At 61.7% G+C, this 56,862-nt stretch carries 55 protein-coding genes (2 of these 55 cut by a window edge); 45 read left to right on the plus strand and 10 right to left on the minus strand.

The features are described 5' to 3' along the window. The 4 genes from IMW82_RS13625 to mobI all read right to left on the minus strand — a co-directional run. Positions 1-500: the 5' portion of a hypothetical protein gene (locus IMW82_RS13625; RefSeq protein WP_211004895.1), read on the minus strand. 139 nt of this gene lie to the left of the window's left edge; 500 of the gene's 639 nt are visible here — the first part of the coding sequence; its start codon is at positions 498-500; its stop codon lies off the left edge, out of view. Then, positions 484-972, minus strand: coding sequence for a CFI-box-CTERM domain-containing protein (locus IMW82_RS13630; RefSeq protein WP_211004896.1), 489 nt, complete (start codon positions 970-972; stop codon positions 484-486). The genes IMW82_RS13625 and IMW82_RS13630 overlap by 17 nt, the downstream gene beginning before the upstream one ends. Positions 973-977: 5 nt before the next feature. Continuing rightward, the gene (locus IMW82_RS13635) at positions 978-1,964 is read right to left on the minus strand and encodes a S49 family peptidase (protein ID WP_211004897.1); all 987 of its coding nucleotides are present in this window, start codon (positions 1,962-1,964) and stop codon (positions 978-980) included. Positions 1,965-2,303: 339 nt separating this feature from the next. Then, positions 2,304-2,951: a conjugative transfer protein MobI(A/C) gene (gene mobI, locus IMW82_RS13640; RefSeq protein ID WP_211004898.1), complete on the minus strand. Its 648-nt coding sequence runs from the start codon at positions 2,949-2,951 to the stop codon at positions 2,304-2,306. Positions 2,952-3,735: 784 nt separating this feature from the next. On the opposite strand from mobI, the gene IMW82_RS13645 reads away from it, so the two are divergent. The 34 genes from IMW82_RS13645 to IMW82_RS13810 all read left to right on the plus strand — a co-directional run bounded on the left by IMW82_RS13645 (position 3,736) and on the right by IMW82_RS13810 (position 37,920). Next, positions 3,736-4,800, plus strand: a complete 1,065-nt coding sequence (locus IMW82_RS13645; RefSeq protein WP_211004899.1) for a ParM/StbA family protein — start codon at positions 3,736-3,738, stop codon at positions 4,798-4,800. A gap of 418 nt (positions 4,801-5,218) precedes the next feature. Then, positions 5,219-5,797 carry a hypothetical protein gene (locus IMW82_RS13650; RefSeq protein WP_211004900.1) on the plus strand — a complete coding sequence of 193 codons (579 nt, stop codon included), beginning with the start codon at positions 5,219-5,221 and terminating at the stop codon, positions 5,795-5,797. After that, positions 5,794-6,495 (plus strand): FlhC family transcriptional regulator, encoded by a 702-nt coding sequence (locus IMW82_RS13655; protein ID WP_211004901.1) that lies wholly within the window; start codon positions 5,794-5,796, stop codon positions 6,493-6,495. The genes IMW82_RS13650 and IMW82_RS13655 overlap by 4 nt, the downstream gene beginning before the upstream one ends. Before the next feature lie 111 nt (positions 6,496-6,606). Further along, complete coding sequence (traF, locus tag IMW82_RS13660; RefSeq protein ID WP_211004902.1) at positions 6,607-7,662, plus strand: conjugal transfer protein TraF; 1,056 nt, start codon at positions 6,607-6,609, stop codon at positions 7,660-7,662. A gap of 8 nt (positions 7,663-7,670) precedes the next feature. Continuing rightward, positions 7,671-9,176, plus strand: coding sequence for a conjugal transfer protein TraH (locus IMW82_RS13665; protein WP_211004903.1), 1,506 nt, complete (start codon positions 7,671-7,673; stop codon positions 9,174-9,176). A gap of 34 nt (positions 9,177-9,210) precedes the next feature. Next, positions 9,211-12,672: a conjugal transfer protein TraG N-terminal domain-containing protein gene (locus IMW82_RS13670; protein ID WP_211004904.1), complete on the plus strand. Its 3,462-nt coding sequence runs from the start codon at positions 9,211-9,213 to the stop codon at positions 12,670-12,672. Positions 12,673-13,239: 567 nt separating this feature from the next. Next, complete coding sequence (gene traL / locus IMW82_RS13675; protein ID WP_211004905.1) at positions 13,240-13,527, plus strand: type IV conjugative transfer system protein TraL; 288 nt, start codon at positions 13,240-13,242, stop codon at positions 13,525-13,527. Further along, entirely contained in the window at positions 13,524-14,102 is a 579-nt protein-coding gene (locus IMW82_RS13680) for a TraE/TraK family type IV conjugative transfer system protein (RefSeq protein WP_211004906.1), read from the plus strand. The genes traL and IMW82_RS13680 overlap by 4 nt, the downstream gene beginning before the upstream one ends. A 76-nt stretch (positions 14,103-14,178) precedes the next feature. Continuing rightward, positions 14,179-15,234: a type-F conjugative transfer system secretin TraK gene (locus tag IMW82_RS13685; RefSeq protein ID WP_244754359.1), complete on the plus strand. Its 1,056-nt coding sequence runs from the start codon at positions 14,179-14,181 to the stop codon at positions 15,232-15,234. Next, complete coding sequence (locus IMW82_RS13690; RefSeq protein WP_211004908.1) at positions 15,234-16,460, plus strand: TrbI/VirB10 family protein; 1,227 nt, start codon at positions 15,234-15,236, stop codon at positions 16,458-16,460. Before IMW82_RS13685 ends, IMW82_RS13690 begins: the two co-directional genes overlap by 1 nt. 91 nt (positions 16,461-16,551) lie before the next feature. Next, positions 16,552-17,325 carry a TraV family lipoprotein gene (locus IMW82_RS13695; RefSeq protein ID WP_211004909.1) on the plus strand — a complete coding sequence of 258 codons (774 nt, stop codon included), beginning with the start codon at positions 16,552-16,554 and terminating at the stop codon, positions 17,323-17,325. 147 nt (positions 17,326-17,472) lie between these two features. After that, the gene (gene traA, locus IMW82_RS13700; RefSeq protein ID WP_211004910.1) at positions 17,473-17,814 is read left to right on the plus strand and encodes a TraA family conjugative transfer protein; all 342 of its coding nucleotides are present in this window, start codon (positions 17,473-17,475) and stop codon (positions 17,812-17,814) included. Between the two features lie 128 nt (positions 17,815-17,942). Then, entirely contained in the window at positions 17,943-20,366 is a 2,424-nt protein-coding gene (traC, locus tag IMW82_RS13705) for a type IV secretion system protein TraC (protein WP_211004911.1), read from the plus strand. Then, positions 20,363-20,686: a hypothetical protein gene (locus tag IMW82_RS13710; RefSeq protein ID WP_211004912.1), complete on the plus strand. Its 324-nt coding sequence runs from the start codon at positions 20,363-20,365 to the stop codon at positions 20,684-20,686. Before traC ends, IMW82_RS13710 begins: the two co-directional genes overlap by 4 nt. Beyond that, positions 20,683-21,255 carry a S26 family signal peptidase gene (locus tag IMW82_RS17985; protein ID WP_211004913.1) on the plus strand — a complete coding sequence of 191 codons (573 nt, stop codon included), beginning with the start codon at positions 20,683-20,685 and terminating at the stop codon, positions 21,253-21,255. Before IMW82_RS13710 ends, IMW82_RS17985 begins: the two co-directional genes overlap by 4 nt. Further along, complete coding sequence (locus IMW82_RS13720) at positions 21,249-22,748, plus strand: TrbC family F-type conjugative pilus assembly protein (protein ID WP_211004914.1); 1,500 nt, start codon at positions 21,249-21,251, stop codon at positions 22,746-22,748. Before IMW82_RS17985 ends, IMW82_RS13720 begins: the two co-directional genes overlap by 7 nt. Beyond that, entirely contained in the window at positions 22,720-22,926 is a 207-nt protein-coding gene (locus IMW82_RS13725) for a carbon storage regulator (RefSeq protein WP_211004915.1), read from the plus strand. Before IMW82_RS13720 ends, IMW82_RS13725 begins: the two co-directional genes overlap by 29 nt. Then, entirely contained in the window at positions 22,916-24,031 is a 1,116-nt protein-coding gene (locus tag IMW82_RS13730; protein WP_211004916.1) for a TraU family protein, read from the plus strand. The genes IMW82_RS13725 and IMW82_RS13730 overlap by 11 nt, the downstream gene beginning before the upstream one ends. A gap of 56 nt (positions 24,032-24,087) precedes the next feature. Beyond that, positions 24,088-27,537 (plus strand): hypothetical protein, encoded by a 3,450-nt coding sequence (locus IMW82_RS13735; RefSeq protein ID WP_211004917.1) that lies wholly within the window; start codon positions 24,088-24,090, stop codon positions 27,535-27,537. A gap of 18 nt (positions 27,538-27,555) precedes the next feature. Continuing rightward, positions 27,556-29,010 carry a conjugal transfer protein TraN gene (gene traN, locus IMW82_RS13740; RefSeq protein WP_211004918.1) on the plus strand — a complete coding sequence of 485 codons (1,455 nt, stop codon included), beginning with the start codon at positions 27,556-27,558 and terminating at the stop codon, positions 29,008-29,010. Positions 29,011-29,012: 2 nt separating this feature from the next. Beyond that, a complete protein-coding gene (locus IMW82_RS13745) occupies positions 29,013-29,801 on the plus strand; it encodes a hypothetical protein (RefSeq protein ID WP_211004919.1) in 789 nt (262 codons plus the stop codon). Beyond that, positions 29,798-30,361: a hypothetical protein gene (locus tag IMW82_RS13750; RefSeq protein ID WP_211004920.1), complete on the plus strand. Its 564-nt coding sequence runs from the start codon at positions 29,798-29,800 to the stop codon at positions 30,359-30,361. The genes IMW82_RS13745 and IMW82_RS13750 overlap by 4 nt, the downstream gene beginning before the upstream one ends. Before the next feature lie 35 nt (positions 30,362-30,396). Then, positions 30,397-30,651 carry a hypothetical protein gene (locus IMW82_RS13755; protein WP_211004921.1) on the plus strand — a complete coding sequence of 85 codons (255 nt, stop codon included), beginning with the start codon at positions 30,397-30,399 and terminating at the stop codon, positions 30,649-30,651. 170 nt (positions 30,652-30,821) lie between these two features. After that, positions 30,822-31,022: a hypothetical protein gene (locus tag IMW82_RS13760; RefSeq protein ID WP_211004922.1), complete on the plus strand. Its 201-nt coding sequence runs from the start codon at positions 30,822-30,824 to the stop codon at positions 31,020-31,022. Continuing rightward, on the plus strand, positions 31,019-31,378 hold the full coding sequence (locus IMW82_RS13765) for a hypothetical protein (RefSeq protein ID WP_211004923.1): 360 nt from the start codon (positions 31,019-31,021) through the stop codon (positions 31,376-31,378). Before IMW82_RS13760 ends, IMW82_RS13765 begins: the two co-directional genes overlap by 4 nt. Then, positions 31,375-31,821 (plus strand): protein-disulfide reductase DsbD N-terminal domain-containing protein, encoded by a 447-nt coding sequence (locus IMW82_RS13770; protein WP_211004924.1) that lies wholly within the window; start codon positions 31,375-31,377, stop codon positions 31,819-31,821. The genes IMW82_RS13765 and IMW82_RS13770 overlap by 4 nt, the downstream gene beginning before the upstream one ends. A gap of 44 nt (positions 31,822-31,865) precedes the next feature. Then, positions 31,866-32,378 (plus strand): DedA family protein, encoded by a 513-nt coding sequence (locus IMW82_RS13775; protein WP_211004925.1) that lies wholly within the window; start codon positions 31,866-31,868, stop codon positions 32,376-32,378. A gap of 21 nt (positions 32,379-32,399) precedes the next feature. Then, the gene (locus tag IMW82_RS13780) at positions 32,400-32,573 is read left to right on the plus strand and encodes a hypothetical protein (RefSeq protein WP_211004926.1); all 174 of its coding nucleotides are present in this window, start codon (positions 32,400-32,402) and stop codon (positions 32,571-32,573) included. A 22-nt stretch (positions 32,574-32,595) separates the two neighbouring features. Then, entirely contained in the window at positions 32,596-33,090 is a 495-nt protein-coding gene (locus IMW82_RS13785; protein ID WP_211004927.1) for a DUF3617 family protein, read from the plus strand. Between the two features lie 584 nt (positions 33,091-33,674). After that, a complete protein-coding gene (locus tag IMW82_RS13790) occupies positions 33,675-34,667 on the plus strand; it encodes a DUF2807 domain-containing protein (RefSeq protein ID WP_211004928.1) in 993 nt (330 codons plus the stop codon). Between the two features lie 13 nt (positions 34,668-34,680). Continuing rightward, positions 34,681-35,256: a hypothetical protein gene (locus tag IMW82_RS13795; RefSeq protein ID WP_211004929.1), complete on the plus strand. Its 576-nt coding sequence runs from the start codon at positions 34,681-34,683 to the stop codon at positions 35,254-35,256. 46 nt (positions 35,257-35,302) lie between these two features. Continuing rightward, on the plus strand, positions 35,303-35,920 hold the full coding sequence (lexA, locus tag IMW82_RS13800; RefSeq protein ID WP_211004930.1) for a transcriptional repressor LexA: 618 nt from the start codon (positions 35,303-35,305) through the stop codon (positions 35,918-35,920). A gap of 13 nt (positions 35,921-35,933) precedes the next feature. Then, the gene (gene imuA, locus IMW82_RS13805; protein WP_211004931.1) at positions 35,934-36,563 is read left to right on the plus strand and encodes a translesion DNA synthesis-associated protein ImuA; all 630 of its coding nucleotides are present in this window, start codon (positions 35,934-35,936) and stop codon (positions 36,561-36,563) included. Further along, on the plus strand, positions 36,523-37,920 hold the full coding sequence (locus IMW82_RS13810; protein WP_211004932.1) for a DNA polymerase Y family protein: 1,398 nt from the start codon (positions 36,523-36,525) through the stop codon (positions 37,918-37,920). The genes imuA and IMW82_RS13810 overlap by 41 nt, the downstream gene beginning before the upstream one ends. A 20-nt stretch (positions 37,921-37,940) precedes the next feature. On the opposite strand, the gene IMW82_RS13815 is transcribed toward IMW82_RS13810, so the two are convergent. Next, the gene (locus tag IMW82_RS13815; protein ID WP_211004933.1) at positions 37,941-38,681 is read right to left on the minus strand and encodes a hypothetical protein; all 741 of its coding nucleotides are present in this window, start codon (positions 38,679-38,681) and stop codon (positions 37,941-37,943) included. Positions 38,682-38,905: 224 nt separating this feature from the next. On the opposite strand from IMW82_RS13815, the gene IMW82_RS13820 reads away from it, so the two are divergent. Further along, positions 38,906-41,977, plus strand: a complete 3,072-nt coding sequence (locus IMW82_RS13820; protein ID WP_211004934.1) for an error-prone DNA polymerase — start codon at positions 38,906-38,908, stop codon at positions 41,975-41,977. Here the strand turns inward: IMW82_RS13820 and IMW82_RS13825 are convergent. After that, a complete protein-coding gene (locus tag IMW82_RS13825) occupies positions 41,949-42,524 on the minus strand; it encodes a hypothetical protein (protein ID WP_211004935.1) in 576 nt (191 codons plus the stop codon). The two genes, IMW82_RS13820 and IMW82_RS13825, sit on opposite strands and share 29 nt — an antisense overlap. A gap of 46 nt (positions 42,525-42,570) precedes the next feature. Between IMW82_RS13825 and IMW82_RS13830 the strand changes: the two genes are divergently transcribed. Next, positions 42,571-43,776, plus strand: coding sequence for an IS4 family transposase (locus tag IMW82_RS13830; protein ID WP_211004936.1), 1,206 nt, complete (start codon positions 42,571-42,573; stop codon positions 43,774-43,776). A gap of 141 nt (positions 43,777-43,917) precedes the next feature. Here the strand turns inward: IMW82_RS13830 and IMW82_RS13835 are convergent, their stop codons facing one another. The 3 genes from IMW82_RS13835 to IMW82_RS13845 are packed head-to-tail and all read right to left on the minus strand — an operon-like array spanning position 43,918 to position 45,474. Then, the gene (locus IMW82_RS13835; protein ID WP_211004937.1) at positions 43,918-44,337 is read right to left on the minus strand and encodes a hypothetical protein; all 420 of its coding nucleotides are present in this window, start codon (positions 44,335-44,337) and stop codon (positions 43,918-43,920) included. A gap of 40 nt (positions 44,338-44,377) precedes the next feature. Beyond that, complete coding sequence (locus tag IMW82_RS13840; protein ID WP_211004938.1) at positions 44,378-44,761, minus strand: ASCH domain-containing protein; 384 nt, start codon at positions 44,759-44,761, stop codon at positions 44,378-44,380. 47 nt (positions 44,762-44,808) lie between these two features. Next, positions 44,809-45,474, minus strand: a complete 666-nt coding sequence (locus IMW82_RS13845; RefSeq protein ID WP_211004939.1) for a hypothetical protein — start codon at positions 45,472-45,474, stop codon at positions 44,809-44,811. A 303-nt stretch (positions 45,475-45,777) separates the two neighbouring features. On the opposite strand from IMW82_RS13845, the gene IMW82_RS13850 reads away from it, so the two are divergent. From IMW82_RS13850 to dnaB, 9 genes are all read left to right on the plus strand, one after another. After that, entirely contained in the window at positions 45,778-48,195 is a 2,418-nt protein-coding gene (locus tag IMW82_RS13850; RefSeq protein ID WP_211004940.1) for an ATP-dependent helicase, read from the plus strand. 101 nt (positions 48,196-48,296) lie between these two features. Further along, positions 48,297-49,613: a hypothetical protein gene (locus tag IMW82_RS13855; RefSeq protein WP_211004941.1), complete on the plus strand. Its 1,317-nt coding sequence runs from the start codon at positions 48,297-48,299 to the stop codon at positions 49,611-49,613. A gap of 55 nt (positions 49,614-49,668) precedes the next feature. Then, a complete protein-coding gene (locus IMW82_RS13860; RefSeq protein ID WP_211004942.1) occupies positions 49,669-50,175 on the plus strand; it encodes a hypothetical protein in 507 nt (168 codons plus the stop codon). A gap of 63 nt (positions 50,176-50,238) precedes the next feature. Continuing rightward, positions 50,239-50,712 carry a hypothetical protein gene (locus IMW82_RS13865; protein ID WP_211004943.1) on the plus strand — a complete coding sequence of 158 codons (474 nt, stop codon included), beginning with the start codon at positions 50,239-50,241 and terminating at the stop codon, positions 50,710-50,712. Between the two features lie 42 nt (positions 50,713-50,754). Continuing rightward, positions 50,755-51,774 (plus strand): ERCC4 domain-containing protein, encoded by a 1,020-nt coding sequence (locus tag IMW82_RS13870; RefSeq protein WP_211004944.1) that lies wholly within the window; start codon positions 50,755-50,757, stop codon positions 51,772-51,774. Positions 51,775-51,869: 95 nt separating this feature from the next. Next, positions 51,870-52,130, plus strand: coding sequence for a hypothetical protein (locus IMW82_RS13875; protein ID WP_211004945.1), 261 nt, complete (start codon positions 51,870-51,872; stop codon positions 52,128-52,130). 99 nt (positions 52,131-52,229) lie between these two features. Continuing rightward, a complete protein-coding gene (locus IMW82_RS13880) occupies positions 52,230-52,619 on the plus strand; it encodes an MAPEG family protein (RefSeq protein WP_211004946.1) in 390 nt (129 codons plus the stop codon). Between the two features lie 189 nt (positions 52,620-52,808). Next, a complete protein-coding gene (locus IMW82_RS13885; protein ID WP_211004947.1) occupies positions 52,809-53,897 on the plus strand; it encodes a hypothetical protein in 1,089 nt (362 codons plus the stop codon). Positions 53,898-54,215: 318 nt separating this feature from the next. Continuing rightward, positions 54,216-55,604 carry a replicative DNA helicase gene (gene dnaB / locus IMW82_RS13890; RefSeq protein WP_211004948.1) on the plus strand — a complete coding sequence of 463 codons (1,389 nt, stop codon included), beginning with the start codon at positions 54,216-54,218 and terminating at the stop codon, positions 55,602-55,604. Between the two features lie 942 nt (positions 55,605-56,546). Here the strand turns inward: dnaB and IMW82_RS13895 are convergent. Next, on the minus strand, positions 56,547-56,862 hold the 3' portion of the coding sequence (locus IMW82_RS13895; protein WP_211004949.1) for a hypothetical protein. Its footprint extends 227 nt past the window's final position; the window shows 316 of its 543 coding nt (coding positions 228-543); its start codon lies beyond the right edge, outside the window; the stop codon is at positions 56,547-56,549.

The raw sequence follows: 56,862 nt of genomic DNA on the forward strand, positions 1-56,862 counted from the left end.
TCGGTCCACACCAGACTCGCCTTCGTCTTGTGCTCGAACAACCAGACCAGCGTCCGGTCAAGCTGTTTCAGAGGGGAGGTCGCCAGCAGTCGGCTGACCGACATCGCCGCACCGAGGGCTTGATCAGCGAGCGTGCGTCCCACGGCGACCAGGTGGTCGTGCTGGTCCCAGAGGCTCGGAGCCGTTGAGCGCACTTGATCAAAGTCCGTCGGCAGCGCCATGAGCTTTTCGTTGCGCGCAACGAATTTCCGCTGCGCTTCCTGCACAAGCGCTCGCGACTGGTCGGCACCGCGCAGCTCGGTGGTCGTGATGTAGAGCATCGCCCGCTGCAGCGCCACGCCGTCGCGACCGGACTGATGATCGTGTACGGCCTTGTCCCAGAAGGGCGACAGGTCGGTGTAGTGCCGGTCCGCTTGCATGGCCTCGCCATACAGGAGCAGATCCCTGGGGTCTACTGCAGGAACCGACAGTGTGCCGGTGCCCTTAGCCATCGTGGTCATGGTGTTCTCCTTGGGTCGAGCTAACCGTCAATCCTTGACGGAACAAATCCAGTGCAGCTCTGACTGGACGCTGCAGCTCTGGTGCCCACACGAGCAGCCGTGCGATCCACGGGCTGAACGCATAGTACGCCGCGATGGCCAGGCGACCGGTGGTCGAACGGTCCAGAACCGAATCGCGCCAATCCCGCAACTGTTGCGTGCGAACGTCGTCCGCACCGTACACGGCGGTGGCAATGAAGCATCGGCGGTCCTGTGCGGGCACCGGCCGGTTGTGTTGTGTCCTGACCTGTCGGTCGAATCGTGCGTGTTCCGCCGATCCGGCATCCCGTGCGCACTGTTGCTCTTTGGTCACACGTGGCCCGATACGGCGCGCCAGCACCATGCGCGTCTCGCAGTAGCCCAGCTCTGCCAGCTTGGTCGCTGGAAGGTACGAGGCGTCGTAGCGTGGACGGTTGTGCTGGCGCGACTTCATGGTCGTTACCGGATGGTCGGAGTATTGAGAGCCGACATCACCGAATGGATGAAGGCCTCGGTGTTGAACAGCTTCTGGGCAGGCGAGCGGTCGTCGTAGTGAACGAACTTCAAATCCTTCATCGGGCCTTGCTTCAGGTCTTCGATCACAGCCTGCTGGTCGATCAGGCCCATCGCGAGCGCCTGGTCGGAGGTCCAGATGCGACCGGAGAACAGGGTGTCACGGTCAACCTTCAGCTTGTCGCCACGCGACTTGACTACATCGTTGAGGAAGTCCGTTCCCATTGCCTTGACCATTTCGGCGTTGATCGCTGCGTCTTCAGCCGACGTCTTGGTCCACATGGACGGACCGCCCTTCAGAGGCATCGAGCGGAAAATCTCCTGGTTGATGCCAAGACGGTGGGCGAGGTCGCTGGCATCGAAGTAAGTGATCAGCGCGCCGATGGAGCCGACCACCGCGTACTTATTGGCATAGATGCGGTCCGTGTGCATGGCGATCATGTACCCGGCAGAGGCCGCCATGGACTCGACCAGGGTGTCGATGGCCTTGTCCTTGTGGAGCGACTTGCAGTGCGCGATTTCACTGACAATGCGCTCCGCCTCCGTGGGCGAACCGCCCGGAGAATTGATATCTAGCAGGATCCTCTTGACGTTGTGGTCAGCACAGGCCTTGTCGATCAGTGGGTTCACGTGGTCAGCGTCGTTGAGCCCGCCGGTCTGGATTTCGCCGTGAATGTCGATGACCGCTACAGACGGCACAGACTGGTTGCCGATCTGCCCTTTGGACGTGAACCGACTGAGCCCGGCCCAGTAACCGATGAGGCATGTGCCGAAGAACGCGACGATGAATACCCGCTTGATCTTGGTCCAGCGGGCGTCGCGCCTGGTCTTCTCGTGGTACTCCTCCGCCATCGCCTTGATGGCGATCGCCGCCTGTGTAATGGCGTTGTTGTCTCCGGTCGGCTGCGGGCCGGACGTCTGCGTGTCAGTCATGGTTCCTCTCCTGGGTGGACAAATGGGTCGGTGCCTGACGGCACCGGAACGGAAGGACGGTTGCGCCTTGGGTCGATGGCATGTCGCTGAGTGTTGGTAGCGGATGGCGCAGGTGCACCCAAGGCCTGCGAAGCAACGCGGCCAGCGGGATGGGGTGTCCGAGGTAGGCATGCACCTTGGCCCAGAGCCGAGGCGTAGCGGGCAGACGCTCATCGTGGAGCGAATCTGCGAGGGTGTGACGCACGCTGTTATCCATGTGCTTTCCTTGCTCGCTGTCCTTGCGAGGCTTGTGGTCAGGTTGTCTTACAGCTGGATCGTATCGCGGCGGCGAGGTGTCACCTAACTCCCATTCTCACTTCCTGCGACGGTGGGATTTGACCGCCTTGGTGGTGCGGGTGCAACAAGCGGGTGCTCGGCTGGATCGGTGGCGGTGCTATCGGTGACCTTCGGCGCTACTTCCTTCGGCACCGCGTACTCGCGGTTTAGCAGCCGCCGGTATACCGCGAGTCGGTTTTGCATCTCGATGAGAGCCGCCCGTCTTTCCCGAAGCGTCACTGCGTGGGCCTCCACTTGCTTCACGAGTTGGGCCTCCCACTTCTTGGCGTGGCAGAGCAGATTGGGAAGGTAGTAGCCCTTGCGATCTTTGGTCTTCGCAGCACCCCATGGAAGACGGCGTCGGATCACTGCCCCTTTTGCGTCTCCGACAGTGGGTCGGCGATGGCGCAGCCACCAGTAGATTTCCAGTCGATCGTCTTCAGTTCGCGCATGAAAGTTCAACGGGGCGTAGGCGCGCTTGAGCGCTTTGTGTGGGTCGCCAAGCTCTCCCTTCAGGCGGTCGAGTTCTTTGTTGTAGAGGATCTCCTTCTCCTCGTAGTAGGCCTTCTGTAGCGCGTCCGCGTCCCGGTCGATCTCCATCTGCAGCTTCTGGAAGACGCTTTCAGCTGTGGTGATGAGTTCCGCTGAATTACTCCCGTTGTTGATCAGCATTCGTTGTCTCCTTCCGTTGAGTCGTTCTATCCAATGCCGCAATTTTGGTGCCCACTACTACCTTTATCTATCTGCGCGGAAGGTTCTAACCGCGCCTATAAGCGCTTGGCCGGCTCCCACCCCCAAAATTTCAATGTTTCCCCGACGGCACGCGATCAGTTGGCGGGTGATGTGAGCGAGAACCCCTGCATTTGCATATTGGCGGGGCTCACCAGCGGCGCTCATAAGTTATTGATTTTTCGTAGCTCCGTCGAGAGGCAGGAGGCGTTGGAAACGTAACGTGCAGATTTGATTCCGCGCGCATCACAGCTGGCGCGCCGGCTCCCGTGTTTTTCACTTTTCGTAACGTGCAGATTCGACGCTTCGGGTCTGCATCAACGCCAGTGGCAGTCATGAATCTGCACGTTAGAAATTGCCGAAATCTCCGGAAGTCGCTCTCTGATTGCCGCCGTAACGATTCCGAATCTGCACGTTTTGGACGGCGATCTAGATCGTTGCGCAGGTGCCGCGAAGTCAGCGGCGTCGGAGGCATTGAGTCAGGGCGCAATACGTAGGCGGCTGGGGAAAAACCGGCGGATTTCTGGAGTGGCCCGCCAATATAAGACGTCAGCCGACCTCCGCGGAGACGTCTTGTTCCAGCGCGCCCAACAATAGCGGCGAGTTCGCAGCTTGCAAAGCGGCCGTTTGCTCGGTCGCCGACCTTGTGGCAGAGTGCCACCGCGAACATGGATCCGCAGGACGCGGGTCGACATACGGAAAGCAACCTACGCCAGGGAGACAAGGCATGAACAGCAAACACCTATCCGCAGTAGCGATCGACGTCGGCTACGGCAATCTCAAGGTCATGGCAGCCCAGCAGGGCGGCGACGTCGACACCGCTGATGCATTTCTTCTTCCGATCGGAGCCGCTCCGATCGAACACGCACCTCGACTTGCCAACGGCGCTCCGCAGCTACACGGTGGTGAAGAGGTGTTGCTGCCTGATGGTCGCCGTTGGGTAGGCGGTATCGATCCAACCTACCTCTCCGGCTTCGCGCGCCAGACCCACGAAGAGTACCCATCGACGGACGAATACCTGGCGCTCTATCTCGCCGGCCTCGCCAAGCTCGAGGCCCTTGGGCATCGAACGATCGACGTGCTCGTCACTGGTGTGCCGTGTTCCCAGTTTGTCGGTCCGCGGCGCCAGCAGGTCAAGGACGTCATCACCAGCCGCTTCAAAGGCGTGCATGTGCTTGGCGGTAATCGCACCGTCGAAGTCCGCAATGCTTTCGTGGTCGCCCAGCCAATGGGCAGCTACACCGGCTTCCTCAGTGAGCATCCGGTCCCGGTGAAGGCGGGCGAGCGCGATACACGCACGGTACTGGTGATTGATGTCGGGTTTTATTCCGTGGACTGGGTACTGATGCAGAGCGGCGGCATGCGCGACGGCAGCGCAGGGTCAAGCCGCACCGCGACGTCGACCATCCTCGACGCCGCGGCCCAGGCAATCTCCGCCGCTCACGGCGGCGTTCCGCTCTCGGTGGAGAAGCTCGACGGGGCTTTCAAAAGTGGCGAAGAGATACTTCGGTTGGGTGCCATCCAGGTACCGTTCCGTGCCTTCATCGACGCAGCTGCAGGTGAGAAGGCGCGCATCGCCATGTCGAAGATTGCCTCGGCCATGCGCCTTAACGAAGATGTGGTGGACCATGTGCTGCTTGCCGGCGGGGCGGCCATGTTGTTTCACGCGGCGGCCAAACGCGCATTCCCGGCGTCCGATGTGACGATCACGCCAAACCCGGTGATGGCCAACGCGCGCGGCTACCTTGGCATGGCCCTGCGCTACAGCGAGATGCAGCGGAAGGCTGGCTGACGTGTCGACCCCTTCGCTCCGGATGATTCTGTGGTGGAAGCTGCCACAGGATCTGCCTTTGCTTGATGACCTGAAGCGGTATCGAGCGCGGGCGCGAGGGAAGCGGTTGCGTTACTTGGCCCGACTGGGTCAACACGCAGAGGCACTGGGTTTGAGTCTGGAAGGTCAGTGCTCCACGGGTGAACTTCGTCTGCCGATCAGCGTCTCTACAGCAGAAGTTCCTCATGCGGACGTGGTGCCGGCGGAGAAGCCTCCTGCTGAGCCGCCAAGATCGGCCGCGATCGATGCATTCGTGAGTGAATATCTGAACTGAGTTGTCTAGTTGACCAGCGGAGTTCAGCTCTAATATTCTGCTAAGTTGTGGGGATATATAGCAAAGCATCGCCCGGTGAAACGGGCAGGGTGGAGGGAACTACCGATGCATCTCAAGACCGATCTCGAAGACTTGGCGACTCGCTACCTCGACCTTGTGGTCGCGGTAATTCAGGAGAGCCCCAAAGTCGCCCTTGAAGTCTTTGCCATACGCAATGAGCAGATGGTGTATCTCTTTGGCCGAATGTCGGCCGAGCAGCGCGCCACGGTGCTGGACCACTCGCAGCTGACATTTGGCCATGGCGGAGAAGCCGCTCTGCGCCAGGAGCTCGCGCATCCGGACGACGTTGCCGCTACCCGGCACTGTGGGCTACCGGATGGATTCGTTGACGCCGCCACGGAGCTTCAGTTCGACACCCTGGTCTGCTTGCGAGAGGAAGCGCGCCGCGATGCAGGGAGCGCAGGCCTGGCCTTCGGTATTCGTGATCTGAGTCTCTTGGAAGGCATCCGCGACGCTACAACGTCTCGGTTGCATCGGCTCGCAAGAGCAAATTTGTTTTTGAGAATGACGCCAGCACCGGCGTTCTACCTACTGGTCAAGATGGTGGTTGCCGAATCTACCAACCCCCAGAGGTTGGGTATCGCCGGGCTTGGGGTCATGGCCTACGAAGGGGCCGCAGCATGACAACGCGACTGGTTGGCAAGGCGTACGACGGCTCACTGCAACTGCAAGTGCTATTCGTTAAGGCGATGGTCGGCGACAAGCACGATGGCATGATGGCTCAGGCGCAGGGCCTGGTGAATCTCGATCTGTCACCGATGCAGATCACGAAGCTCACCGGAATCCCCAATGGCAACGTCCACAAGTTGTTCAAGGCCAGCGGCCGCAGTTGCCGCGTCGGCCGCCGTAAGACGAGTCTCGAAGGCCTCTTCAACAGCATCGAACTCCACCTGGTCACCAGTGTCTTTGCCTGCTTGATTGAGCGGCAGTTGCGGGTCATGCCATCTCCAAGTGTGCTTTCACACCACGTTCTTTCCGCTGTCCGGACAATGCGTGGGCACGCCAGCAAGCAAGTGGAAAATGTGGACTGGGAGCGGCTTGTTGAAGCGGTCATGGCCATGGAGACCGGCGTGCTCCGGCTCACGACTTGCTGTGTCTGCAACACGCGTCACCTTGAAGCAGCCAGCGAACGCACCGAACGCCGGTGCCCCATTTGCCGGTTGACCGAGACGATCACCGACGTCGTCAAGCCCAGCTCGCGCACCAGCGTACTTGGCCAACCTGTATTCAACCCAGCATCGACGACTCCGGTACCGCGCCGCGTGAGCGGCCTTGCCCAGCGAAGGATGCGATTGCGGCTTGCCGTGGGAAGCTCAGACTAGCGATCTCTCCATCCGGGCGAGGTCTCGCTCGAGTGCAATATCCCCGCAAATGGTCCTGAAACGGCCGGGTTTCGGTGTTCGACCAAGCGAGTGGTTCCGTAGCATCTTCGCATGCTCGCCAAACTCGCCCTCGCCATTTCCCTGTCGGCCGCGTGTCTCGGTGCATCCGCTCAAACGGTGCCGCAGGACGCGCCCGCCCCATCGGCCACGGCTGATACCTCTGTTCGCCCAACCACGACGGCTGCGCAGCAGCACGGATGGTTTTGGTACGACGATCCCGCTGAATCCGAAACAGCTGCGCCGCCGCCGCTACCTCCCGTTGCGCAATCGCAAGCCCCCACACAGGCAAATGAGCCACCCATCGGTTCGGTTGCCTGGATCGCTGCGAACATCGACAAGATCCGGGATCGGGCCATCGACAATCCGACCAAGGACAACGTCGAACTGTTCGCGTACGTGCAGAAGTTGGCGATGGACAAGTCCGAGGTCTTTGCAAACAACTACATCCAATACGTCGCCGCAAACCCGGCACTGGACGAGACGTCACAGCACCCGACGTCCGGGTACGCAAACTTCACCGTCAACCAGGCCGTGGACAGGGGCCGCACGGAGGCGATGGCGAAGGTCGCTCAGAAGACCGCGATCTGGTTTTTCTTCAAGTCGGACTGCCCCTACTGCCAGCGCCAGACGCCACTCCTGAAGATGATGGCGGCGAAGTACGGGTTTGACGTGCTGCCCATCTCGCTCGACAACCTGCCGCTGGTCAACGGCGACTACCCCAACTGGGTGACCGATCAGGGCCAGGGCCGAGCCCTTGGCGTTACGGTAACGCCGACGATGTACCTCGTGCATCCGGACACAAAGCAAGTGGTCTTTCTGGAGGCCGGCTTGCGCGCGTTGCCAGAACTGGAAACCCGTGTGATGGAAGTGGCTCGCGCGAACAACTGGCTGAGTGATCAGGACTACCAGAAGGCCATGCTGGGTCTGCCGCAGAAATATCTGACGGCAACCTTCAGCGCGCAGAGCATCAAGAATCCCAACGACAGCGCCGAAGTGCTTGCTGCCCTTCGCGCCGCAGGTACCCACAGCGTTCAGGCCGCCGATCTCAACACGCTTGACGACAGCACGACGAAGGCACCGTCGACACCCTGGATGGGCAAGAACTAGGAGCATCTATGAAAACTCTGCGGTTGCTAATTGTGCTTCTTCTTCTCAGCTTCGTCGGCGGTGCCTTCGCGCAAAGCGCCGGCACGGGCGCGCAGTCTCGTGGCCTGTTCCGCGACGTCATGTCGAACACCACCAATCCTTCCATCACGAACGGCGCACGTCGCGGTGTGATCTACGGTGGCGACTTCCAGATGCGCAACAAGCTGATGAACGTGAACCTCGTGTCCTTCGAGCCACCGCACATCTCGGCAGGGTGCGGTGGCATCGACGCTTTCATGGGGTCATTCAGCTTCATCAGCAAAGCGCAATTGGTCGCCGCACTTCGATCCATCGTGTCTGCCGCCATTGCCTATGCCTTCAAGCTCGCGCTGACCAGCATGTGCCCCCAGTGCGAGAAAATCATGGCCGAAATGCAGGCCAAGATGGACTCCATCAATTCGGGCAATATCAATTCGTGCCAGATCGCGCAGTCGCTCATGAACATGGGTGGCGACGACAGCATGGCCTCAAACATCCAACAGGGATCGCACATTGTCGGTGCCGAGCTTGGCTTGGTTGACGATGCGGAGGCCGGACAGCAACAAGGTGGTTCGTCGACGCCTGATGCCGCCCTCAAGGCCGGTGATCCCGCGACCGCGCAAGCCCTCCAAGGCGGCAACATCGTGTGGCGAGCGCTGGTAAACCAGGACACGGCGGTGTGGGCGACCAACTCGAGCAATTCGAGCCTCCTCGACCCCAACTCTCTGATGGAGGACATCCAGTCGCTGACCGGCACGATCATCATTTGCACGTCCGACGATACCAACTGCGGAGCGGGAGCACCCACTGGCGGGCAAGTAGGTCCGAAGGGGCAGCTCGTCACCCACGTGTGGCAGCCTTCAATGGATATTACGGACCTGGTGGAAGGTGCCACCCAAGGGAAGAGCGTTGCCCGCCTGACATGCGTGGGTACTGACCCGCATGGCGCGGAAGGCTGCACGAACATCAAGCGTGTAGAAGACGCGAGCTTCATCGGTCTGAAGGAAGAGATCGTCACGGTCATGCTGGGGACCGCGGACGGCACCGCCGCCGGCGTTCTGACCGATCCTTCACTGGGAAATCCCAACGGGATGATCAACGACATCGCCCAAGGCAACGCACCCACAAGCAGCGAGTTGGCCCTCCTACAGTTCGGAGGTTCGGACATCCAGATGGCGGTCAAGCTCGCCATTCGATCGCCGGTGGCAGCGGAAAACTTCGTCATGCGCTTTGCTGACCAGATGGCTGCAGACATGGCGTTCCACATCATCAGCGCCGACCTCGACTCGGGCTTGAATGCCGTGAATCAGCAACTCAAGGACAACATCGACAAGACGCCGATTCGCGACATGATCCATCGGTCGATGCAACGGAACCTGGAGCTGAACGCCAAGTACCAGCGGGACGGTTCGGCGAAGAACGGTGCCCTGGAGTACTACAAACAGATGAGCGAGGAACTTACCCCGCCGTTCAAGCCGCAAACTCCCGCGGGCTGAGCCGCCATCACCGCCTCAAGTCAGGAAGACGCCAGTGCCAAGTAATCTGTTCGCCAATATCGGCCAGACCTACGAGATCTACTCGATCGGCGATGGTCTGTATATGAAGCACGTGCTCGATGCCGTTGCGATGCTCAGCAACGCCGGCGTGCTCCTGCAGCTGGGTTGCCTCGGCCTGGTCCTCGGCCTGCTGCTCACGGGGTTCAAGGCTGTGGCGTCAGGCCTCGAGCGCATGGAATTCAGTTGGTTATTCCTGTCCTTCATCGTGTTTGTGATCATGTTCGGCATGCGGTGCAACGTCGTGATCTATGACATGGGCGGCGCACCGGGGACGGTGTTCAACGGTGCCTACCGAGTCGACAACGTGCCATTCGGCGTGGCGTTCGCGGGTCACGTCATCAGTACGCTTGGGCTCGATCTGACCGAAGACATGGAGCAGGCATACGGCTTGCCTTCCGTGAGCAGCGCAGACGGTACCGGCGGGTTTGGCCGGACGCTCGAATGGATCAATGACGTGCAATCGTGGAATCTGCCGGCGCTGACGGCCGGCGCTACAAACACCCTGCCCGCCGTCCTGGCGAATGAGGCCTCGTATCTGAACAACTGCACGTATGTCGCCGCGAACACGAATCGCCTGAGTCTTGCGCTGGCAAACAACGTCGCCGACCCGTGGACGACGTTCGGGACGATGACGACTGGCGGTCTCGGATACAACAACAATTTTCTGACCTTCCCCTTCACGAATGCGAATGGCACCGAAACCGACTATCCGTGTGGCACGGGGTTTCAGGTCGTCTCCAATCAGGTGTTGAGCGCGGACACATTCGGCGCATTCGTCAGTGCGCTCGTTCCCCGGGCGAAGCCCTTCGTGCTGGTTCCCGGCATACCGCCCACCCAACAGATGGCCGATTCTTTCCAGTCGATCGGCCTCAGCGCCGCCGACATGCAGACCTATGTGGCCCTGTCGTCGACGCTCGTAGCCCAGAACACCGCGGCATCGCTCAACCACCAGGCGACTGGCGCAGACATCTTGTCGGCGCTGATGATGAATCAGGCGTTGCGGCAACGTGATACGCAATGGGCCGCGAACGAAACGATGTTCCGCGCGGTGGCGCGCCCGATGACTGCGTTCTTTGAGTCGATGATCTATGCGTGTGCGCCCTTCATGGCCCTGCTGGTCGGCTTCGGCTCGTGGGGCATTCAGATGGTGGGCAAGTACCTCATCCTCACGATTTGGGTGATGCTGTGGTTGCCGGTGATGTCTATCTGCAACTTGTTCGAAATCACAATGGCTCAGCATGGCGTGACGGCGATGCTCGTCGCGGCGGCTGAGGGTGGATCCTCCATGTCGCTTGGTTCACTCGCGGCAACCGCGCATCTCCAGATGGAGATTAGCAACTGGCTGGCCGTCGGTTCGCTCCTTGCGGCTTCGACACCTGCTTTGACCCTGATGCTGATTTTTGGCGGTGCAATGGCGGCCACGTCGCTGGCTGGGAAGCTCCAGGGTGCGGATCACGTCAACGAGAAGGTCGCCTCGCCGGATGCGGTGAGCCCGGGCGCAGTGATGGACGTCCAGTCGCGATACGGGTCGAACTCCATGGAGGGGACGACGCTCACCGGCGGAAAGCAGACCGAGCCAATGTACACGGGCCAGTCCGTTCGCCAGTCGTCTATGCAGTCTGCAAGTTCACGGATGCAATCGGCGTCTGCCGGATTCGCTGCGGAAGCGTCCACTGGCATCTCTGACTCGTATACGAACACAAAAGGTGAGACCGTGTCTGGTACGAGGGCTTTCAGCCATTCCGGGACACAAAGCCAGCAGTTCATGGCGGCATGGGGGCAGAGCCAGAACTTCAGCGCGTCAAAGGGTAACGAGGCGGCATTTTCGGCCATGGTGTCGGCGGCCGCGAGCGGCAACCTAGGGCTGGCCACGAAGATCGGCGCATCTATTGGCATGTCTGGGAGCGATGGCTCAACCTTCTCGATGAGTGACGCAAAGCGGTTGCAGGAGGCCGTCACCACGAAAGCAGGAACGGATCAGAATTTCTCCGTGCAGCAGTCGCGCGCCATGCAGGATACGCTTACGCAGCAGGCAAGCGATGGGTCGACAGCGGCGCAATCCGTCCAGTCCGGGAATTCGTATAAGAAGTCTTTGAGCGATCTTCAGAGCGCCCAAGATCAGTATTCGAAGGCGGACAGTGCTACCGCATCCATCGGCATTGCCAGCCCCATGGGTTCCAACAACGCGGCTATGGGGATTGTTCGTGCTGGCACCGCTTCCCAGACCATTGCTCATGCGCTCCAATTCGGTGGCGCGGACGCTATGAAGGTAGCTAGCAGTCAAGTCGACAACTCGCCGTGGCGCAACGGCGATTCGCAGGTACGCAAAGTACAGGCCGCACTACAAGTCCTGGGCGGCCAGGTACCAGCCAGCGCTGGACTGCGTTCGGGGTACGAGGGTGACCGTGCCAAGGCGCTCGTGAGCGCACTTGCCAGCGCGGGTTTCGGCGCGGCGGGTTCGGCGGAGTCAGGAGCAGGTGCAGAGCCTACGCGAAACAGTGGGGTCGGATCTGCGGTATCGGCGGGTGCAGCGGCGGAGCAGGCCCAGGGGCAGCTCAGTCGCGCGCCGAGTGTGCCCAGCATGGGTGCCGTCCTTGGTCAAAACGCCGGAAACATGTCGGGAGGGAATCGCGCGGCCCAGTCGTCGGATGCCGTCGGTCGGTCCGGTGCGTCAAATCCGAATTCGACCGAAGCGAGCAACATTGGGATGGGCTTCGCCAAGGCGGCGTTTGACTCCGAGAGCGGAAAGATCGATCAATCGGTCGGCGCTCAGGTGGCGGCCGGTATCGGGTCAAGTCACGAAGCGGCCGTTGGCCAGCAGGCGGCGGGTCAGCGCATCAAGCAAGGCGCGGAAGCACGCGAGTCAGAACCCGTCGAAGGGTTCGGAAAGATAGGCCAGGCCGCAAGCGCGTCCGTTCAGGGGCTTTGGAATTGGGCGAACAATGAAGGCCCAACGAACGTCCAGTCGGCTATGAAGCTTGCAAGTCAAGGGGACTCGATGACCGCCGGCCAGTTCAAGGGGCAGACGCATCAGAACTTCGGGTCGCTCCGCTTCAGTGACTTCACTGGGATCACGCCGGACTCGGTCTATCAGAACACCAAGGACCCCGGGACACGGGCGGCAACGAACGCGGCGTACGCGGGCAATTTGAGCTACCTCCAGCAGTCCGATTTTGGGCGAGACAAGGATCCGAACCTCTTGAAGGCAATGGCTCTGGTGCATACGACTCAGGCCCAGAATGGAGCGACGCCCGAAATGGCGCATGAGTATGGACAAGTAATGCCCAAACTTTCGGCCAATGAGCGGGACATGGTCTACAACACCATACTGACGTCCGCGGGCTCCGAGCATGGCGTGAACACGTCGGCGACGGTGCCTCTTCCGGCACGTGAGGAGACATCGACTGGCCCAGACGGCTTGCGGCCGTTGAAGTAGTCGGTCAGGTCGCCAGACCGCTCATACAAAGAAGGGTGACCATTTGGTCACCCTTCTTTGCTACAGATCCTGGTCAGGCCAACGAGGTCGCGGATCGTAATCGGGTGCGTACGGTGACTTGAGTTTCAGAGTGTCTCGATAGACTACTTCTTCCATCCGAGGCGGTTCCAGCCAGTCACTATCTTGGGCGCCATGCTTGTGCTCGCGCTTCCGATCCCACGCCAAAAAGGGGAGAAAGAAGAGGCCAAGCAGCACAAGTAGGCTGCCGGCAGTGAGAAGGTGACCGATGGTCATGGCGAAGATCCTTGTCGTCCGATGTGAAAAGCGTAGCACCAACGATCACGCCGCATAGCCCCTGGTTTCACAGTCGCAGTCCGTGGCTGCCCGGGTGATTGTGACAATCACGGCCGTGAGGTTGAGCACATTTTTGTGCAGAAGTGACATGAATTGCTGATCTGTACGCGAGGTACAGACCCCCGCAAATCCCCCTCAAACCGGCCAGTTTCAGCGGCGCATCGTTGCGGCAGCTCACTAAGGTAGAGCCTCCCGAACACGGAGCTCAGCTCGATGGAACGAGTAGCTTTTCCCAAAGATGTCGATGCGCCACAGCGCTTCCTGCTGTGGACGATGGATCAGTTCATTCCCTTCGCGGCACTGCTAGGCATCGGTATCTTCTTCCACGCGCTGTTCACTTCGATTGTCCTCGGCATTGCCTTGAGCTGGGCGTTCAGTCGGTTCAAGGACAGCAAGCCTGATGGCTATCTGATGCACCTGGCGCACTGGTACGGCGTTGTGTCGCCCTCGAAGTTGCGCATTGGGATCAACCCGTTCATCCGCCGGATCTTCCCGACATGAAGGGCCAAACCTATCTCGACACGTTCCGTGGCGCAGTCAACGAGAACAAGATCTCGCGCCTCATCATTCTTGGCCTCACGATCGTCATTTTCGTATTGTCAGTGGCGCTGTTTGCACGCAAGCAGACGGTTGTGCAGATTCCGCCGGGCCTCACCTCGCCTGGCACGCTCCTGCCGGACAACGCTTCTCCGGAAGTGAAAGAAACGTGGGGTGCCTACTTTGCGGGCGCGCTAGGCAATGTGACGCCGCGGACGGCAGACTTCACCGCACGAATGATGCAGCCGTACATTTCAGCGAGCATCTACAAGGATCTGATGGAGCTGATCGCCCGGGAAACCAAGACGATCAAGGACCAGTCGGTCTCGACCAGCTTTATACCAACGGACGTCTTCTACGTTCCCTCGCAGGACGTCGTTGTGGTGAGCGGTCAATACACGATGCGCGGAATGGAGCAGCGCGCAAAGCAGAGCGTCAAGACGTTCGTGCTGGGAATCACGATCCGGAACTACATGGTGTCGCTCACGTCGCTGCAGACGTACGAAGGGCCGTGGGTGCCGCCGGCCCCGAAACGGTAAGCGGGCCGCATGCGCAACATCGAACCGAACGAACGACATTGGAGGATTGGCAAGGATGCGTAACCGGATTTCCATGATGGCCCTTTCGCTGCTACTCGCTGCTGGTGAAGCGGGTGCGCAGGCGTTGCCCCCAACCGTGCCGGCCAACTCAACGGCAGGTCAACAGGTTCAGCGTCAAGTCGAGCAGAGCTTGCCGACGGCGCCAGCCCCGTCATCACCCCTTGGTGTCGCGAAGCCCGACCGAGTCATCGGACCGTCGACATCCTCCGCGCCGAACTATCGCGTACCGGCGGCCCGAGTACCCGGGGTGGCGCAGGTGCCAACGGCGCAAGCGAACAGTGCTGAGACGACCTACACAAGGCCAGTAGCACCCCGACAGTACGAAGGAATCAAGCCTCCACCGGCAGTCCTCCACGTGCGCCCTGGGATCAATGTGCTTTTCGGCGTCGCGCAGGATCACCTTAACCGTCTGATTACCCCGTTCAAAAAGCCGGTGATCGAGACGACGAGCAATGCCACGACATCAGTAAAAGGCAACGTGGTGTACGTGGCGCCCGATTCTCAGGCTCCCATCGGGTTCTTCATCCACGATGCCGGTGACCAGTCCAACGCTATCTCCGTGACGATGGTGCCGGCCTCCATTCCTCCGATTAGCGTCTCGCTGGACCTCGTCGGCTATGTACCGTCGCAGGACCAGGAAGTGGTCGAGGTGCAAGGCAACGCAGGGGTCGCGAAGGGTTGGGAAACCGACCAGCCGTTCACGGACACCGTCAAGACGCTTTTCAAGACCATGGCTGATGGTCGTGTGCCCGATGGGTTCACATTCGCCACGGTCAACGGCGCAACACCACTCATGCCCCGGTGTGCGATGGGCACGTTACGCATCGAGCCGAAGCAGGTGATGACAGGTTTCAACGTCGACGCTGTAGTGGCGATCGTTACGAACTTGTCGCCTGTAGCGCAAGACATCAATGAAGGTGGCTGCAAGGGCACGTCAGTGCTTGCAGTGGCCGCGTGGCCACGCACCCATCTGGGCCCCGGGCAATCAACCGAGCTGTACGTCGCTGTTCAAGCCCCGCCGAGTTCGCCTGTGGATGCGCCGCGTCCCTCGCTCGTGAGTGGGGTGCGCTGATGGCCGCCAACAACAACAAGCTGACTGCCAAGGAGCGCTGGGCAGCGCTTAGCCCGGGTAGCAGGCGCAAAGTGACGACCGCCGGGGTGCTGGCTGGCGTCCTCCTTCTCGCGTGGATGGCGCTCGGAAGTTCCGGAACCAAGCCGGCCGGTAACAGTGCGGATGCGAAGGCCCAGATCGCTAACGCGTTGCTGCCTAGTGGAGATGCCCGCGATCTTGGTGTGAACGGCATCTCTGACCAGATGAATCAGATCCAGTCAGACAAGAAGCAGCAGGACCAGAAGATTGCCCAGCTGACGCAGGAGCTTCAGCAGGCGCGGCAGCAGGGCATGGGTGGTGACGGCTCGAATACATCCCAGCAGAAAATGGCAACCGACCTGGACGCCTTGCATCGCGAAGTCGAATCCATGCGGCAGACCATGGCTCAGCACCCTGACGCAGGGTCGACTCAAGGTCGCGCTCCGACGGGTGGCGCAGCGCAAGCTGTACCAGTCCAGCAGTCGACGTTTCATGCATCGAGCGCGATTCGCGAAATCGAGGCGGAGCAGCCGACCCCTGTCCAGCAGGATTCGTCTGCGAAAGCAGATCAGGCGGGCGCCAAGGTACCGACCATCTACCTTCCTTCAGGCTCGATGTTGACTGGCGTCAACATTACCGGCGTCGATGCGGCCACCGGCAAGGAAGCGATGGCAAATCCGATCCCCATGCTGGTGCGCATCAAGCACGACGCTGTGCTTCCCAACCGATACCGGGCCGACGTACGCGAGTGCTTCGTCCTGGCTTCTGGCTACGGAGACCTGGCGAGCGAGAGAGCGTACATGCGGGCGAGCTCCATTTCGTGCATTCGCACCGACCACCGAGTCATCGACATCAAGGTTGAAATGGTTGCGATCGGTCCGGACGGCAAGGCGGGCATTCGCGGTCGACTTGTCTCTCGCCAGGGACAGATCATTGCGAAGGCTGCGTTGGCGGGGCTCGCGCAGGGCACTGCACAGGCGTTCGGCGGTGGCCAAAACCAGCAATCGTATTTGTCGCCAGGTACGTTGCCCTCGGCGGGAACCGCTGGAGCGGAAGCACTCGGCGGAGGCGTGGGTTCTGCCTTCAACGAGATCGCCAAGTACTACCTGAAACTGGCAGACCAGATGTTCCCGGTCGTCGAGATCGACCCAGGTCAGCGCATCTCGTTTGTCCTGGAGCATGGCGCAAACATGGGTGTGTTGCGTTAGCCGAAAACCCCGCAAATCGCCAAATAACGACGGGTTTTCGGCGGCGCAGTCAAGGAAATGTTGAGCACACTAAACGTCAAGGAGTGACACGATGAACTTTCGCATTCGATACATGCTGGTGGCCAGTGCGTTGCTGTTGGGTGGGTGCGCAACCGATAAGTTCGCTTGCCCCAACCCGAGTGGCGTCACCTGCATGAGCGCGCCGGACGTCTACACGGCGACGAACGAGGCGGACCACGTCACGGGTCTCGACCCGAAGCAAGCGAAGAAACGGTTCAAGGACGGCCAAAGCATGGGGGGGGATGTGGCGCAGCCGACAGCGCCGATCACTGAGGTGTCGGCACCCGCGCCCGCGGCACCCTCCGCCGCAGTTGCGGTGCCGCCGGCGGCACGGCCGAGCGCCTCCAATTGCTGCCATCGTGCGCGGCCTCAGGCTGGACTGGGTGTCCAGGGCGACACGTTGGTGGTGCTGTCTCCGCAGGAGACCGGCACGCGGAGCGCTCCACGTGCCCATGCGGCTGTGTCGGCCGGCACGGCCGCCTATGCGCCGGACGGAGCCGTAGATGCCTTCCGGGAACAAGCCAAGATCATGCGGATCTACATCGCGCCGTGGCAAGACCAGGGCGGCGATCTGCACATGGGCGACTTCATCTATTCCGAGATCACACCTCGCCAGTGGTCAGTCGCGCGGCACGAGACCGACAGCGACGACAACATGTTCCAACTGCTTGGAGCGCCAGGTGCAAGCAATCCGCCGGCCCCGCCCCAGCCAGCTCAAGGTCCGGCCTCCGGTGGTCCGGATCCGTGGCAAGCAGGATCGCAAAACACGCAGCAGCCCCGGCAACCAATCGTCACGCGGGGGTAGCGGCAAAACTTCGGGGTGGCACTCAAAGGGTACGCCCCAAAGAATCCGACAGGATGCAGCGCAGGAAGCAAGTCAAAGGGTGATACGCCACACGCCCGACGACCGCACGGATTTCCATCCGTGGCATCAAAGATAAGGAAATTTCTCATGAACCTGTTCTCCAAGATCCGTGGCAACCGCGCTGTCCGTTCCTCGTCGCTGCTGGTCAAGAACTACGGCCTGCTCTTCGCCCTGGTCGCACTGCTGACCGGCACCGCCTTCGCCGGCAGCACCACTGGTACGACCGGCTTCGGCACCATGCTGACCACCGTGACCGACTGGGCCAACGGCGACCTGGGCAAGCTGCTCGCCGTCAGTGCGTTCCTGATCGGCATGGGCATGGGCATCGTGAAGCAGTCGATGGTTGCCATCGCCCTGGGTATCGGCTTCGCGCTGGCCCTGGCCTATGGCCCGGCCATCATCACGGGCATCTTCACCTTCGCCCTGTAAGCAACGCGCCGCGGAGAGCGGCGTCTGAAAAGCAACGGAATGCAGGTACTCAAGGACGGGCAGGGAATGCCCACATCGTACCGGCCGTCTTCGGATGGCCGGTACGGACTCACCACAAGGAGACTCCAGTGCAGTACGAAGATCGCCAGGAAGCGTTGGTTCGCACGTTTGGTGTAGTGGATGCCTATCACGATGATGACGGTATCTTTGTAGTTTCGCCCGATCGCATGGGCTTTGGTGTCATGGCCAAACCGATCGCGGGTTTTGATCAGCAAATGGGCGAAGCGCTCAATGCACTGCTGAACGTGCCGTTTCCACCCGGCACCATCCTTCAGTTCTGCCTGTATGCGTCTCCGGACATCGAGGACGTGCTGCTCCGCTTCGAAATGATGCGTCAGTACGAGACTGATCCGACCCTCTGCGAGATGACGCGCCAGCGAATCAGCTTCCTGCGCGACCTTACCCAGCGACCGATCGGCCAGGTGGCCGGCGCGCGGCTTCGCCAGATGCGCCTCGTGATCTGCGCCTCGATGAAAGAAGGCTCAGCTGATCCGACGTTTGAAGACATGACGCGCATCCGTGAGCTGCAGCAGAACTTCGAAGCTGCACTGAAAACCATCGGATTCCGTTTCGAGCGACTCTCTGCCGGCTCTTACGTCCGTTTCATGGAATCCATTCTCAATCACGGACCGGATGCGATCTGGCGCAGATCCGCGCAGTCCGATCACGAGGCTGGCGAGCTGCTGTGCAACCAACTGCTCGATCCAGATACAGCGATCGAAGTCGATTCCGATGAGATTCGCCTCGGCTCGCACTGCCACGTCCGCATCCAGCACCCAAAGCGGTACCCAGACTATCTTTACCCAGGCCTTGCCCAGTACTACATGGGCGACATCATGAAGGGCATGCGCGCGATGCGCGATCCGGTGCTCTACACGGTGAACATTCTGTATCCGGACCACGAGGCCAAACGCAGCGCGTTGCTCCGGGACTTTCAGTGGGCAACACGAAATGCTGAAGGGCGGCTCGCCCGGTTCGTGCCTGAGTACGCCCAGCGAGCGACAAGCCTGCGCATCATGAACGATGCGGTAAACAAGGGCGATCGCATCGTCTACGCCTACATCTCAGCCGCGACGTTCTCGACGACGCGCGAGCAGTCCATCCAGGCCGCTACGGCGGTACAAGGCATGTTCCGCACGGCTGGCTTCCAGACCTTGCCTGATCGTTACGCGCTGCACGCGATGTTCGCGCAAATGATGCCCTTCGCAGCAGAAGAGGACGCGCGGAACTTCCTTGCCTCCTATCGGACCATGGCCACTTCGCACGTCGTTCCCATGCTTCCAGTGATCGGAAGTTGGGGCGGTAGCTACAACCCGCTGCTGACACTCATCGCACGGGACGGGCAGTTGATGCCTTGGTCGCCCTACGACTCCGAGAACAACTTCAACATCGTGATCGCGGCGCAGTCCGGATCGGGCAAGAGCTTTCTGGCGAACAACATCGTGTCGAACTTCCTGTCCATCGGCGGCCGCGCCTGGATCATCGACAAGGGCTACTCGTACAAAAAGCTATGCGAGCAGCAGGGTGGCGAGTACATCGAGTTCACTGATGACACCGACCTGTGCTTGAACCCGTTCTCCATCGTCAAGAACTTCGTCGACGAAGTGGAGATCCTGGTTGGCGTGTTGTCGGTGATGGCGGCACCGAAGGAGGGCTTCTCCGAATTCCAGCTGCCTGCCGTGATGCGTATCCTCACCGAACAATGGGACAAGCATGGGAAGAAGCTCACCATTGATGCGCTGGCTGAGGCCTGCCTGGCGGAGGGAGACGACCGCATCAAGGACGTGGGTCATCAGCTGTTCGCCTTCACGTCGAAGGGCCAATACGGTCGATTCTTCAACGGCGAATCCAACGTCGATCTGAACAACCGCCTGGTCGTGCTGGAGTTGCAGCAGTTGTCCGGTCGCGAGCACCTGCAGCGGCTGGTGCTGTTGCAGATCATGTACGCGATCCAGCAGTCGATGGACAGCCTACCGCGCGACATGCCGAAGATCATCCTCATCGATGAGGCATGGCAATTGCTCAGCTCTGGTGAGACCAAAACCTTCATCGTGGGTTGGTACCGCCAGCTGCGAAAGTTTGGCGCGACGGCAGCCATCTGTACGCAGTCCATCAATGACTTCTATGCCTCGTCCGGCTCCGAGGCGATTGTTGAGAACTCCGCGCATAAGTTGTTGCTCGGCCAGAAGAAGGAGTCGATCGCCATGGTCAAGCAGACCGGTCGCCTGCCGATGTCCGATGGCGAGTACGCCTTGCTGGAATCCGTGCACACCGTCAAGGGCGAGTACTCCGAAATTCTGTTCAGTGGCCCGGCAGGCACCGGTGTCGGGCGCCTGGTTGAATCGGACTTCAATCTTTTGCTTTTCAGTTCCGATGCGCGAGATGTCAGCGCGCTCAAGGCCTTCACGGATCAGGGCATGACAACCGTGGATGCCATCAAGGAGGTATTGCGTCAGCGTGGGAAGAAGCACGAAGGGAGCTTGGCTGCATGAGCACGGAGTCCAAAAACCAAACGGAGTTGGGGAAGCTGCTGTTGCTGGTGGTCTGGCCTCCCGTGGCGGCCCTTGTTGTGGCCTGCGCTCTGTACCAGTGGAAGCTAAAGCCAGCTCTGTCCGCGCGGCCGCCCGTTGCTGTCATCAACGTGGAGAAGGCAGTGACCTCGGGCATGGATCCGGCCGGATCCCCAGCATCCGTGCAGGCCGCGATTACCAAGACCAAGGCAGAAGCGAAGGCGCTGCGCGACCACGGCTACGTGGTTCTCAATGCCAGCTATGTGTACGCGTATCCGTCCACCTATGAGGCCAACCCGTGAGCGCCGTGGTCAAAGGTGGATTCTTCCGTCGAATCGTCGAGCGCGTGTTCGCACGGCCGGAATCGTCGACCCCGCGCTGGTCGGCGAACAAGATCCTCAACATCGTTTGCGGGACCACGATCGCTTGGATGCTCCTGTGGCTGGGCGTGAGTCACTACTGGCGCCTGGGTGTCGAGATGCAATCGCAGGGCTGTCTGCCGTGGCGTTATTTCGTACTGACCACGCACGCCCCGACAACGATCGAGCGCAATCAGACGTACCAGTACCAGTCGGAAGGCGCGCCTCTCATGCCGAACGGTATGCGCATCGTCAAGTACGTGGCTGGGCTACCAGGTGACCACGTTGTGGTGAATGCGTCCGGCATTTCGATCAACGGCAAGTTTTGGGGCCCGGTGAGTGCTGAAACGCTGCGGAAGGGCCACATGACGATCGCGCAGGTGACCAAGGACTACATCGTGCCCCCTGGGAAGCTTGTTGTTCTCGGCACCACGTCGGTTACGTGGGACAGCCGGTACTGGGGGCCGATCAACCGCATGCAGGTGAACGCGAGGGCGTACCACTTATGGTGAGCTTTCCGAAAACCGTAGCGGCATTGTTCGCTTTGGCGTTGGTGGCAGGTTCCGCTTTCGCGCAGACCGCTGGACAAGTTGCGGAGTCGAGTTCTGCCGGACTGCCGGAGGCCTCGATCGCCACCCTGGTCAAGCCGGACGTCGCCGTGCCGGCGACGCCGAGGTCCGGCAATGAGTGGCAGAGGCAGGCTACGGCGCTGATCCAGCGGGAAAAGCTGAAGCACGCCGCGGATCTCAATGCTGCAACGACGAAGCCGGCAGCGGATGCCAGCGACTACGACCAGTTGACCTCGCTGGCGAAAGACAGCGCCGACATCATCTCGCATCCGGAGAAGGTCGTCGGGTCGAACTGGCAAGCCGATGCCGATGGACGTCAGTCCGCAGCCGAGAAGGAGAACGCGTCGACGCTGGCAACGCTGACGCAGCGGACGCCCACCGCCATGCAGGCGGAGTTGGACAAAGCTGCCCAGACGCTCGGCATGGACTCTCCCACCGGCGACGCGCTGGTCAGCCAGATGAAGGCACAGGCAGCGGCGGCGCACCGACCCGTGCACTTCCGACTTTTCGTGTCTCAGTCGATGGGCGACGACGCCGTGCGCATGGCCATGCTGCTTGGCAAGGGTCACGACGACATGCAGTTGGTGTTCCGCGGAATGAAGCCGGACCAGACCATCAGCCAGCTCAGCCGGTACCTCATGTCACTGCACAAGGCGGCACCCAAGCACGATGAGCGGCTGCCTTCGATCGTTATCGATCCGATCTACTTCAGCCAGGAAAACGTGGCGGCCGTGCCGGTGCTCGAGGAGCTAGACGATCAGGGCAAGGTCGTTGCCCGTGTGTCTGGCATTGCCGATCCGAACTGGATCGCGGCGCAGGTGAAGGACGGCCGGACGGGCGACTTGGGCACTCTGGGTCCGGTGAAGGTGGTCGCCGAGCTGGACATGATGAAGGTCATGCAAGCCAAGGCCAAGGCCTTTGACGTCGAGGGTTGGAAGAAGCACGCCGTCGACAGCTACTGGACCAAGGTCCCGTTCACCGAGCTGCCGGCGGTGACTGAGCAGAAGACGTACACGATCGATCCTACGGTGGTCGTGACGCACGACATCACCCTGCCGGACGGCAAGGTGATCGCGAAAAAGGGCGACCGGTTCAATCCGCTCAAGGACATAGGGTTCCACCAGAAATTGCTCATTTTCGACGAGACGGATCCGGCGCAAGTGGACTACGCCGTGGCGTTCTTGAAGGCCAACCCTGACATCACCGTGATGCTCATTACGACCAAGGTCGATCGAAAGGGTAGCTGGCAGGGCTACCGCGACGTCGAGAACAAGATGCGCCACGCCATCTACATGCTCAACCAAAGCATCGTCGATACATGGAAGTTAGAGGCCGTGCCGAGTGTGGTCACGGCGAACAGTTCGGTCTTCGTCATTAACGAGGTGCCAGTGCACCAGGGAGGGTCTAATGTTGCTGATTACGCGTCGCCGCGGTGAAAAACTGACCATTGGGGACAATGTCGAGGTGACCCTCGTTGGGTTCCGAAATGGAGCCGCCCAGATCGGCATTGTCGCGCCGAAAAACGTGACGGTCTTGCGCAACGAACTCATGGAGCGGCCGACGTCGCCTCGCCATGTGGTCTCGGGTGCGCAGAGCGACGACAATGAAAGGTGAGCGAGTCACCTTGTGGAGCGCGGTGCTGGCCATCGCGCTCCTTCTTCCGGGCCTGTCGCATGCACAGGCTGCGGGCGGCGGCACGTCCACCAGTAGTGGCGGCATTTCGCTGAGTGCGGCGACGTGCCCCGACTCGAACTTCTTCGGTGGCGCGATGTTCTCCAGCCTGTGCTGGTCGTGCTTCTTTCCTGTGGTGATCGAGGGCTTTCCCATCGGGGACGGCCCGCTACCCAGCGACACGGCGTTCCCGGAGTGCATCTGCCCGGGCAAGACGTTCGGTATTCCCAGTCTCGGAACGGTGGTTGGGCTCTGGGAGCCGGCGCACCTATTCGAGATCGTCCGGCAGCCCTGGTGTTCTCCGATCATGGGCAAGCCGCTCATGGACAGCAGCATCAGTTCGGCGACCAGTAATACCGGTTTCGGCGGCCTATCGCGGTGGGGTGGCTATAACTCCCACGACGCCGGCGGTGATAACCAGTCCCAGGACAGCACGTTCTACAACTTTCATTGGTGGATGTATCCAGCCAACTACCTGGTCGACGCCCTTGTGGGATCGGACGCGGACAAGCATGAGGGCCAGGATCTGGATATCGCCTATATCTCGGAAATTGACCCGACGTGGATCAATGACGAGATGTCCTATTACACGCAGCCGGAGGCGAAGCTCTTTGCCAATCCGATTGCGATCGCTGCATGCGCTGTCGATGCCGTGGCGTCAACGGTGTCGAAGCCCTTAGTCTTCATGTACTGGTGCGCCGGCACATGGGGCCACGCCTACCCGTTCACGGGAAACGTCAACAACAACGACGATCCCCAGCGCAATGCCTCTCTTGTGACGTTCCGTGCGCTGGCGGCCCTGAGTCGACGGACGTTGGCGCGACGAACCTACGGGGACGATTCGACCTGTGCTGATTCCATCAATCCGATGATCCAGAAGCAGGAATACCGCCTGCAGACCTTTTATCCGGTTCCGGAGAAGAGTGGAAATCACTGGCTTGGCGCTTCGGTATTTAATTGGGGCGAGTGGCGGAATATCCCTTATCGGGGAGAGGATTTTATTATCGCAGAGTGGAGATATACGGAATATTGCGAGGTATATTGGTAAACTAAGCGGTGGATATTAATATAAACCGCACATTAACACCCTTATTCGAGAATGTCATGAAAGATCGCCACCTCCTAAATCATGCTTTGATTATCGGCATCGTTTCCGCGGTGGTGATTTGCGTCGGTGCATTTTCGCCGCCGGCCGTAGCTGGCGGCGCGCAGACTGGGACGCAGCCCGCGACTTCGTCGACCTCGATCGCACCGTCCAAACCGGCTGTGGCATCTTCGGTGGTGAGCGGTGAAATCGCAGACGCGGGGACGTTTGGCGACGCGGTGCTTGCGGCCAAGCCGAATATTCAGGTGACCACGGGCGGCGAGAAGGGCCTTGGTGTCGCTACGGTCAATGGGCAACAGATCGACGTCAATCGCCTTGTCCCGAATACGACGGACTCGAGCTATGTGACCCGGCTGCAGCAGGCGAACAACGGCAAGGATCTGCTTGGCCTGAAGGCCATGTACGACCAGGAGACTGCGGCCGACGACTTCAGGACAGATGTAACGACTCAGGCCAGTACGACGGTCAACAACTCAGCCGCCAATCGCACCTATACCGACAAGAGCGTGGCGAACGATTCGACCATGAACTCGTCGGCCGCGGTAATCAATAACTCCAAGGGCGGCAACATTCTTGGCGACGTATTCGCAGCATGCAGCTCGCAGACGGTTAGCACGCCGACACAAGGCACAGGAACAATCCACAACGACGAGACCTGCAACAAGGTGATGTTGCCGGGCAATGGCGGCCCAGCGTGTACGCGGACCCGTACGGGCAATGCCTCCTACACCATCCTTCCCGGCAACAAGGACGCGGTGCTCAACGTCGACAAGGACAGTTCGCACACGCAGTGCACGCGCGCAACCACGGTGACCCAGTACCCGACCACCATCAGCCAGGCTGACGATGCCGACCTGCAGCTGACCACAGAAACAGGTGGCCTTTCGTGCACGCGCCAGATCACCGCGTCCCTGAGCACGACCAACACGTCCGGATCGGCGCAAGGCGACCTGCCGGTCAACACGGAGAGTGGTGGACAATCCTGCGCCCGCGTTGTCACCGTCGCGAATGGATCTCCCGCCGACTTGGGTCTCGTCAAGGTACTGGTTTCCACGCCGGGCGGGGCCCAGTGTTCGATTGACGAGCGAGACTACAACGTCAGCTCGAATCTTCCGGCGGGTACGCAAACCATCGGCAACATCTGGTTCGTGCCCACGCAGAACACCGGCTACTCCGAACCGAGAGTGATGGTTCCTCCGTCCATGGCCAACGGCTGGGTGGCGGAACTCGTTGCAAGCTGCCCGGCAGGCGGTGGTGGTGGCCTTGGCCAGGTGGCTCCCATGAGCAAGGACGGCGGGCGAGTGGTGCCCGTCATGTTCAATGGTTGGATCGGATACATGGAGTTCGAAGCCTACGGCACTCCGAGTCATACGGTCGGAGTATCGGACTCGGGCAACTGCGGCGACGCTGGCACCGCCGATTGTCCGGCGAAGTGGACCTGCACGAAGAACGCTCCGACGACGTACAACGGGATTTCCCTCACGGTCGCTGATGCCCAGTCGAAGTCGCCGCTGTTTCCCGGTGCCGGTTCTTCGTGCGCGGCTGCCACCCTGAACCGAGTCTGCAGTGGCAGTGCCACCAACACGTCGACGATCAGTATTGCTCCGAGCATTCCACCGGGTACTACCGGCGATGCCGCACGGCCGAAGCCGATGACCGAGAAGATCTTCGAGGGGATTCTTCCGACGGCCTACGCGCAGTCATCACCGGGGACGGGGTTCAGCAACTTCACGTGGAAGGTCACCAACCCACAGCCTGGCGTCACGGTAACGCTCACGCAAACGCCGAGCGCGGCCAACGGATGGGTAGCAGGCTTCTCGGTGACCCGCACGGACTTCAGCTACGTGCCGCAGAAGCCGCACATCCTCATGAGCTGGACGATCGCAACAACCACGGTGAAGTTTGGTACCGGCGACACGGGCAATTGTTCCGACACTGGCAGCACGGCCTGTCCTACGAAGTGGACCTGCACGCAGAACGCTCCGACCACGATCAGCGGCTATCCGATTTCAGCAGCTCAGGCGCAGACCTACGCGCCGCTGTTCCCCAGTGCACCGAACACCTGCACCACGGGCCAACTGAGTCGCGTCTGCAGTGGATCCAGTTCCATCGGCACCACCGTCGGCATCGGGTCGTTGCTGCCTGCAGGTACCACCGTCATCACCAACTTTGCGTGGACGGTGACGAATCCGAACTCGTTGGTGACCGTCAGCTTGATCTCGGCTCCCACCATGGCCAACGGCTGGACGGCAAGCTTTCAGGTAACGCGTCAATACAACGGTGGTGCTGCGCCGCCGCTGCCGCATGTGCATCTGACGTGGCAGGTTGCCGGCCCGAACAAGATCGTCATCGGGTATGCGGACACCGGCAGTTGCAACGTCACGACCGCGGATACCTATTGCCACATGGGGTGGAGCTGTACCTCGAACGCGCCGCAGACGATCGATGGCATCGTGGTGAACGCACCGAACCCCACGCCGCTGTACCCGGGGGCAACGCCGACCTGCTTGAGCGGCACGCTGGCGGAGGCATGTGCTGGTACCGGTGCGGTCACCACTTCCGTCTCGATCGCCGACCAGATCTATCCGGGAGACACCGCGATCACCGGCTTTGCGTGGACGATCACCAGCCCGGTCTCCGGCGTCACCGTATCGCTGATTCAAACGCCCTCACTGGCGAACCAGTGGGTGGCGATTTTCCAAACCGTGCGAACCGATTGGACGACTCCTCCGGCGAATGGACCGGGTGTCCACCTTTCGTGGGACATGAACGGCGCTCCGCAGTACCAGTTCCAAATCGTCGACTCCGGAAATTGCAGCACACAACCCACGAGCTTCTGCTCCGTGGTGTGGAAGTGCGACCAGAATGCGCCTGTGACCATTGACGGCATCGTCGTTCCGGCGTCTGTCATTCAGCAGCAGCCGGCGCTGTTTCAGGGTGATGGCGGCACGTGCATGAAGGCCGAGCTCGACTTCAACTGCACCGGAGTCTGGGACGGACAGGGCGGCCAAGTGTGTTGGACGAACGATGCCGGCGCGACGCAATGCACGACGGTTCCGCCGAGCGGCAGTCCACCGGACACGTGCCAGGACCTGGAAAACAACAAGGCGTGCATCCTCAAAACCAGTGACTGTGCTGACGGGGCCACGGATGCGAACGGCTTCTGCTACGTGATGACCTACGACTACGACTGCATCCAGGAAGTGCAGGTGCCCGATGGCAACACGAGCACCGTGACGACGTGCACCAGCGCGCAACCTTGCCTGGATGGTACCTGCACACCCCCTAGCCGCCCGGCAGAGACGACGGACCGCAACAAATCCATTGCCCGGCAGGTCATCGTGCAGACGATCTCCAACGACTGGACTTGGCAGGGCGCCCAGCCCGCGGTTCCGGCACCAACGCCAAAACCGGAGCCGGTGCAGGCCCCGGGCATTTCCGATCACTGATGAGCGAGGCATGACGCAATGACACGGAAGTCCCACTACCAGCGCGGCCTGCGCAAGGCCATTCTCTTGGCTGCGCTGATCGCGTGCGGCGGAGCGCTCGCGCAGACCGCTCCGCAATACAGCAACCCACCGAACCCGACGCCGCCGACGCCTGCCGGGTGGACGCCCGCGCAGGCAAGGCAGTGGCTTTTGCCGAACCAGCAAGTTGCTGGCGATGGCCAGCCGATGGGGTTCACTCAGGGCATCTCGGCGGCGACTTACCAGCATCTCCGATTCCTCGCAGGGCGCCACCTCAGCTGTCGCAACATTCTCGGCAGCCTTCTGAAGTGCTGCCGCGCGGCCGTGCCGGATCAGCAGCAGGCCTGGTGGAAGCAATATGCGCAGACGCAGCGCCAGTCGAACGCATCAAACCAGGCCGCGGTCGTTCAGCACGTGCAAGGTGCGTGGTCGCAGATCAATGGTGGTGCCAACACCTTCTCGCTTGACCAGCCGCTGACGTCGAACTACGAGAACATCAACGGCGGCGGTAATGGGCCGCCGGCGAACTCGCCACAGTCTGGTGATCTTCAGACCATGAACGATCAGTTCATGGCCAACGAGGATGCGAACGTAAAGCCGCACCTCGGCTGGTATTGCGACGGCTCGGATTTCGATACCGCCGTGGGCAAGAATCTTGGTGAATGCCATTACCTTGGCTCGAAATGCTCCACGAGTGTGCTCGGCGTGTGCCTGATCAAGAAGGAGGAGTACTGCTGCTTCAACTCGCCAACCAGCCGGATCCTCCGGGAGAAGCTTTTGTCCGAAGGCATCGGCGACATGGGCACGGCCAAGAGCCCGAACTGCCAGGGCATTTCGCTCGCTGACATGGCCAAGGGAGCCCTGACGAACACGGACACGTCCGAGATCATCGGCCGAATGGAACTCGGTGGCTATCTGCCAGCCGACCTCTTCTCCGGGAATCAAATGCAGGTGCAATACACCGGCAGCGGCAGCGACATTGGCGATCCATCGCGCCTCATTGCCAGCGACCGCACGGACGCTACAGTCGGGAAGATGGATCCGGCAGCCGCGTCATCGTCGATCGAAGCCGAAGCCATGGACTCGGTTCCTACGGCCGTCATTTCCACGCCGACCGGCCCCGGCCAGGTCAGCTTCAGTTCCGGCTACCTTTCCGTGACATCAGGCAAGCCGGTGGTCGTGAGCGTGACCCGTAACGGTGGCCTCGGGATGGTGTCGGTCACCGTGAGCACGACTGCCGGGACGGCAGCGGACGGCGCTAACTACAGCGGTACCAACAGCACCCTCTATTGGGGCAACGGGGACGTGAGCGAGAAATCCGTGACGATCCCGACCCGCGCATTCGGAGGCACTACATCCAAGTCGTTCACTATCACTCTGTCGGCACCCACTGGCCAGGCGACGCTCGATCCATACGCCACCATCCAGGTCGACCTGCAGCCCTCTGGAAGCTAATCATGCCCATGCTGGATGCCCCCGCTGTTCCCGTGATTCTCGACGCGATGCTTGCCGCGCAGCCCGTATCGCTTGGCCTGAAGTTTCGGCAGGCTTTGCGTGACGTCGGCGACGACCAGGCCGATCCCTTGACGCTACTGCGCAACTCCTACCGACGTCTTGGCTACCCGGCCGACGACCGGAGAAAGCGCCTGGAGATGATGTTGTGGCCTGTTGCCTCGATGGTGACGGGCTTTCGCTGCGAGCGCGAATTCCCGGCCCCTGTGCCTGTGCTTGGTGACTTCCACGTGGCGCTGGAGGCGATGGCGATCTACACGACCCATCTGTTGAGAGATGTGGTGCAGTTCGTCGAATCGTCGCACCGTGGACGCATGCGTGATCTGTACAAGACCGAGGAGGTGGCTCACTCCGTGGAGGTGGCGCTCGCGCTCAAGCCCGTGGAAGTGTTGGAGGCAGTGCTCGAGGCTGCCTGGAAGGAGCGCATGGCGCTGCCCTATGTGTCCTCTCGGGTGGTGTTGAGCTCGACCCCTGAAAAGTTCGCATGGGCTTCGGGACACGACGTGTTCACGGCGTCGGCCACAGGTCTCACGTGGCACCGCTATGGCGTCATCTGGCTCGGGCAAGGCCACCTTTGTGGTGGCGTGCCGCGACTGGACTACGAGGAGCGCGCGGTACTGCGCGCCAGCGTCCACGACGTCGCTTCCACCGAGTCCCAGTGGGGCGGGGAGGCACGTGCAAGCGGTGCGGACGTGCTTCCCTTGGCAGAACGGTCGACAAGGGAACAGGGATGAAAGGTCGTCGACCTCGCACGGACGCCGAGGCCGAAGCCCGCTGGCAGGCGGACTATGCGCGGCTGCGCGAGAACAGCCCAACGCGCTGGGGACGGTGGATCAGCTCCAAGCTCGTATTCGTCCCATCCTGGGTGGCGCGGTTGTATGGGGGCGTCTTCTTGTGGTTGGGCTGGGTGGTCGTCGGTCGGGACTTTCTCGACGCACCGTTCTACGCGCGGCAGTACATCCTCAGCCACCTTTGGGCGCGGGTCACGCACGGTCATCCCCTGGCAGCGATAGGCATTTTCTTGTGCACCGGAGCGATGACGCTGCTGGTGCAACTGGCTAACTCGAGTTTGCTGAGCCTGGTCATCGGATTTGGGTCGCTGGCCCTGCTTGTTTGGGCGAATCTACCGCGGCGTGAGCTCGAAGCTGACGACGGCGCGAGCGCAGTGATCGGTCGTAGCGGAGTGCGGGCGGGGATCATGTGGAGCATCAAGCGGAGGATGGATCGGCTCACGCCTGACAACCGTCGACGCTTGAAGCGGATGGGGTGGACGGAGACGGAGCCACCTGAGTGACAACACGTGGTACGACGCCAATGGGAGATGTCAGAATGAACAACACCAACGCCCTTCAGGAGCGGGACGCAACGAAGCCCGCGACCCACCAGGGAGCCTTCCGAAAGTACGACGTTCGTCGAGTCGACGGTAAGCAGGATCCGGAAGGCGCGGAGTACTTCGTGCTGCGTGTGGGTGATCCCTTGGCGACGGCCGCGATCGACGCCTATATCAAGGCGGCGGCGAGTGATTACCCCATGCTTGCTGCTGATCTCCGCGCGCAATTCCTCGAACGTCCATCGTCCGTGTGACGGAAGCTACCGCTTTCCGGCACCAGTAGATGGGTACTGGTTGGTCGATCGGGGCGTCCGGCGAAAAGGCGCTCGAAACAGGCACATTTTAGGCGGGGACGATCTGAGCCAGAGGCTAGACTGCGGACATGGAGATGGATCACCAATCGCAGGGCGGCACGGAGCAGAGCATGTCCTCAATCGCCCAGAAAGACATTCCGGCGGTCCACGAGATCCTCGCCGATCCTGCAACGTCCTTTTGGCTCAAAGAGAGCTTGCGCTCCGCCTTGGCGCGCGACCCGGTTGACGCGCTGAACGATGCCGATGTGCTGGTCGCTGTGCTCGACCGGCATGCGCGTACCGCCCTTGAAGGGCACCGGAGCGCGTCATGACACCCCAACGCGGCGACACCCCGGCATTCCGTGCCGCGATGACCGATCCCAACCGATCCGGTTGGTTCCGCTACTGGCTGATGCTGGCGTGGGAGCGTCGACCACGTGCCGATGCGCTCAAGGACGCGCTGGCCTTGCAGAACGCGCTCGATCCAACGACGCCGATGTTCAGCGTCAGCGGACTTCTTCGCAGTGAAAGGGCCAGCTATTGGCTTCGCCATGCCTTCCAGAGTGCCATTCGCCAAGCGCCGCCGGCGGCGCATGAAGAATCGGGTCTCCTTGTCGAGCTGCTGCGCGAGCGCGTCGCTAACTCCCATCCCACGTTCCCTGACGACAACGACCAGGTAGCTGCATGAAACGCTGTCTTTTCCATCTGACCTTCCTGTTGCTGGCCACATTTGGCGTGTGCGCCTACGCCCAGGATCTCCTCGCTCCCGAGCAAGCCTTCCAGATCAGTGCCGTGCGCGAATCACCTGGCCGTGTCGTCCTGACGTGGTCCATCGCACCTGGGTACGCAATCTACCGGGATCGGGTGAAGGTGGTGCCGAGCGACGACCAGGTGCGCATCGGAGAGCTGTCGTTGCCCGCCGGGTATATGGCTGATGATCCGAGCCTGAATCTCGGAACGGTCTATGAAGGACGGTTTGTGATGAGCGTGCCCTACGCGCTGGCTGAGGGGGCGACGAGCCCCGCGTTGCAGGTGGAAGTGGGCGGTTGTCATCACACCGATCCACTGGTGTGCTTCCCACCCTATCGGGTCACCGTACCGATCCGGCAGATGGCCAGCGTGACACCTTAACGCCCTCGCGCAGGGACGCGCATTCACCCGACCCGGAGACGGTCATGCTGCAGGCCCTCGTCGATTTCATCGTCGCCCACGCGGCATGGTCCGGTGCGTTGGTCGCACTGGTCGCTTTTGTGGAAGGCCTGGCGCTGGTGGGCACCTTCATGCCTGGCAGCACCATCCTGATCGCCGTGGGGGCGGCAAGCTCGCACTCGATGGAGATCCTTGTGCCGCTGATCGTCTGCGCGGCGGTTGGTGCGATCGCCGGCGACACGCTGTCATACCGGTGGGGACTCACGCGTGGACAACATTTCCTCAGCCAGCCGTCGCTGGTACGCCATGCCGCCTGGGTTGAGCGCACGACGCGCCTCGTGCGCTGGCGCGGAGAGATCGGGGTGCTTGTGGGCCGTCTCTGTCCGCCCATGCGGTCGATCATGCCGCTGGTCGCCGGTATGAGCGGCTTGCACCTTGGTCGCTTTGTCGTGGCCGACATCGTCGCGTCGACGCTCTGGTCAGCAGCTCACCTCGGCGGCGGAGCCTATGCCATTCACCTAATGCACTTCTCTCATTGACTCATCAAGGAGCACGACACGATGGACTCGAACGTCAATACCGGACAGACATCTCGCGAAATTCCTGCCACTCGCATCACGGACTCAGCCAACAAAGGCGAGGCGTGGGCGCAGGCACATGCAAAGTCCATTCGCGTAGTGACGTGGCTGCTGGTCGCCGGCATGGCGGTTCTTTGGTTCGTCAAACACCACTGAGCGCCGGAGCGGAGAAACTGCCATGCACACTCGCCACCACTTCGCTACCGGCATGCTTGTCGCGGCGCTCACCCTGTCCGGCTGTACATCTCCAGCGCCGCCGGCTGGCATCGCCACCGCCGTCGCGCAAAAGGGACTGTGGGACTACGCAGGCAAGGTGAACGTCGTCCTGGAAGGCAAACCGATCACGAGCTTTCCTCGCCAGTGGCAACTTTGTTTGAAGACCGATGGTGAGTCGCCCATGGTCAAGCCTGAGGGTACCGCAGTCACACATTGCACGCCGGCAGCGAAGACTGCTACTGCAACGGGCTATCACTCCGTCATGACGTGTGTGTCGACGGACGACGACAAGAGCAACACGATGACGGAAGCACTCGACGTCGCCACGGGAAACGATGGGCGAACCGTGACCATCACGGGCAACATCACGACAACGCTGAGCGACGAGACCAAGCGTCCTGAGCCGATGATCATGGACATCAAGGCTTCCGGGCACTGGGCTGGCGATTGCAGGTAGTCCGTGGGCTCCCGCGGCAGCCTGCAAAGCGCCAAGTTGGAGTAGTCCGAATTCCGTTTAATCATCGTGACGTACCGTAGGCGTCAACCGTAGAGCACGGTCACCATTTCCAACCCATCGAGCCTCTTTTGCCATGCAGATCGGAAGCATTCCAAAAACCTTCATCGTCATACTGGGAAAGCAGCTGTGACGCTCATTCAGCAATTGCTTGCTCGGCCGCTCTCGCTACTGGGGTTCATACCAACGTCAGTGATTCGCGAAAAGCTGCACTTCGCACGGACGGTCGGCAAGCGCCTCGACGAACACCGCGAGGTGGTCGAACGACTGGAAGATGAGTCGGACTTCCTTGTGCGTTTCCCATGGCACATTGGACACTTGGCAACGCAGGACGACTATCTGGTGCGCTTGTATCACCTGGTGCATGCGACGTGGCCCGACGACGCCACGTGCACTTCCGGTGGAGGGCAGTGGCGGCAGCGGTCTGGAGAGGTCGTGCGCCCTCGGCCCAAGTTGCTCGGACCCTGCCGATTGCCTGGGTATCTCGAGCAACAGCTCCAGCCTTCGGCAGGCGGGGACCAAGCCAGATGGTTCCGAACGAAAAAGCCGCGGGTGAAGGGGCCCATGACGCCATGACCGACCGATCTTCGTTTGACGTTGCCAAACTCGGTCAGGCTGGTGAGAGCGTGGACAGGTTTCTGAGCGCCACGAAATCCGTCTTGCCATCGGAAGTCCGAGGCGAAGTGACTGCTTTGCTGTATGCCGAACTCATGAAGGGCGCGGATGCCGATGCACTCCTCGACTACCTGATTCGCAATCGCCCGGGGGAAAATGCGAAAACAAATGCGGCGTACGACGCCCTACTGGAGCCCATGGAAAAGGAGTTGAAGGTCGTCGTTGAGCCCGGTCGTGGTGTCCCGACTTTCCGGAGACTAAGGATGACGGGATCCTTCGACGTCGTCGTTCGTCGACGTGAAAGCTGTGCGGTGCGGGTAATGGCAACACCGGCCCAGTGTGCTGAGCGGGTATTGATCGAAGTTCTCGGCGACACCCTGATTCTGAGCGACAAGAAAGCGCTTGCTTCGCGCCGGAGGGGCGATTCCATCGTCTCTGCAGGGGTTGGCAGCCTCGTCGCCGGCGGATCGATCACCATCGGACACAACGGTCGCGGCGCAACGATCAGTCATGACGGTATTGTGGTTCGCGGTCACGAGGCAATTCGAATCGAGGTCGACGCGCCGTATCTGGCGTTGATCGACGTGTCGGGTGCCGGTGACCTCATGATCGAAGATCTGCAGCAGCCAGTGCTCGAGCTCGATGTTTCCGGTGCTGGAGACGCGCGTGTGACGGGGCGTGTCGAAGAACTGCGGCTTCATCTCAGCGGCGCTGGTGATGTTGATTGCGGTGGTTTGGTCTGCGAGCGCGTGCACGGCCGTATCAGTGGCGCTGGCGACGCCGAAGTGTTCGCCTCGAAGCTCGCCGACTTTCGGATCAGCGGCGTCGGGGAGGTTGTCGTATTCGGTGCCCCTGAGGAACGTCGCGTGCAGGTGTTCGGCTTGGGCAAGGTGAGATACCGGTAACTGGAGAGGAATCATGTCGAAAGACAGTGATCAGGCCGCCTTACCTCGCGACAGTGATCAGACAAGGGTGCCGTTGGCCACTGCCGTGCATCTTTACAGCAACGTCGTCTGGATCGAGAACGACCTCCTCGGCGATCACCACGTGATGGTGCAGAGTGAGGCCCCAGGGTCGACGCCGCATAGCTACTGCACGTTCCACTACGACCATCGGTACACCAGCAATTCGAGCCTCGATCAGGCGGCCGAGCGCCTGGCTTTGTCGATCGGGGCAACCGCTCCCGTCGAGCGACGCTTTCGCGAGATTGCAGGAGCGTCCAGTTCTGGCTCGAAGGCGGTCAGGATCCTGTCGGCACCGGAAACACGCGTCGAGAACGGCCCGGTCCAGTTCGGTGACGACTGGCCGGGAGTATTCATTCGCGGGGATTCCGCCGGGTACTACGCTATGACCTTGCGCGCGTTGCTGGAGCCCGTTCCGGAGGGGGCGGGTTCAACCGATGTGTTCGTCAGGATCCAACTCCGTGGTCTATACGATCTTCTTCGGGCGAGCGTGGTCGGCCCGGCAGCCGGCATGTTTCAGCCGATCAACTAGGGTGGTCGCTTCCAATTTTCACCCAAAGAGGTGAAACTTTGACGCTATGACCCTCCAGCTCACCGATCGCCAGCAGGAAATTCTCGCCGCCGTGCGGGCCGGACTGGCCGCTGGCGGGGCACCGACGTTGGAAGAGCTGTGCGCCACGGTTGGCATCCGCCAGCCCAGTGCGGTGCTCAAGCATCTGCGTTCCCTCGCCGCGAAGGGATACTTGGTGCTCGAACCCAGTCGGCATCGAGGCATCCGGCTGGCGCAGCCGGCTGAACCGCTACCTGGCCCTGTACTAGCCCTGCCGCTGGTCGGCCGCGTGGCCGCTGGTGAGCCGATCACGGCTGAGACTAACACCGAGCGCACGGTGCATGTCTCCGCCGACCTGTTCAGGCTGAAACCTGATTACCTGCTGCGAGTGCATGGCGACTCGATGCTCGAAGAGGGGATCTTCGATGGTGACCTTGTCGGCGTCTATGCCACGCCGAGCGCGCGGCATGGCGAGATAGTGGTGGCGCGGGTTGGTGGCGATGCGTTCACGATCAAGCGACTGCACCACCGCGGCGGGTCCATCCGCCTGCTACCGGCGAATGCCCGGTATGCGCCGATTGATCCGGACCCGACCGAGGATTTCGCGATCGAGGGACTGTTCGCCGGTTTGATCCGAGGCGCCTGATGGCGGTGTTCCGATGGCTGTCACTGCTCTCCAACTTCGCGAAGTGTTTCGCGCCGGCCGATCCATCGGCGGCGACCTTGCCGGCGTCACGCCGTCGGCCTACACCGTCCTGGACTCACATCTCCCTGGTGGCGGTTGGCCGCGCGGTGCCGTCACGGAGCTGCAGCTCCGCCAGCACGGCATCGGCGAGATCCGGCTGATCGCGCCGGCCCTTGCCTGCGTGGAGGGGGTGATTGCGTTCGTCGATCCGCCGGCCGATCCCTGTCTGGCTGCGCTTTCCCGGTTCGCCATCGATTCCGATCGACTGCTGGTCGTGCGTCCCACGTCTCCTCAGGACCGACAGTGGGCAGCGGAACAATTGCTGGGCGTGGCCGGTGCCGTACTGCTGTGGGAGTCCGCGCCAACCCAGGACCGGCCGATCCGGCGGTTGCAGGTTGCGGCCGCCCATGGTCGATCGCTCTGCTTCGTGCTGGCACCGCCCGGTGCCCACCCCATCGCTGCGCCATTGCGCCTGGGGCTGACACCGGAAGCTGGCCGGCTGCGGGTCAATATTCTCAAACGCCGTGGTGCCTCTGGCGCCGTACTTCACCTGGATATTGATCGTGACCTGGATAGCGCTTCACTTCCCGCTGCTCGCCCTTGAGGCGCGGCCGGGCAGGGAAGCCGAACCGCGTGTCGTCGTCGAGAACCGAATCGTCGTGCTGGCCAGCGCGGCGGCGCAGGCGGGCGGGATACGTTCGGGAATGTCGCTGGCCACTGCACGAGCACTGGTGCCTTTGCTCGACGTGATCGACCACAGCGTCGTGCAGGTCGACCAGCTGCTCGTGGAACTGGCACCCCGTCTGGCCACAGTGACTTCGCAGGTGGTTTTGAGCCCCGACATCCCGGCGCTGGTCGGGGAGGTCGGAGCCAGTGAGCGTCTGTTCGGCGGCGTGGTCGGCGTGCGGGAGGCGGTGGCGCGCGCCTTTGCCGATACTGCGATCACCTGGCACGAGGCGGTGGCACCAACGCCAATGGCGGCGGAAGTTTTTGCTGTGGCGGCACCGGGCGCGCTGGTGAGCGGGCGGGAGCGTCTGCACGAACTGCTGGGGCACCTGCCTGTGGAAGCGTTGCCGTTGCCGGTGAGCGTGGTTACCGCGCTTCAGCGCATGGGCGTACGGCGAGCCGGTGAGGTGTTCGCTCTGCCGCGGGCAGGCTTGGCTCGGCGATTCGGCAACTCAGTTCTGGTACTGCTCGACCAACTGCAGGGCGACCGGGCGGATCCACGTGCCGCATGGCAAGCACCGGTGGAGTTTGAGCGGCACGTCGCATGGGACTTCGCGGCACCTACAGCAGAGAGCCTGATGTTCCCCTTGCGCCGGTTGCTCGGCGACCTGTCGGCGCACGTGGGTATGCTCGGGCTGCGCGCGACCACTTGGGCGCTGGTGCTGTCCCACGAGAACGCGCCGCCGACGGTGCTTGAGATCGGATCTGCAGTGGGTGCCGCGGATGCGGACGCACTGCTGCTCCTGACGCAAGAGCGACTGCTACGCACGTCGTGGGCTGGGCCAGTACGTGGCGTATCCCTGCGTTTGGTGTCGACGCGTGCGGCTTCGGCGGCGTCGCGGACGTTGTTCCCTGGGCCGGAGGACGCCGCCGAGCGCGCCGACGCGCTGATCGAGAGGTTGAGGGCTCGATTGGGCGATGGGGCCGTGCACGGCATGAGTGTCGTCGCCGACCCGCGTCCGGAGCGTGCTCAGCGGCGAGGAGGTGCCGGTGCGACCCGCGTCGTGGCTGCACCTGCGCCGCGCCGGCCGGTTTGGCTGCTGGCGGTACCACGACCATGGCATGCGGGCGCCGACCAGATACTGGCCGGGCCCGAGCGCATCGAGGGCGGCTGGTGGGACGGTCCCGATGCCCGCCGAGACTACTTCCGGGCTGTTGGGGCCGCCGGTGAGACGGTCTGGGTGTACCAGGATCTGCGCACCGGCGACTGGTTCCTCCACGGCCTGTTCGGATGAGTGCCGTGACTTGCTGGCGGCTACCGGAACGATGCCACGCTGGATACCGGGGGGAACACGACTGTGTTCCGCGAGGGCGAGTAGCGCGCGCCGTGCCGTGCAGCTGCATCGAGACGATCGCGTTCCCAGCCGTCCCGCATGAGTTGAGCCATCACATCGGGAGTGAGTGGAACCGCGTCGGTTTGGTCGATGACCTGCAGGATGGATTCCTCGGCTGGCTGTGCCGGAAGGAGATAGGCCCTCAGTGCGTCGGTCGGGTAGCCCCCGATCGCGCGTCGGCCGATCGCCGGATGTTCGGTGGCCACTTCGAAGAACGCACCGCGCAGCTCGTAGTGTCCGTCCCAGCCAATGACCAGGTGATGAGCGTCTTCCTCGATCTCCTGCGAGAGCCGTTCTCCACGCCAAACGAGGCAACACGCTTGATGTTGGATCGGATCGAGGAGCCAGGCATCACCTATGCCTGTGGAGAAGGCAAGGAAGGGTTGCGACGTCGACGCCTCGCTGCCAGTGCCGATCAGGATGACCTCTCCATTGAGCTCCGCGCGCACGACCTGATCGATGGTGCCTGCCAGGGATCGGTCTTGGCCAATGCCTTCGGTCTCGCGGAAGCACAACGTGACGTGATGCCAGTGCTCATAGCCGGCCATACGTGCCGCGCGGTCGAGGAGTTTGGCATATTGGCCACCCCCGTTGCGCTGCAACGCCTTGGCTTTCTTCTTGAGGGTGTCGACCTTCGAAGCGGTCGTAGGGATAAAACGCATGAGGACTCTCCGCTGATGACGGACGCCAGGTGCTCACGGCCCAGTTCCGCCAACAGGGGGGAATCAGGAGTATTCAGTTGGACGCCGTCCCCGCGCAGGGGTGTGCCTTCGGTGAGCAGCAGGCGCCGGCAAGCGCCGGCAAGGATGCTACCACATGGCCAGCATCTGGGAGGGGGCCGTCGGCGTCACGGTGACCACCAGCCGCTCGGTGGGGAGCGATGCTGATGGACTACACCGAGTTGCACTGTCTCTCGAATCTCTCCTTCCTTCATGGCGTATCCAGTGCGCGGGAGCTGTTCGCGCGTGCCAAGGCGCTGGGTTATACCGCGCTGGCCATGACCGATGAATGCAGTTTCGCCGGGATCGTCCGCGCTTTGGAGGCCTCGCGTGCGACCGAGCTGCCTCTGATTGTCGGCACGGAGATCCGGTTGGACGACGGCGCGCGCATCGTGCTGCTGGCCACCGACGCCCGGGCCTATGCGGCCTTGTGCCGACTGATCACCGTGGCGCGATCGCGTGCGCCCAAGGGCAGCTACCGGGCGTCGTGGTCGGATCTGCCGGCGGAAGATACGGGCGTGCTGGCGCTGCTGGTGGTGACCGACAAGCTCGGCCACGTGGCGGCAGCCGCCGACCGGTGGGCGGGGCAGCTCGCCACGTCCCATCCGGACTCGGCATGGATCGCCGTGGAGCTCCACCGTGGTGACGACGATGCGAGGACATTGGCGGCTCTGCAGGACCTCGGTTACCGGCACGGGCTGCGCTGCGTAGCCACCGGTGACGTGCATATGCACGCGCGCGGGCGGCGGGCGCTGCAGGACACAGTTACAGCCATTCGGATGGGGCAGACCCTCGCGGGTGCCGCCGGCGAGCTCTATCCCAATGGGGAGCGTCATCTGCGCACGCTGGACGAGTTGAGTGGAATCTACCCGGTAGAGCTGCTGGCTGAGACCGCAAACATCGCCGCACGCTGCACGTTCGATCTCAGCACGCTGGGGTATCGACACCCGCACGACGTAGTGCCGCTGGGCCAGTCCCCCACCGACTGGCTCGCCCACCTTGTGGCAGAGGGCGCGCGCCGACGGTGGCCGGCCGGCACGCCGATGGCGATCGCCGCGCAGATCGCGCGCGAGCTGGCGTTGATTGCCGAGCTGGGCTACGAGGCCTTCTTTCTCACTGTCCATGATCTGGTTCGGTTTGCCCGATCGCGGAATATCCTCTGCCAGGGCCGTGGCTCGGCAGCCAATTCCGTCGTTTGCTACGTGCTGGGTATCACCGCCGTGGATCCGGAGCATGGCAACCTTCTGTTCGAGCGATTCCTGTCGCGTGAGCGCGACGAACCTCCTGACATCGACGTGGACTTCGAGCACGAACGACGTGAGGAGGTCATCCAGTACATCTATGCGAGGTATGGGCGCGATCGTGCTGCACTGGCCGCCACACTGATCACCTACAGGCCGCGTAGTGCCGTGCGCGACGTCGGCCGAGCGTTGGGACTCGATTTGGAGCTGGTAGGGCGGCTTGCGCAGCTCGCCGGCCACGAGGTCAGCGAGCTTCCCGCGCGCTGGACGGAAGCGGGCATCGATCCTTCGACGCCCGAGCTACATCGACTGCTCGCGTTGGTTGGCCAGATCGTCGGTATACCGCGGCACCTCTCCCAGCACGTCGGCGGCTTCGTGATCAGTGCGTCGCCGCTCGACAATCTGGTACCGGTCGAGCCGGCAAGCATGGAGGGGCGAACAGTGATCCAGTGGGACAAGGACGACCTTGAGACGATGGGCTTGCTCAAGGTCGACGTGCTGGCCTTGGGCATGTTGTCGGCGATCCGGCGCACGTTCGACCTGCTGCGCGCGCACCGGGGCGAGGATCTCGACCTCGCGGCGATCCCGTCCGATGACCCAGCTACGTACGCGATGCTGCGTCGCGCGGATACGGTTGGTGTGTTCCAGGTGGAGTCGCGTGCGCAGATGAGCATGCTGCCGCGTCTGAGACCCACCTGTTTCTACGACCTGGTGGTGTGCACGGCGATCATTCGGCCAGGCCCGATCCAGGGCGGCATGGTCCACCCGTATCTGCGTCGCCGGCAGGGCAGGGAGAAGGCGACGTATCCGTCGCCGGCAGTGCAAGGTGTGCTCGAGCGCACGCTGGGTGTGCCGATCTTCCAGGAGCAGGTGATGCAGATGGCGGTGGTCGCCGCTGGATTCACGCCTGGCGAGGCCGATCAGCTTCGCCGATCGATGGGTGCGTGGGAGCGCCATGGAACGCTGGACCATTTCCGCACACGGCTACTCGCAGGGATGAACGAACGAGGCTATTCGCCTGCCTATGCAGAGCAGGTGTTCTCGATGATCCGAGGCTTCGGCGCTTACGGTTTCCCTGAGTCCCACGCCGCGAGTTTTGCACTACTCGCCTACGCATCGGCGTGGCTCAAGGCTCACCGGCCGGCAGCTTTTCTCACGGCCCTGCTCAACGCACAACCGATGGGCTTCTACACCCCCGACCAGTTGCTCCAGGACGCGCGCCGCCACGGCATTGAGATTCGTCCGCCGGACGTTCGCTTGTCTGGTTGGGATGCACATCTTGAAGGCAAGGGCTTCAGCTCGCTGCGTCCCGACGATGCGGTTGACCGGCAGGCGGTGCGGTTGGGTCTGCGCGCGATCGTTGGCCTACGTCGCGATAGCGTGACTCGCCTGATACGCGCCCGGGAGGAAGCGCAATTTCGCGATGTCGCGGATATGGCATCCCGTGCCGCGCTAGACCAACGTGACCTGCCGCTACTGGCCGACGCCGGCGCGCTGGAGTCGCTTGCTGGCCACCGGCACATCGCCCGCTGGGTGGCCACCGGCATCGAGGCGACCCTGCCACTGTTCGGCACGGTTGCAGAACCGGTGCCGACGTTGAAGGCACCGGAGCACCACGAACTGCTGATGAGCGACTTCTCGACCATGGGCTTGTCGACAGTGGGCCATCCCATGGGCCTGCATCGACGCGCCTTCGAGATGGCCGGTCTGACCACGCTGGCTGACGCTGCCAGGCTCGCACACCGCACACGTGTCCGTGTCGCGGGTCTGATCGGTATGCGCCAGCAGCCACCGGCAGCGAAAGGGACGGTATTCCTGACGATTGAGGATGAGACGGCCTGGTTGAATGTCGTCCTGTGGCCTGATGTGGCCGAACTGCATCGGGTGGTGTTGCGATCAGCGCCCGTCGTCGTGGTCGACGGGCGCATCGAGCGGGTGGATGGGGTCGTCCATCTTATTGCTGCTGCAGTTACCCCTGCGGTTTCTCGGACAGGGTGACCGTGAGTGAGCAGCCAGGGATGGGACCCTGGTAGCCTCCGTCATTGACGCCGGAGGTGCTGAAGAGCGTCGTGGGCTTACCCAGGGCGACCTTGCCCATCGGCGCTGACTCGCAATGCGAGGTGGCAGGAAGCCTCAACTTCTTTCCACCGGACTTGACCGTGGCTTCCGGTCCCTTGGTCGTTATCCAGGCATCCACACGCACCCCGACATACCCGTCAGGCATCCAGAAAGGCGTGAGTTTGAGTCGGTAGCTGATGTTTGCGTCGTTCAAACCCGTTCCCTGCAGGGTAGACATCTGTCGGCCCACCATGTCGATGGTCTGATTGGCTGCCACGGTGTTACCGCTCGTCAGCTGGATATGGGCGCTGTACTGCGGCGGTGCTGCCGGCGCGGTGCCTTGTGCGGAGACAGCGCCTGTGACCAGAAGACCGAAGAGAACAGAAATGAATCGCATAGAAAACGTCTCCCTGAGACTGAGGTTTCCCCACGAATCCCCTCGCTCAATCAACACGTTGCGTGCGGATTGAAGGAACAGTGCGCGCATGAAGCGGTCATTCCCCACGGGTTACGAAGCCAGAGGAGACCACCCCATGCGCGCGACCGAAGTATTGCAAAACTGCCTGGGTGACGCACTCGGATCGATGCATGCGCTGCGTAGTCGCGCGTTGCTGAACGCCGTAGAAGCCACGGTTCACGGCCGACGTTTGACGCTGATTGACTTGGCACGCGCATGGCAAGGCGCCGAGCGTATTCGCGCTCCGCTGAAGGCATTGGACAGGCTGCTGGGGAACACGCATCTGCATGCTGAGCGCGAGCATATTTACAGTGCGATGACGCGCTGGCTGGTGCGCAGCAAGCAACCTGTGATCGTGGTCGACTGGTCAGATCTAAAGGCCGACCGCAGCTGGCATCTGTTGCGAGCAGCCATACCTGTGGGAGGTCGCACGCTCCCCATTCTGGATATGGTGTTTCCCGCCAGCGAGCAGGGCTCGCCGAAGGCCGAGAAGCACTTTCTGCAACGGCTGGCATGCGTGCTCCCGGACGGCGCCAGCCCGATTCTGGTGACCGATGCCGGCTTCCGGGGACCATGGTTCCGAGCCGTCGAGGCGATGGGTTGGCAATGGCTGGGCCGCTTGCGCAACACCACCTATCTGCGACCTGTTGCGCTGCCAAACAGGCCGGCACCGTGGGAGTCCTGCAAGGCGATGTATCAACGCGCCAAACAAACACCGCAGGATCTTGGACAAATGGAAGTGGCGCGCAGCAAGCCGTTGACCGCGCACGTCGTGCTACATGCCAAGCCCGCTCGCGGGCGTAAACACCGCACCCGACAAGGCTTGCCAGCGCGTGGCTCCTACAGTCGCAACCATGCAAAACGCGAGCGAGAGCCATGGCTACTGATGGCGTCGCCAAGCCTTAGGCTCAGCGCGCGCCAGTTGGTGGCGCTATACGCTCGGCGCATGCAAATCGAGCTGTCGTTTCGTGACCTAAAATCGCATCGTTACGGACAAGCCTTCGAAGACAGTCTCACCCGCAAAGGTCCGCGCATCGCGGTTCTGCTCCTGCTCAGCGCGTTGGCTAGCTTTGCCACATGGTTGGTCGGCATGGCATGCGAGGCGACTGGCGTCGATCAGTGGCTCGCGCCGTTTCGATCCAAGCGCCGTCTGTACTCCATCATGCGACTGGGACGTGAAGCCTTGGTCCGGCGATGGCTACATGTCCCACTCAGTCGAGTGGTGGATCAATTGCGCAAGCCTTCGTCAGCCATGCTCGATCAGATGAGCATTCCCGCATGAATACGTGGGGAAACCTCAGTCCCTGAGAGTGGAATCGCTAGACGGGAACCGCCGGGCTTTATCCCCCAGTTCCCGCAACTCGTTGGTAGAGAAATAATGGCATAGGTCGTGCGACTAGCAGTGGCCGCTGGCCGACCAAGATTACGGAATCTTGCCCTTGCAGTTCGCCAGCACGTGGGCGGGCATGTCTGTTTGACGTGGGTAGCCTTTTTCGACGTAGCTGCGGCGCGTGTCGATGACGTTGGCCGCTATGGTGAGGCAACGCCCCTTGATGTTCTCGCTGATTCCGTCGACGGTGAGCAGACCGGCGATCTGGGTCTCGTAGGTGTATCCGGTGAATGAGCAAGGGAACGCGTCATTCGTTGGCTTGCTGTCGTCCAACATTTTTGCGCTACGCAGCTCACTGCAAGCTTGGTCGAGAAGGATGATGTGCTCGGCGTACCCGTCGCCGAATTTCGGGACTGCGACCATCGAGTGAATCTGGAGAAATGCGCCAAGCATGAGTATCGTCAAGCCGACGAACTGCCAACGCATACGTGAGCTGTTTTGATTCAATGCCATCGCGTGCGTTTCCTTCGACGGGGTCATAATTCCGCGTCACTTAGAAGGGCTGAACCATCGTTGCCAATGGTATCCGGAAGAAGCCAAGCTGCCCGCGGAGCGGGATAAATGCTGGCGCAGGACGTCCCTCGGCCAACTGAAACCCGAAGGGTCCGCTGAACCATGGACTGGGCGAGGAGTCGACACAGTCGACAATGCGCGCGGCCCCGACGATACCGCCGAGGTCGAATTTGTCGGGTAAGGGGATATCGGGAAACCGTGACCTGACGTACGCCAGATCGTCCTTCTGCTCTCGACCCCAGCGCTTACCTGCATGGATGAGGAAGTCACCGCGCTGACGTGTCCGCCAGCGGCGATTTTCGATGTCCTTATAGCCGTGAACGATAAGCCACGCCCAAGGTTGCAGGATTGAAAGCACGAGCATGGAGGTGTCCGTAGGGAGATGGTGAAATGGTGAGACAGGCATCGGCACTACCAGTCCGAACTGCCCGAGGGATCGTCGCACCCGCTACTGCAATCATCGCCGCTGGACGCATTCCCGCCGGCATCGCAGGGTTCTTCATTGGATGGCGACGCATCCTGGTCGCAGTTGAGTTCGTCTGCCACAAGGTCACCGACCAGGGCACCGGTGAGTGACCCGCCTACTGCCGCACCCATCAGCACGCTCCCCGTGGCTTCCGATACCAGCATGCTGGTTGCAAAGTCGCCAAAATCATCGGAGGCATGAGCATTTTCTGTTGCGGAACCACCATTGGATCTGACCGGCGTCGGGCGACCCGCGGAAGCGACCGGCCTGACGTGCGGCACAGTCTTGGCGTGGAACGGTAGAACGACGGCGGTATTCGCCGTGCGCGTTGGGGGGACTTCTGCGCTGGAAGGACGGTCGGAGGTGCTGGATTGCAGTGCGTTGGCAGCAGATGACCAACAGGCCAGTAGTGCCCGACCGCCAAACCACCCAAGGCCTACGACGGCGAGTGCGGTGACAGAACCAGTCAGCACGTTCACCAAGTCATCGGATGGGTGCGCAGGTGCGGCCACTAGCCAAATGAGTACTCCTACGCAGGTTGCGGCGACAAACAGGTCGAGCCACAGGACGGTGGAAGGCGTGTGAGCGCGCTGCGAGAATGGTGTGGCCATGGGAAATCCTCCTTGATGTGGCTACGTCAAATGTACGGTTTTGCAGCCGGATAACCGTTGTGCGTCTGACCGTCGAGCTCGCGCGTGGATAGAAATACCACGTTGCGGGGACGTCCAAAGCGGGGAAATTCCCTCTCTATCGGGGTGTTTTCGCGCCCTTCCACGGTTCCTTCGGTGCCACGATAGTTCAGCGGAACTCGACGGTTCTTTTGGTGGCCGCCGTGAGCAATAAGCTCTCTTGGACATCCCCGGTCGGTGCGTAGCATCAGCAGAGGGACCCGATACTGATACGGACTTCAGGAAATGATTGACACCACCAAGACCGCGCGCACTCTCACTGCCGAGCAGATGGCGGTAGTCAACCATGAGGGTGGCCATGCTCTGGTGGAGGCGGTACCCGGTTCGGGAAAGACCACCGTCCTGGTAGCACGTCTGCGAAGGTTGATCCGCATCGGTCGCGATCCAACCACCATCCTGGCCGTCATGTTCAATAAAGATGCGCAGCTAGGGTTCGTGGCGCGGCTTCGTCGCGTCTGTGGAGAGAAAGATCTGCCCGAAGTACGCACGTTCAACTCTGTCGGAAATGCGATCCTGAAGAGGCTGGTGTCGATGGGTCGGCTTGACGCCTGGCAGCTGAAGCAGGGAAAGAACCTCGAGAGGTTGGCGCGCAACAGTCTCAAAGCCGCGTGGCTGAGTGTCCATGGTCAGGGCTCACAGCCATCCAAGGAACAGTTCCAGGAGTTCCTGCAGTTCATCACGCTGGTTAAGTCGAGCCTGTCTTCGGCAGAAGAGGTTTGGAGGGCGGGAACGTATGCGGTCGCTTGCCGACCGTACGTGCAGGCGTTCGCAAATTTTCTCAAGGAGCAGGACCTTCAGAAGATCATGTTCTTCGACGACCAGATCTATCGTCCGATGGTCGCACTCACGCAAGATCCAGATCTCTGGCAGTACTTCGAAAACCGATATGACGAAATTCTTATCGATGAGCTGCAAGACATCAACGATGTCTGCTTCTTCATGATGCGTGGCCTCGCCGGTAGTCGGGGTAGGGTTCTCGGCTGCGGCGACCCCAATCAGGCGATCTACTCCTGGAGAGGCTCAAGAGTAGCCATCCAAACAGAGGAATTCGCCAATGCGTTCTCGCCGTGCAAACACTTCCCGCTCAGCTACACGTTTCGGTTGGGGAGAGAACTCGCCCTGGTCGCAAATCACCTGATCGTCCACAACCACGAGCGTGGACGCTCGATGATGATTGCTGCTGATGGAAATCCCGAAACTACCGTGGAGACCATTGAGGTCAAGGCGAAGCAGGCGAGCGGGATTGTGGACTTAGTCACCCCGCGCTGGAAGAACGGCACGTTGCGCGACGCGGCAGTGCTCGGGCGCAATTTCAGCCATTTGGTGCCGTACGAAATCGAGCTCGCAGAAGCCGGTATTCCGTACCATGTCTATGGCCGCGTGGGGCTGCTATTCCTTCCCGAGGTCGCGTCACTGGTGTGCGCCGTGTCCCTCGTTGCCGACTACTGGATCATTCCCCCGGACGAGCGTTTCACGTTCCTCTTCAGTCTTCTCACGACACCGACAACCTTTGTCGAGAATCATGTGTTGGAGAGGATTGCGGAGGCTATGGAGCCGGCCACTACAGGTCCGGCTCGCATGGGTTTGCACGCCATCATCTTGGAAGCGGCGGCGCAGGTTCGGAAGAGTCGGTCCAGCGCTGCGACCAACCTGGAGCAGCGCGCCGATGCGGTTCGACTTCTGACGAGTGGTGCGCTGACCGATAAGCCAGCGGGCACCATTGTTCAGGCGTACATCCGAATGACGGGTATGCGCGAAACGATCCAGCGAAGCGCAGCGACGCCGGAGCAGGCGAACGAGATGCTTGGCACGCTGGACGCATTCGTGCGGCTGGCCGAGCGCTCCGGCACAGCGCGCCAGTTCCTGGACGTCCTGAGTCCGCTGGTAGCCCAGAAAGAGGACAAGCCGCCTGAAGGCGATCACCTGCGGCTGACCACTCTCCATCGCTCGAAGGGACTGGAGTGGCCGCTGGTCGCCGTGGTCGGGTTGGCACGTGGAGTATTCCCCGATGGCAACGTCGACACCCTCGAGGAAGATCGGCGGCTGGCGTATGTGGGTTTCACGCGCGCCATCAAGCAGCTTGTGCTGTTCCACCCGGAGGACAGCCTTCTCGCGCGGCTTCGCACGGAACTCGACCTGGTGCCGAGGGGACATGGCAATGCCAGTCCGTTCCTGTACGAGGCTGAACTTGGACTGTCGCGAGCCCTGCACCATGCGATCAAGCAGGAAGCGCCGGTTTCCGTACCCGCCAGGCGGGCGGACGTGGCTGACCGATACCTGGAGCTCGCTGGTGCCACCCATGTTTCAGTCACCCTGTCCGCCGAAGCCGCCGCGGAAGCTGCGCGACGCGCGGCGATCAAGGTATCCGGAGCGTCCATCCCGAGGGGCTTCAGGCTGGCGGTGGGTAGCCAGGTCATGCACCGCTCCTACGGATTGTGTCGGGTGGTGACCGAGTTCCACGCGCCGATCTACCAAGTCGTCAACGTCGACACAGGCGTCCCCTTCAGCGCCGTGCTTGACCAGGAAAACGGTTGGCACCTCTATGGCGATGCGGCTCAAGCCATGTCCGGCGGTGTTGAAAGTCAGTCGCAGGATACGCGACGCGAGGGTAGTAGCCTGCCTTCCGCGAGTGGTGCCCGCTGACGTTCGGTGATCGTCGAAACCACGGTTTGGACGTCGGGCTGACGGGTGCTATTCCTGAGGTATGCCCCTGACTCGGTGGCCATCGGATTTAGGAAGACGCCATGGAACTCTCGCTCGACACTTTCAACACCGCGCTCGCCGGGATCAAGTGCCCCATGGTGCTGGATCACAAGGCGCTCGAAACCGTGATCGCACGCAAGGGGATGGGTACGGTACTCAGGGCCATCGATGAAGCGGCGGCCGACAACGCCGCTGCCATCGTTGCGCTACGCAATTACGGACAGGTGGCTGGGTTCCTAGCGCAGCTTACGCGGTGCGGCCTCCGGGGCACTACGTACGATCAGGGCGCAAGCGTCCTTCGTGCGCAGGGTCTGGACGCCGTGCGCACCGTGGTGAGCGGCGCGCTCCGCGGCGACGCCCTGCATCGGCGCCAGTTAAGTCAATGGCTGTGCGATGCCGCTGACCAGGAATCGGGACAGGGCGCGGCCGGAGTCGAAACCGCGCCAGCTCCGGTACCAGCAGCAGCGACTGCCGCGTCGAGCCCGAGGCCGCGTTCTGCAGGTCAAGTGGAAAGGGCAGGCGCCACTCCGATCAACCCGACTGTCGCGTCCCAGCAGGGGGCGGTGCCCCCTCGTCATGGAACCCAACCGGTGTCCGTGGCGCGCAACAGTATGCCGCCTCCCAACGCCCACCAGAACCAGCGCCGCGATGCGGAACCGCCGCGAGGATCTGACTTCGGTCGCCATTCCGACGAGCCCCCGATGCGCGACAACGTCCACCGCATTTACCGCGACGACCGTGACGAGCCACGGAGTCGGTCCGGCGGTGAGGGCGACGATGCTCCCCAACGGACGTCTGCGCCGCGCGGGAACAGTGAATCCGGGACGCGGCAATACCTGCAGGCCAAGGCGCATGGTGGCCGCGCGGCACTTACGTTCGACGCGACGACCAACCGCCATGACGAACCGACCGTCTGCGTCGAAGCAGCCGAGGGCTCCAACAAAGTCTACGACTGGAAGAACAAGTTGCGATTCCAGCTCACCCGCAACGAATTCGAGCTGATGACCTCGCTGCTGTATCACGACCTGGAGGGCGTGCGATTCTCGAACCACGACGACAAGTGGCTCAGCGCCGACTGGCAGACGGGGCAGTACGCCGGCACGATCAAGTTCACGTTGGGCAAGGGAAAGGCGAACGAGTTCGCGCCGCGCACCTGCCAGGTCGACGAGAATTCCATCGGCGAGGTACTGGACGTGTTCCTGAAGCAGATGGCGTTGCTTCGAGGGTGCCGAGAGGACGAGGTGCGAGGACGCTGCATTGTCACGACCCGGATGCATCTCGCTAAGCAGCAGGCGCGAGGCAACCGCCAGCAGCAGGGCCAGTCGACGGGTGGTGGCCAGCAGCGTAGTTACGGTTAACATCGAGTAGCCCGGCGCAGGATGCCCGGGCAGTCATGGGTAAAGGAGGCAATGAATGCTCACCGCAGTGAAGATCACCACCGAGCTCCCGACGGCTCAAGGCAGAGCACTACTGAGCCGCGCAGCGGCACTGGCGCAGGCGCTCGTGGAGATCCTCGTACACGACAAGCCGGTACCCTTCAACATCGGGTTCGTGCTTGGCGTCGTACCGGATGGCCAGGACCGCTTCTACCAGCACAGTGGCGATCGCTCCCTCGAGTCCCTGGTGGAGTTGCTGGAGCAGGCGGGAGCGACGGCGATCGTGATCGTCAGCGCAAGCTACATCACGGTTGGACCGCGCGGAGGCGATACCAAAAGTGATCAGCCGTACTTGTGCCTCCATCTGGCTGAGGCTGACGGAATCCACGCCGTCGACTACGTAGCCATCGTCGCTCGCAAGGAGGGATTCACCGTGGGTGAAACCATCACGGTCAATGCGGCCAACACGGTCGGCCTCCCGTACCGGGCACCACGGTTGAGTCGGCCGACGGAAGAAGCCGTACGGCGGCATCGCTTGCACTAAATTTCGGTGATGCAGCCGACCCGTAAACCACACGACGGCCGTCAAACAGAGAGGGGAACGAGGATGTCCGACTCCATGGGGCATTACGCCGCTGCCGCCCGACAGGACGGCATCGACATTTTGCGCATGGTCGATGAAGACGTGGGCCTCCCGCGCGCCAGGAAATCGTGGCAGTCCTACTCTGTCGACCTGATCTTGGAACTGGAGACGGTCTGGTGCGGGCCCATTGCTGCTTTCCTGAAACTCACGCCGTCTCGTCGCCCTGGGTATCTACGCAAACAGCCAGTGTTTGTGGACGACGACCAGCGGACGGCCTTCCTGGTACTTTGCGCCTTGACGGCACTACGTGCGGCGGCATTCTTGGATCTGCGTGATCGCTACAGCCACGCGCTCCATCCTGGCGGTGCCTATCGGAAGGTGACCGCCGACGTCGCGGAAATGCTGACGAAGGTGGATGATCTGTTCGACACTTCGTGGCCGACTGAACGACTGTGGGGTACCGGGCTAGAGGATGGATCTGATGATGAGTCGGAGTGACGCTGCTGTTCGTGGTGATTTGAATGGAGGTCAATTTCTGTCATGACGCTCAGATTCAACTTCTGGTGTCCGCCTGGCAACGATGCGCGCGGTCGCATCTACATCCAAGGACTACCTTGCGCGGCGAAGGTCTGGTTGCAGCGCGGGCGTAACGACAGGCTACAGGTCGCTTCCGACGACATGAGCGAAGTGCCTGACGATGTCATGGAGGTCATCCTGAAGGATCTGTTTGAGTCGGGCCTGCTGTCCGGGTCAGACAAGGATCCGTCGTTCGATGCGATCGCAATTGCGGCGCGTAGCGCGGCAAAAGGTCGTCCGAATCCCGGGAGGCCGGCATCCGGGTCGTTCCCTGTGCGTCCCGCAGAGGCCGCCGCGTCTCACGGTCTCGACATCACCTCGATCGCGAATATTACGCAGCCGATCCACATTCAGGTCGACCATCGCGAGCCGCCACAGATCGTCGAACTTCTGAGGCATGCCCCCAACACGACCGTGGAGGTCTGCGCGCTGGAGCTTGGCGACTACCTCATCGACGGCAGGATTCTGGTCGAGCGCAAATCCGTGGCCGACTTTGAGGCCAGCGTAATCGATGAGGACAAGCGACTGTTCAACCAGTCCGAACGCATGAAGCACCAGCCCGAGATGTTGGTTGTTCTAATCCTTGAGGGCGACGTATTTGGCCGCCGGCAGCGCATGTCCGTGGCGCAGACGTCCGGCGCAATTTCATTCCTGGGGATGATCCAAGGCATGAACGTGATCAACTCGTTGGACTCGACCCACACCGCGTATCTCCTCGTGAAGATGGGGCAGCATGCCGGCAGCGGACTCGGCTACGAGCTAGGCTTGCGGTCAAGGAAGCCGAAGGCGCTGCTGTCGGCTCGCAGCTACGTGTTGGAGGGCGTGCCGGGTGTCTCGGCCGGACTGGCGAAGGCACTGCTGGCGCATTTCGGATCGATCGCCGCCATTTCCGCTTCTTCGGTCGATGACCTGATGGCTGTTCCGGGGATCGGACAGAAGCGCGCTGCGCAGATCCAGGAAGTCTTGGCCGGCACAAAGGCGTAGCGCTGGTGTGCGGCGCGGCTGTGGACGGAGCCCTGTGCCGTTGACTGATTTGGTGGCACCATCGGCGCGAAGCGCACGCAACAGAGGATGCAGATATGGCGGATGAAATGACGGTCGATGTCAAAGGCCTCACGAAGGCCCTTGTGGTCGCCGACGGATTGTTCAAACGGACTGGGCGGACTGGGACGTTCCGCTCACGCGCAAAAATCGCTGCGCTCTTATACGGCCCCATCGTCGCTGGTGAGGACATCAACACGATGATGCGCGAGATCCTCAGCGAGGAGGAAGACGCCGCCGAGCCAGCTGGGTCTTGGTGGGCCTTCTGGCACCGGCGGAAGCGGGCAGCAAACGCGTAGGTCGGCCCGGGGGTACTTTGAATCGGATGTGCGCCTACCGAGCTTGCTCGCTGCGGGGTGTCAACGCGATACTTCTGATGTCCATCTGGGATTCACTGAATGACGATCGCTGAAGTATGTGTTCTTGTGTCCTGCTTGCTTCCCTTCGCGTGCGCTGTCCTGGCCAAGTCGAAGGGGTTCGGTAGACCACGTCACGACGGTGGATTTGATAACGACAATCCTCGGCAGTGGTTGGCTGGTCTGTCGGGTTGGCATGCTCGGGCGCATGCGGCCCAACAGAATAGTTTCGAGGCGTTACCCATCTTTATCGCCGGCGTGCTCATCGCCGAGCGTCTGGGTGCTGCGCAGGTGCATGTTGATGGTCTGGCGCTGCTTTTTGTTGCAGCACGGATCGGATTCATCGGAACCTATCTTGCCAACTGGGCGACCGTGCGTTCCCTCGTGTGGCTGGTTGGACTCGGTGCTGCGGTCGCACTGTACTTTGCATAAAGTTACACCGCCGCAGCACGGCGCCGTCTGCAGATGCAAGCGGTCGATCGTAACGGGCCATAGACACATACCCGGAAAATAGCTCGCTAACCGCCGTTTTTCGGTTCCTAGGTGCACCCATCGGTCGCCTATAGTGAACACGAGCGACGGACGCCGATGTCCCCAGCATGGAATGAACAGGGACCAATCATGCACATCACCGCGTCGGCACAGGGGCCGCAACTCGGGACGACGGAAGCACCACAGTCGGAGCCGGAAAGCCCAGCACAACTGGCCTTGGCTGCCGCAGAGCGTGCCAAAGACGCGGCGGCACGCGCCGTACGTGCTACTGCAGAAGCTGCAGAGGCCGAAAGCATCGCGCGCGAGGCTGCTGAGCTCGCGACAACGACGAAGGTCACCGTGTTGGTCGGAGAGGCTGCGAGCCTGTTGCGCGACCTGGACACCGCCTACCAATCGATTCTGGACCAGCTTGAGCAGCAGACGACGGGCGTCGTGAGCATCAACTCCAATCTGCAGAAGGTGCTTAACGCCGGCACGGACACCCCTGTCATCAACTACCAGCCCGACCGTGCGCTGTCTCCACAGGACGTTTTCCGTGACCTTGCTGAGGTGCTGGTGAGGCGCGAGCGACCGCGACTGGATCCACGAGGCGTGCGCAAGGACGTCCGTTATGACGACCTGCTCCGGTGGTCGGACGAGCCGGTGCGAGGCACACAGAGTGCGACTGAGTTTGCACTGTCCCGTATCTCGCGTGCACGAGCCCGGTCGCTGCATGACTTCTACGAACGGTTCGTGGTGCGCATCTCACCCGAGTCGTTACCCGACCGCGCCTCCGAGTACGTTTCCCAGGAGCTGTTGGGCTCCTTCGCCGTCCCAGTTCCGCCGAGCCTGATCGTTCCCAATTGCGTGGACAGCTTCGGTACCGCCGTTTTCATCCGACTCACGCGACAGCAGGGCGAAAAGCCCTATTACCTCACCCACGAGCAGTTCGTCCGCGTGGAGCAAGCCTTCCTGGCGCTCGCGACCGCATGCGTCATGGCTGGCAACGAGCAGGCAGCCGCGGCGATCACCGAAGCCGGTAATGAGCTGGTGCGGCGGTTGCGTGAAAATCATCGTCAGTATCGACACGCCGACGAGCAGCACGGGGGACTACACCTTCGTGTCGTGCTCTGGCGTGACAAGGTGGCGTTTCACCTTTCGAACGCGGTGATGGATGTCCTGCGTTCGCTGATGCTGGCCAGCTCCAAGGGGCTGCAGTTCGTCGCTGTCCGTGGGTGATGGCACCGTCAACGGCCGCGGCGGAATGCGGCCGCCGGCACCTCGGGACCCGAGAGACAACCCGAAGGACGATGACCTGCTTGGCCTCAAGGACGGGCGTACCGTGCTGGTCACCGACGTCAGCCGGGATCACGTGCGCGTCATCGCAGAAAGTGGCACCGGTGGCGGGACAGCCAGACGGAAGCGGCTCTCCCTCAGCGGCTTCCGGACGTTGGTCAGGAATGCGCTGATCGTGCGCCGAGGAACGCGTGAATAATCACCGTTAGGACCCCCTTCGGGTTGGGTGGAAGATCGTGATAAGTGCTCGCAGGGATGCTCATGTCACCTTTACCCAAAGTCCGCCCCATGTCCGATGCTGACGTGAGGATTCCACCGCATTCGATCGAAGCGGAACAAGCCGTTCTTGGCGGCCTGATGCTCGACCCGCACGGCCTCGAGCGCATTGCAGACCGACTCTTCGAACAGGACTTCTACCGTCGCGATCACCGGCTGATCTACCGGGCGATTCGTGGACTTGCCGATAGCGGCAAGCCGTTCGATGCGGTCACCCTAGGCGATTGGTTCGTCAGCTCGGGGCAGATGATCTCCCCGGAGCTGCAGGGCTACATCATCGAGCTGGCCAACATTACGCCCAGCGCGGCGAACATCATGGCCTACGCCGGCATCGTCAGGGATCGCTCAGTCAAGCGCCAGCTCCTGCAGGCGGGCACCTCCATTGCGGACGAGGCACTCGATCCAGCCGGTCCTGACAGCCACGCCCTGTTGGAGAATGCCGAGCAGCGCGTGTTCCGCATTGCGACCACGTCGGCACAGGGACAGAAGGACGTGGTGCCCGTGGCGCATGCGGTCAAGGATGCGTTCGCGGTCCTGTCGAAGCGCTACATGAACCAGGGCCAGTTGACGGGTGTGTCGACTGGGTTTCCCGAACTCGACAGGCTGCTGGCGGGCCTGCAGCCTGCCGACCTGATCGTGGTAGCGGCCAGGCCGTCGATCGGCAAGACGGCGTTCGCCCTGAACATCGCCGAAGCTGCGGCCATAGGGGCCAAGAAGGCCACGCTGGTCTTCTCGATGGAGATGTCGCACAGCCAACTGGCAATGCGACTGATCTCTTCCATTGGGCGGGTCAACCAGCAGCACCTCCGAACGGGTGAAATTGCCGAGGAAGAGTGGCCGCGAATCACCAACGCGATTGCCATGCTGACCGCGAACAGCCATTTGTTCATCGATGATACGCCGGCTCTGGCACCCTCAGAGCTGCGATCCCGCGCACGGCGTATCCATCGCGAGCAAGAGCATGGGCTTGGATTGATCGTGGTCGACTATCTGCAACTCATGCAGGTGACAGGCACGAAGGAAAACCGGGCAACGGAAGTCGCGGAGATCTCGCGCAGCCTGAAGGCCCTCGCGAAGGAACTCGATGTGCCGGTAATCGCTCTGTCGCAGCTCAACCGCTCGCTCGAGCAGCGTGCTGACAAGCGGCCTGTGATGGCGGATCTGCGCGAATCCGGCTCCATCGAGCAGGATGCCGACGTCATCATGTTCATCTACCGCGACGAGTACTACAACAAGGACAGCCCGGACAAAGGCAAGGCCGAGATCATTATCGGCAAGCAACGAAACGGCCCAACAGACACGGTGAAGCTGAACTTCCTCGGTCAGTACACCCGGTTCGAGTCGGTGGCGGATGCCAGCTTCCCGATGGACTGATTGCCAGCCCTCGGTACGTGGCGCTGCCTGATTCGCTGGATCGCTTGGCCAGTACCGGCACCATGCCGCATCGCGACAGCCATGGGATTGAGCCGGCAGATGGTGCAGAGCTTGGTCGCTTGGGCCACGAGGTGCACACGTCCGCATGACGGGCATTCACGGAGGAGATCGTCCTCGAGTACCGCACCCTGGCAGTCCTCAAGCGGTAGTGGCGGCCGGGTGAATGTGCGGGACCTGAAGGCGATCCTTGGCGGCACGGCAAAAATCGGCTCGCATGGATCCCAGGACTGGAGGGCGTCGAAGCCAAAAGGCATGACTCCTTGGGCAACCGATGTCCGTGCGATGCAGATCTCCACCTTCTCTCCCCATGTGGCGTCACTGGCCGATGCGGCCGGCCCACCCTCGGCGCTCGGCAGGGCCGGCAGCTTGGTGGTTGGCGATCCGTCGCCGATACACGTCCCGTGCTGTTCCATAACTCTGATCTTCCCTGGTGACTGTTTCCATCCAGCACGGCATCACCGTGGCAGACGCTGGTGAATCCGCTACCGCGGATCCCGAACTGCACCTCGACCCGAATATGCGCACGGTTAGAGGTGCCTCGAACCATCACGGGAAGCACGATAAGCGCAGAGTTAGGGAAAGAGAATTGGGAAATCTACGAGATTGCGAACATTGGGCTCAGAATTTTTCCTAGCCTGCCACGTCACTGCCGGACGGGATCGCCATGGGCCGTGGCCAGCTTCAGTGGCGAAACAGGTCAGTTGTCGCAGTGAAGGTGGGCAGAGGCGGTCTAGGCGTTCCGATCGTCTGACGCAAAAGGCCGGAGTCGTGGTGGGGCTCCGGTGAGCCTGGCCTTCCAACAATGATCGGAAACGGACGGACGGGGTTGTCACGTGTTGCAGCTATGGGTCAGTAGTCGAGTCCCCGGCCCCCACCCCAGAGTCAGAGAATGATGCAGCCAGACGAGGCTATCGGCGAAGGGAGTATCACGTTGCCAGCGATGGAGGTGAACTTAACCAACTGCTCTTCGCAGAGGTTGTCGGCCACTCGGAAAATGACGGCACCACCAGCGAGTTTTGCGGTGATATCCAATTCGGCGTCCGGCCTCGAAGTGTCGTTTACTTGTACGATTCCGGCGAAACCCGTGTTCTCACGCAGTCGGGCGATCAGTGTGCCGCCATCACCTGCGCCATAAGTAAGCCCCGTATTATTCCTCTTAGCCTCCGTGGACGTACTTTCCCACCGAAGCGAAAGCATT

Source organism: Rhodanobacter sp. B2A1Ga4, assembly GCF_018101315.1.
Lineage (GTDB): Bacteria > Pseudomonadota > Gammaproteobacteria > Xanthomonadales > Rhodanobacteraceae > Rhodanobacter > Rhodanobacter thiooxydans_A.

Excerpts from the sequence above, each read along its gene's own strand:
- IMW82_RS13630 (WP_211004896.1), bottom strand. The coding sequence starts at position 972 with ATGAAGTCGCGCCAGCACAACCGTCCACGCTACGACGCCTCGTACCTT.
- IMW82_RS13635 (WP_211004897.1), bottom strand. The coding sequence starts at position 1,964 with ATGACTGACACGCAGACGTCCGGCCCGCAGCCGACCGGAGACAACAAC.
- mobI (WP_211004898.1), bottom strand. The coding sequence starts at position 2,951 with ATGCTGATCAACAACGGGAGTAATTCAGCGGAACTCATCACCACAGCT.
- IMW82_RS13645 (WP_211004899.1), top strand. The coding sequence starts at position 3,736 with ATGAACAGCAAACACCTATCCGCAGTAGCGATCGACGTCGGCTACGGC.
- IMW82_RS13650 (WP_211004900.1), top strand. The coding sequence starts at position 5,219 with ATGCATCTCAAGACCGATCTCGAAGACTTGGCGACTCGCTACCTCGAC.
- IMW82_RS13655 (WP_211004901.1), top strand. The coding sequence starts at position 5,794 with ATGACAACGCGACTGGTTGGCAAGGCGTACGACGGCTCACTGCAACTG.
- traF (WP_211004902.1), top strand. The coding sequence starts at position 6,607 with ATGCTCGCCAAACTCGCCCTCGCCATTTCCCTGTCGGCCGCGTGTCTC.
- IMW82_RS13665 (WP_211004903.1), top strand. The coding sequence starts at position 7,671 with ATGAAAACTCTGCGGTTGCTAATTGTGCTTCTTCTTCTCAGCTTCGTC.
- traL (WP_211004905.1), top strand. The coding sequence starts at position 13,240 with ATGGAACGAGTAGCTTTTCCCAAAGATGTCGATGCGCCACAGCGCTTC.
- IMW82_RS13680 (WP_211004906.1), top strand. The coding sequence starts at position 13,524 with ATGAAGGGCCAAACCTATCTCGACACGTTCCGTGGCGCAGTCAACGAG.
- IMW82_RS13685 (WP_244754359.1), top strand. The coding sequence starts at position 14,179 with ATGGCCCTTTCGCTGCTACTCGCTGCTGGTGAAGCGGGTGCGCAGGCG.
- IMW82_RS13690 (WP_211004908.1), top strand. The coding sequence starts at position 15,234 with ATGGCCGCCAACAACAACAAGCTGACTGCCAAGGAGCGCTGGGCAGCG.
- IMW82_RS13695 (WP_211004909.1), top strand. The coding sequence starts at position 16,552 with ATGAACTTTCGCATTCGATACATGCTGGTGGCCAGTGCGTTGCTGTTG.
- traA (WP_211004910.1), top strand. The coding sequence starts at position 17,473 with ATGAACCTGTTCTCCAAGATCCGTGGCAACCGCGCTGTCCGTTCCTCG.
- IMW82_RS13710 (WP_211004912.1), top strand. The coding sequence starts at position 20,363 with ATGAGCACGGAGTCCAAAAACCAAACGGAGTTGGGGAAGCTGCTGTTG.
- IMW82_RS13720 (WP_211004914.1), top strand. The coding sequence starts at position 21,249 with ATGGTGAGCTTTCCGAAAACCGTAGCGGCATTGTTCGCTTTGGCGTTG.
- IMW82_RS13725 (WP_211004915.1), top strand. The coding sequence starts at position 22,720 with ATGTTGCTGATTACGCGTCGCCGCGGTGAAAAACTGACCATTGGGGAC.
- IMW82_RS13730 (WP_211004916.1), top strand. The coding sequence starts at position 22,916 with ATGAAAGGTGAGCGAGTCACCTTGTGGAGCGCGGTGCTGGCCATCGCG.
- IMW82_RS13735 (WP_211004917.1), top strand. The coding sequence starts at position 24,088 with ATGAAAGATCGCCACCTCCTAAATCATGCTTTGATTATCGGCATCGTT.
- traN (WP_211004918.1), top strand. The coding sequence starts at position 27,556 with ATGACACGGAAGTCCCACTACCAGCGCGGCCTGCGCAAGGCCATTCTC.
- IMW82_RS13745 (WP_211004919.1), top strand. The coding sequence starts at position 29,013 with ATGCCCATGCTGGATGCCCCCGCTGTTCCCGTGATTCTCGACGCGATG.
- IMW82_RS13750 (WP_211004920.1), top strand. The coding sequence starts at position 29,798 with ATGAAAGGTCGTCGACCTCGCACGGACGCCGAGGCCGAAGCCCGCTGG.
- IMW82_RS13755 (WP_211004921.1), top strand. The coding sequence starts at position 30,397 with ATGAACAACACCAACGCCCTTCAGGAGCGGGACGCAACGAAGCCCGCG.
- IMW82_RS13760 (WP_211004922.1), top strand. The coding sequence starts at position 30,822 with ATGTCCTCAATCGCCCAGAAAGACATTCCGGCGGTCCACGAGATCCTC.
- IMW82_RS13765 (WP_211004923.1), top strand. The coding sequence starts at position 31,019 with ATGACACCCCAACGCGGCGACACCCCGGCATTCCGTGCCGCGATGACC.
- IMW82_RS13770 (WP_211004924.1), top strand. The coding sequence starts at position 31,375 with ATGAAACGCTGTCTTTTCCATCTGACCTTCCTGTTGCTGGCCACATTT.
- IMW82_RS13775 (WP_211004925.1), top strand. The coding sequence starts at position 31,866 with ATGCTGCAGGCCCTCGTCGATTTCATCGTCGCCCACGCGGCATGGTCC.
- IMW82_RS13780 (WP_211004926.1), top strand. The coding sequence starts at position 32,400 with ATGGACTCGAACGTCAATACCGGACAGACATCTCGCGAAATTCCTGCC.
- IMW82_RS13785 (WP_211004927.1), top strand. The coding sequence starts at position 32,596 with ATGCACACTCGCCACCACTTCGCTACCGGCATGCTTGTCGCGGCGCTC.
- IMW82_RS13790 (WP_211004928.1), top strand. The coding sequence starts at position 33,675 with ATGGTTCCGAACGAAAAAGCCGCGGGTGAAGGGGCCCATGACGCCATG.
- IMW82_RS13795 (WP_211004929.1), top strand. The coding sequence starts at position 34,681 with ATGTCGAAAGACAGTGATCAGGCCGCCTTACCTCGCGACAGTGATCAG.
- lexA (WP_211004930.1), top strand. The coding sequence starts at position 35,303 with ATGACCCTCCAGCTCACCGATCGCCAGCAGGAAATTCTCGCCGCCGTG.
- imuA (WP_211004931.1), top strand. The coding sequence starts at position 35,934 with ATGGCTGTCACTGCTCTCCAACTTCGCGAAGTGTTTCGCGCCGGCCGA.
- IMW82_RS13815 (WP_211004933.1), bottom strand. The coding sequence starts at position 38,681 with ATGCGTTTTATCCCTACGACCGCTTCGAAGGTCGACACCCTCAAGAAG.
- IMW82_RS13820 (WP_211004934.1), top strand. The coding sequence starts at position 38,906 with ATGGACTACACCGAGTTGCACTGTCTCTCGAATCTCTCCTTCCTTCAT.
- IMW82_RS13825 (WP_211004935.1), bottom strand. The coding sequence starts at position 42,524 with ATGCGCGCACTGTTCCTTCAATCCGCACGCAACGTGTTGATTGAGCGA.
- IMW82_RS13830 (WP_211004936.1), top strand. The coding sequence starts at position 42,571 with ATGCGCGCGACCGAAGTATTGCAAAACTGCCTGGGTGACGCACTCGGA.
- IMW82_RS13835 (WP_211004937.1), bottom strand. The coding sequence starts at position 44,337 with ATGGCATTGAATCAAAACAGCTCACGTATGCGTTGGCAGTTCGTCGGC.
- IMW82_RS13840 (WP_211004938.1), bottom strand. The coding sequence starts at position 44,761 with ATGCTCGTGCTTTCAATCCTGCAACCTTGGGCGTGGCTTATCGTTCAC.
- IMW82_RS13845 (WP_211004939.1), bottom strand. The coding sequence starts at position 45,474 with ATGGCCACACCATTCTCGCAGCGCGCTCACACGCCTTCCACCGTCCTG.
- IMW82_RS13850 (WP_211004940.1), top strand. The coding sequence starts at position 45,778 with ATGATTGACACCACCAAGACCGCGCGCACTCTCACTGCCGAGCAGATG.
- IMW82_RS13855 (WP_211004941.1), top strand. The coding sequence starts at position 48,297 with ATGGAACTCTCGCTCGACACTTTCAACACCGCGCTCGCCGGGATCAAG.
- IMW82_RS13860 (WP_211004942.1), top strand. The coding sequence starts at position 49,669 with ATGCTCACCGCAGTGAAGATCACCACCGAGCTCCCGACGGCTCAAGGC.
- IMW82_RS13865 (WP_211004943.1), top strand. The coding sequence starts at position 50,239 with ATGTCCGACTCCATGGGGCATTACGCCGCTGCCGCCCGACAGGACGGC.
- IMW82_RS13870 (WP_211004944.1), top strand. The coding sequence starts at position 50,755 with ATGACGCTCAGATTCAACTTCTGGTGTCCGCCTGGCAACGATGCGCGC.
- IMW82_RS13875 (WP_211004945.1), top strand. The coding sequence starts at position 51,870 with ATGGCGGATGAAATGACGGTCGATGTCAAAGGCCTCACGAAGGCCCTT.
- IMW82_RS13880 (WP_211004946.1), top strand. The coding sequence starts at position 52,230 with ATGACGATCGCTGAAGTATGTGTTCTTGTGTCCTGCTTGCTTCCCTTC.
- IMW82_RS13885 (WP_211004947.1), top strand. The coding sequence starts at position 52,809 with ATGCACATCACCGCGTCGGCACAGGGGCCGCAACTCGGGACGACGGAA.
- dnaB (WP_211004948.1), top strand. The coding sequence starts at position 54,216 with ATGTCACCTTTACCCAAAGTCCGCCCCATGTCCGATGCTGACGTGAGG.